Source organism: Haloprofundus salinisoli (assembly GCF_020097815.1).
Lineage (GTDB): Archaea > Halobacteriota > Halobacteria > Halobacteriales > Haloferacaceae > Haloprofundus > Haloprofundus salinisoli.
This window is the reverse complement of the sequence record NZ_CP083664.1, coordinates 229,036-285,687: the sequence shown is the minus strand read 5'-3', so window position 1 is coordinate 285,687 and position 56,652 is coordinate 229,036. Positions and strand designations below refer to the sequence as shown.

Sequence of the window (56,652 nt, the reverse complement as noted above, 5' to 3'; positions counted from 1 at the left end):
AGTGGTACCCCGTCGTGACGGTGCGCAACGCGAACAGAGTGCTCCAAATCTATCCGCTCTGCGGCGACGACTGCCGCGAAGAGTGGAACGAAGCCCACCACCGATAAGTCGAACGTCGCGGCGTCGTCTCCGCCGATGGCTCCTTCCGCGGTCTCGACCGCCTCGTAGACCGGACTCGGCCAGCGGGACGACCCGGCTGTCGACGGAGAACTCGAACCTCACGCCGTCCGCTCTCGGCGCGGGAGAGAGATGGCGAGTTCAGTAGGACCGTTCATGCGCAAACTCATGTAACGCATCGAGCGTCAAATGGAAGTCTGAGCAACGAATTGAGGCTCCTGTTCGTAGACGAGCACAGAGATACGTATTCAGGAAGATCTGGACATCGGTGGGAATCGAAGGGGGTCTGCGACATCACTCGGAGACACTCGGGACGGGAAGATCGTTCGCAGTCGGAACCGGACCTATCACAGATGGCGAACGAACCCTCCGTTGCCACCTGCCGTAACCTGAAGTGAGTCGGCGGTTGAGATGCCAGCATGGATGTCGTCTCGAATCTAGCGTTTCTCCTGGTCCTCTTGGCCGTCGGCTTCGCCGCTCGCCACGTCGGCCTCCTGAACGACGCCCGCTCGGACCGCCTCACTCAGTTCGCGTTCTACGTCGCGCTCCCAGCGCTCGTGTTCACGTCGACCGCGTCGAAGTCGCTCGCAGCGGTCCTCGAACCGCGTCTCGTGCTCGGGTTCTGGTTCGTCCTCCTCTCCGCCGCAGCGGTCGGATGGGTCGTCCACCGCCGGGAGTCGACGCCGTCGGTCCGAAGCGTCGCCGTCGTGCAGTCGTATCACTGCAATCTCGGATTTCTCGGGCTCCCGATAGTCGCGGCGACGTTCGGCGGCGTCGTCACCGCAAAGGCGAGTCTCCTCCTCGGCATCGGCGCGTTGACGCAGGTCCCGCTGACGATCGCGGTGCTCGTGTTCGTCAACAACGCCGACGCAAACGTGCGAGCGGAACTCGGGAACCTCTTCGCCAATCCCGTTCTCGTCGCGCTCTCTATCGGGTTACTCTCTTCGGCGTTGGGCCTCTCGGTTCCCGGTCTCGTCTGGTCAGGTCTGGAGACGCTCGCTGAGTTCGCCCTCCCCATTGCACTCCTCGTGGTCGGTGCGTCGCTGTCGCTGGACGACACGTCCGTCGATTTCTCGACGGTCGGGTCGGTCGTCGCGCTCAAGATGTTGGTGATGCCCGCAATCGCGCTCGTGACGTTCTCGTTGCTCTCGGCGGACGTGTCGACCACGCGCGCCGGCGTGTTGATGCTCGCGATGCCGACGGCCGTCTCGACGTTTATCTACGCGACCGAACTCGGTGGCGACGCGAACCTCGCCTCCGCGAACGTCTTTGCGACGACTGTCGCGTCTGTCGGGACGATTCTCGCCGTGCTGCAGTTCGTGGCGTAGTCCGTGACTCGAGACGGGAAGGTCCTACTCCCCGAAGGCCCTCAGGGTTCGCCGGCGACGATATCTGCGACGCGCCGACGGTCGAACAGGCGCTCGGACTCGGGAATCTCCGGATAGGGCTCGCCGGTCTCGTAACCGGGCCACTCGCCGAACTGTTCGGGGTACAGTTGCTTTGCGGTCATCTCCAACTGGAAGAGGTTCATCAGCGGCCCCTGGACGGGGTTGCCCGACGGATAGACGCGGTCGTTCCGGACGGCGGTCAGCTGTCCGCCCACGGGGTGGTCTTCGAGCGTCTGGCGAATCTGTCCGACGTCGTAGTAGGAGGCGATGCCGAACGGGTGCAGGATGACGTCCGGGTCGATGTCGAGCATCGTCTCGTAGTCGTACGTCGTCTCGAACGTCACGTCGTCGACCGCGAACGCGTCGGTCGCTTCGAGCGGGCGGGTGTGTGCGGCCGCGAACCCCGGGGCGTTGAGTTTCGAGGGGTAGAACGTCTCGTCCATGAAGATCACCACCCCGACCGAGGGTCGCTGGTCGGCGGGCGGGAGGTTCGACCGAATCTCTTCGAGCATCCCGTCGTAAACCGCCCGAAGCGCCTTGAACCGCCGTCGTTCTCGGAAGACGTTGGACACTCTCTCCGAAATCTCCCAGAGCGTGTAGTACTCGTAGCCGTCTCGGCACTCCTCGGGCGGTTGGCTGTGCGCCCGGCTGTAGGCGTTGCCGAACCACGGGGCGATGTTCGTCCGAATCTCGTCGATGTCGGACTGCTCCCACCCGTCGAACGAGACGACGAGACACGGGTCGACCAGGTGGAGGTCGGAGTTCAACTCGTAGAACAGCTCCTTGTCGACGTTCACGTTCCCGGACCCGGTGTTGAGCTGTTCGATCCCGCTGCGGTCGAAGGAGACGCCGTCGAGACGGTCGTAGTACGCGTCGAGCGTATTGCCGCCGGCGTCGGCGTCGAACCCCAGCGAGTTCACCGCGTCGCCTTTCCCGTAGGCGACGGCCATGTCCGCGTACAAGAGGCTGTACACCATCACGTTCTGGGGCACGCTATCGAATTCGACTGTCCCGACCGGTGCCATCGACACCGAGTACGACTCTCCCGAACTTGTCGTCTCCGAGCCGGCGTCCGTCTCTGCCGCCCCGCCGTCTCCAGATCCGACTGTCGTTCCCGGCGACGTTTCCTCGGCTCCGTCGTCACTCGCACAGCCTGCGAGCAGTCCGGCACCGACGACTGCTCCGCCGTACCTGAGGTAGTCGCGGCGCGTCAGCGAGCCGCTCACCTCTAACTCGTCGTCCATGTGTTTAGGCTCGCCTAAACAATGAAACCACTTTCGAATTCTCCATCGACCTCGCCCGGTGAGTTCGAAACTGAATTGGCGTTATCTGACTGTTTGGTTTTAAAACAATTTTAGGCCTTGATTCGGCATATATCAAGTAGTGCCTATTTACCAGTCGATATCGTTTTTTAACTAAACATGGGCTGTAGCCAACGAGAGTTCAGACGCTCGCAGGAGAGAGCGCTCGTCGTGGACGTCGTCGAGGCAGTCGAGAGCGTCTCGGGGTTCGAGCAATCCGAACTCCCGCCGCTGTACGAAACCGTCGATATGGAGGCTGTGGAAAACGCCGTCCGAAGCGGGTCAGGAGTGGTCGTCGGGTTCGAGTATAGCGGCCACACCGTCACCGTGGTCGACAACTCGCGACTCATCGTCGAACCGCTGGAGAGAAGTGAGTAACGCGGCCCGCCGGTTCAGCGTGGAGGTGCGTCGACCGCCCGTTCCCAACCCCTTCGTCCCCGTCACCGAACGCGTTCGACGACTTCCTCGGCGAATCGCGTCAGTTCGGCCTCCGGATCGTCGCCGGGCGTCGAGACGAGCACGTGGTCGACGCCCATCTCGTCGAGGGTCCGGAAGTAGTCGGCGAACCAGTCGCTGCCGGCGCGGTAGCCGAGATGCAGCGGTTCCGGTTCCGCCTTCGGGTCGTCGGCGAGTTCGGTTCGGACGGCCATCGCGTACGGTTTCTCGCCGGCGACCGACCGCCACTCGTCGAGGTAGGATTCGAGCGTGTTCATCGGGAGGTGATAGAAGAACCAGCCGTCGCCGTGGTCGCCGATCCACTCGACGGACTGGCGGGCGTAGCCGGTCGGGAGCAGCGGAAGCGTTTCCGTCGTCGGTTTCGGCACGAGGTCGAGCGACCCGTCGAGCGTTCCCCACCCCGAATCGAGTTCGGGGAACTCCTCGCGCCAGACGGTCCGAAGCACGTCGACGCTCTCGCGGAACAGTTCGCCGCGTTCGTCGGCGTCGACGCCGAACGCCTGAAACTCCGGGTCGCGGTCGCCCGTCGCCACTCCGAGGACGAGGCGGCCGTCGGAGAGCCGGTCGATCGACGCCGCGCTCTTTGCGACGTGCAGTGGGTGCCGAAGCGGGAGGACGGCGCTGGCGGTGCCGAGTGCGACGTCCGACGTGTGGGCGGCGACGTGACTCAACCACGTCCACGTTTCGAACGTCTGGCCCGCGTCGCCGAACCGCGGCCAGTACAGCGGTACGTCGCGTGCCCACAGCGCGTCGAACCCGACGCGCTCGGCGTGCGACGCGAGTTCCATCTCCCGCGCGACCGGCGGTCTGGACTCCCGGGCGTCGGTGAGCGGGAAGCCGACGCCGAAGCTCAGAGTCTCGGTCCCGAACAGCCGATCGTAGCCCGCGTTTCGGTGGTCCATCGTCACGGGTGCGCGTTCGGCCGAGCGCGTATTGGGACTACGGTTGGGCCCCGCGTTTTCCTCGACTCTCCTGGCGAAGACCGAGAGAGCGGGGGCTCGTCCGAGGGTGTCTCAGGCGTACGCCTCGAACTCCTTTCCGAACACGAGAAAGTAGCCCGTACCGACGAGACCGACCGCGGCCGCGACGCCGAAGGCGAGTTCGGGACTGACGAAGTCCCAGAGGTAGCCGCCGAGCGCGGCGCTGGGGACGACGATGGTGTTTCGCAGGAGGTAGTACGACCCGGTGACGCGACCGCCCGCGCCCTGTTCGGCCGGGCCGACGATGAGCGCCTTGTGCGACGGCAGTCCGGCGAACCGTAGTCCCGAGAAGGCGAAGACGACGACGAGCGCGAGGGCGCTTCTCGGCGCGTATATCAGGACGACCGGAAAGACGGCGTAGACGGCGAATCCGAGCGCGACGACGGGCTTGAGACCGACGCGCTCTGCAATCTTCGCGGCGGGGGCCATCACGAGGAGCGCGACAACCATCTCGACGCCCAACAGATAGCCGAAGAACGCCTCCGGAGAGAGCTCGATAGCGTAGGAGAACTGTCCGAGCGAGACGGTGGCGTCGAATCCGACGTCGAATATCTGTGTGACGACGAGCACGAAGAACACGTAGACCATGCCGTTGGCGAACCGAACCAGCGTGTCCCCCACGAGCAACGGCCGCAATTCGTCTGGCATCTCGCGGAACTCTCGGCGTATCTGTTCGAGTCCCGCGAACGAGTCGCCGATGTCGTCGCCACTCGCGTCGTAGAGGACGTGCTGGACGACCGTCCCGAGCAAGCCGAAGACGACGGCCACGGCGAGGACGTACTGGAAGCTCACGGTGAACTGCGGGTGGAGGCCGATGAGCACCGCCGCCATGACCGGCCCGACGAGGAAGGCGGTTCGGCGGAACGTCTCGGTGCTTGCGAACCCCTCCGCGAGACGCGACGGGGGCGTCGATTGCTTGACGACCGCGAACGTCGCGCCCAGGCCGAACGATTTCCACGCTTGGGCGAGAATCAGGCCGACGAAGATCCACACCCACGCGGCGACGGTGACGCTCCCCAGCGAGATCGTCCCGATTCCGGGCGCGACGAGCCAGAACCCGAATCCGAGAGTCGAGAGGAGTCCGAACAGCGTCAGCGCGTACCGGGACCCGACTCGGTCGGATACAGCCCCGCCCGGGTAGGGGTAGACCGCGGAGATGACGTTGCCGAAGGTCCCGTACAAGCCGACGACGAACCCCGACGCCCCCAGCGCCACCATGTACTCCGGGAGGAACCGACTCGTCATCTGAAAGCCGAGACCGAACGTGAACATCGCTATCGAGAGGACGAGCACGTCGCGTTCGAGCGAGACGAACTGGCGAAACGGGTCGAGTATATCGACGGAGTCATCCTCTGTAGCCATGTGTCACTCTTCCCGCTCGATTGGTACGTCTCGTAAATAGACTTTTGTTGGCTCTGTCGTAGCCCTCAACAGCTGATAGGAATCGCAGGCTGAATACAGAGGAGGGGCCTTGTTTAGACGCGGAGTAACATCTCATCCCTTTCAGTAATGACGCTACGAATCAGCCGCTCAGTTAAACTGCGAATTTACCAATCGTGTCCTACGTATAACAGAAAGTATACCACTATTTTCAATCTATGGACACTATGGTTACTGGAATGGTTGTCCGATTCATAACGGATAGCCACAGAGCTGACGAAGCGCTCATTAGGGGGTATCTCGTCCCATCGCTACACCGCCTTAACGCAATCGACGGATGTGACGGCATTCGTTTTTACCGCTTAGGGAGTGACACACGGCGCAATGACGGCGAGGTACGACTTGCCATCTTTGGCGATTATGAAGCGGTCATCGACGCAGAGCGTAACCGATGGGATGAGTTGGCCACCGAAGGCTCTATCGAATATTGGGAAGTTGACGAGACTCCGAGCGCCATGGGATATCCCCACAACGTGGGTACGTTCTACCAGCGTCTCGATGTTCTGACGACCGAGATGGCAGCATTGTACTATCAAACGTTTGATGAGCGACCCGAACCTGTAGATGCGTTTCCTGACGTAGAACTACCAACGCCGATTGGGTGGTGGGTAGCGTTCCATCTTCTCATGAATCAACTTGGATATAGTCCCAAAGACGAAATTCAGGCTTGTTTCCAGTGTATCGACAATCGATTGTTTGCGTTGACGGCCTTAGAGGACTCTGACTATGCTCGGGAGTACATTGCTGACCTACATATGCGACTGGATGACATTGAGGCACGCATTGATGCACGCGAACAAGAGAAAGCTGACGACTACTATTCTGGTCCTGACTGACCGAAGTCAGGAAACAAGTTCGACATTTCTCACAGCGGCTTTCAGAACGAGTTCGCGGAACTGCCCGAACCACGTTCGTGCCCGAAGCGTGTCACCGTACCGCTGCTTGAGCGCGAAAAACACGGCCTCGATGACTGATCGTCGATGATAGGTATCGTCGTCATGGCGAGCGTTATGCGCCATATCGAGCGGATAGAACTCTCGGTGTGTAATCAGGGGCCGAACGTCAGCGTCCCGAAGTTCGTCGCGGAGGTCGTCCCAATCATATCCCTTGTCAGCGGTAATGATCTGTAGCCGGTTGAGGTTCCGTGTGAGTACCTGTCGCCCAATCTGAGTGTCGTGTGGTTGTTTCGTCGAACAATGAATATCCAGTTCGGCACTGGTGTCGCAGTCTACCAGTGCCGTCGTCTTCACTGATCTAAATGTGTAGTCTGTCCGATTTGCGTAGTGGCGACTGGCAGAGTGCCGGTCGAAGCCAGTCGCGTCGATAGCCTGTACGTCACCGGTATCGTGGAAATTAGCGGAGAGTCGAAGGAGGCTTCGCCAGACCGCCATCTTGAGCTGCTGCTTCCGTGAGCATACGGTCGTAAAGTCCGGCAGCTCGCTCGTTTCGAGATTCATTTTCCCGACGATCCCGTGCATCTCGTGAAGCACATCGAGGAGCCGTCGATATGGAAGGTCAAGGTATTCGCGGAGACCGTGGATCGCAACGATTACCCAGTCAGCGTAGCCACCGTCGCCCTTCTTGACCGCTGGTGAAGGATCGCCAGAGACAGCACGTTTTGCCAGTGTTACGAGACGATCTGTGAAGTGCGAGAGACGAGAGGGCACACTACTCGGGTCTGACTCAGAGGTCGTTAGTTCACCGGAGTGAGTCGTTCTCTATAGCGTCTAAACAAGGCCCAGAGGAGGTATTCAGCGAATTTCGCGGATCAAAATGGTGAACGGGTCAATAAGGGTACCATCATAAAAATCATATGTCGTGCCATTACAACAGGTAACTTACTTGGTTTATGATATATGTTTACATATAACGTGCTGCGAGTCGTAAGTAGTTCCGCGCTCATTGACGCGAAGACCAGGGATGGAATGGCAAGGGGCGTAGGAGACGAAGAGTTAACATGGTAACGACAGGACAGGAGGTGGATGGAACCCCAATCAAACGATCACAGGGGATACACCGGAACAAAACGATACAGTTCGTAACGGAACGGTCAAACAACGCTGTAACGGAGGTCGCATGACCCCCACGGACGACCCTAAGATTGGGTATTTAGCGTCGGCAAACGCTCCCTCTGAACGGTACTTCTCGAAGGTTGGATCCGTCGCTGCGATTTTGGGACTCGGGGTCTACGGAGTGTCGGCGTATCTACACCCGTGGACGCCACCGCATCACACCCACGACGCCTTCTCGGATTACGCAACGGAGTCTGGGTGGGCCCTCTACCACTTGGGGGAGTTCCTCGGGATACTGTTGATGGGCGCTGCCCTCCTTGCACTGACTTGGCGGTTGCGCAGGGGCGTCGCCGGCGCGTGGGCAACCCTCGGCGGGGTGGCGATGGTGGTGTGTGCAGGCGTCTACGCCGTCTTCATCGCCGTCGACGGCGTCGCCCTCGGGATCATGGTCGACCGATGGGCAGAGGCGGGGCCCGAACAACAGGAACTGCTGTACGAGACGGCGTTCGCCGTTCGGCAGATCGAAGGCGGCCTCTTCAGTCTCCAGTGGTTCATGTTCGGCATCGCAGCGGGGCTCTTCGCGGGGGCGTTTTTCGCCAGCGCCGAGTCGCCAGTTCGTCTCAACTGGTTCAGTGGCATGGGTTGGTTGAGCATTATCGCCAGCATTGGAGCGCTCTCTTTCGGAATCGTCCAGGCCCACGGATACACCGACCTGTCGATGACCTTCCAGACCGGACTGGCGCCGGGCGTGATATGGATTGTCGCCGTCGGGGTATTCCTCTACCGAAACCCGGTGCACATCACCAAACTCGGGAAAGGTACCCAGCGAGAGGACGACCAATCGAGTCACGAACTTGCCGACTAACATACAGAAAGATAAACCACGATGTCAACAACTGAAACCCGATTAAACCATGAATCGATTGCGGATAAAACGTCTGCACGAATAGTAGGCGCACTGATTACTTCTCCAGTGCCCGCTCCCCCTGGAACGCCGTGAACTAGTTCACATCTCCCTCGATGTGGCTATCGTAAATAGATTCTATGTGTGGTAGGATACGTGCGATTTACCCCGACGCGTGGGTATATACGCCCAAAGGTCGTCTATCCGCGAGATGGGTAGTCGGAAGAACGCGACGCTCACCACCGAGGACCGCCGGTGGCTCACCGGCGGGAAAGTGTACGAAGGCGAGCACGCGAAACAGCAGCGTTACCAACGCCGAACGGACATCTGCGAGCGGGTGTCCAACGCGCTTCTCGACTTCTCGATACTCTCCGAGTGCCTCGAAGAGAAAGAGCGCCGGCGGATCTTCGAGTCACTTTCGGACGGCGACGACACATCCGATGCGGAGGGAGACGAACTGTTCGAGGGGGTCGCCGACGGAATCGCGTACCTCCTGTACAGCGCCGACATCACCGATTCGTTCGGTGGGGGCTCGGGTTCTCTCCCCGACGACTCGCTCTCGAAGCGCGTTTTCTACGTGGGACTCTCTCGGGACCGAAGAAATAGACGAGTTCGTCGTGAACGACGTCGACCTGACTGTCGACACCGTCTCGCGCTCCGCGTCCGAGGCGACGGAGTCGCTGAAAAACGACGCGAGACTCTCCGACGCCGAACTCCGACTGTTGCTCGAAAGCGACCTCGTAGAAACCGAGGACGTGCAGCACTGTCTCCGCGCGTTGCTCCCCGACGAGGACGCGTGAGCCCGGAAGATGAGTGACAGCACCCACAAAGCGAGGTCGAGCCCGTGAACGACCGGAAGCAGTCGTTCAGGGCCGTTCTGGCAGCACTCGCCGTTCTCTCGCTACTCGGGCTCGGGCTCAGCTACGCCACCGCCGAGAGACCACTGGTCGACCAGATTCGGACTGACGACGGCTGGCAACACGACCCGAGTCGAATCGCGTCTGCGGACTCGGTGACGGTCGTCGGCACCGACTCGAACTCGTGGCGCGGTAGACCCGGGGAGGTGGACACGCCACGGGGTCGTGCGGAACTCGTCGCGGTCGACGGAGCCGGAACGGTACTCTACTACAACGACTCGCGCGACGTGTACTGGGACGTCGACCCGGTTCCCGGAACGGAGGCGACGGTCGAAGCCGCGTTCGCCGACCATCTGGACGCGGAGGCGTGTCCGTCCGACTGGAACCACTCGCAGTACGCCGTCGACGAGACGACGTGGGAGCGCTACTACGAGGTCCACGGCGAGAGCGGTCGCTGTACGCGAAACGGCGTCGACCGAGTGAATCTCACGACCGGCGAGACCACGACAGTCTGGACGGCGATGACTCCCGGACAGGAACTCACCCGGTTCCACGACGTCGACCGCGTGAACGAGACGCACCTCGCCGTCGCGGATATCTACCTCGACCGGCTGTTCGTCGTCGAGCAGTCCAACAACGAGATCGTCTGGACGTGGAACGCCTCCGACGAGTTCTCGACCGACGAGACCGGCGGTCCGTATCCGAAAGACTGGAGCCACATCAACGACGTCGAACTCGTCGACGACGGCGAACGCCTCATGGTCAGCATGCGCAACCACGACCGAGTAGTCTTCGTCGACCGACGCAGCGGGGAGGTAGACGACAGTTGGACCCTCGGCGCTGAGGACGACTACGGCGTCCTCTACGAGCAGCACAACCCGGACTACATCCCCGAGTCACAGGGCGGACCCGCCGTCCTCGTCGCCGACTCGGAGAACAACCGCGTCGTCGAGTATCAGCGAGAAAACGGAACGTGGGTACAGACGTGGCAGTGGCGAGACGCCCGGATGCAGTGGCCCCGCGACGCCGACCGCCTGCCGAACGGGAACACCCTCATCACGGACTCGAACGGTAATCGCGTCTTCGAGGTGGACCGAGCGGGCGAAATCGTCTGGAGCGTCACCGTCGGCTTCCCGTACGAGGCCGAGCGACTCGATACTGGAGACGAGAGCGCCGGTGGGACCACCGCACAGTCTCTCGGTCTCGACTCGCGAGCAGGCGACGAACGGAATCCAGTCGGCGTGTTGGTGAAAGACGCCCTCCCGAACAAGTACCTAAACGGAGTACTGTACGCGACGCCCATCTGGATGAGCCTCGCACAGGTTGCACTGTCGCTTCTCGCCGGGCTCAGTGTGGCGCTCTGGGTCTCACTCGAAGTGTTCTGGCGAGTTCGCGGGTGAGTGTGCGCTTCAGGGGATTTGTCGCTCGGACGAGAACCGCGCTTCCTCCCACTCGCGGCGTTCGCGTATCAGGTTCTCGCCTCGTTCGGTGATCGCGTAGTAGTTGGTGCGCCTATCAATCGGTCCCTTCTCCACGTACTCTTTGGTGACGAGCGTATCCAGGTTCGGATACAGTCGCCCGTGGTTGATGTCCCCGTCGAGATACTGTTCGAGCTGCTCTTTCGCCTGCTGTCCGGAAGGGCGTTCCATCCCCGAGATGACATACAACAGGTCGCGTTGAAAACCGCTTAGGTCGTGCATGTGATATAATTCTCTAGTGTTGAATATAGCTTCTCGCAGTATCACGAGCGCTGGTAGTTCACGTTTACAATAATGTCTATCGGTTACATTTGCTGAATCAGACAGTATTGGCTACTATCTCGTCGATAGATTGCTGCAGAGACACGACGTTCGTCGATCGTTTCGACGCCGAAAGTGAGAGTGCCGGAACACGGCTCAGTCCGGCTATCGAACGACACCACGGCCAAGCAGGTCGTCCGAGGAGCACCACCCGAGTCGACGCAGTGACGTACGCCGACGGGGGTTAACTCAATTCAACTCCCGAGCTCTACATACAACAATACTCCGCCTAATATGATAGGCCCACCGCGTTTTCCGTTCGATACTTGGTGCGAAGCCTTCGTGAACGCCGACATGCCAAGACGCCGATAGAGTCGGCCGTCAGTACTCGCTTAGCGGAGCGTGTTCTCCGTCGAGTGAGCGCATATCTCCGAACGACCCAGCGGCGAGAACGAGTCGGCGTCGTTCTCAATACGGTTCTTGCAGTATCGAAGGATTCCCATCTGCGACGCTTTCTTTCACGCTACTATAACTGACCTCCAAATTTCATCAGAAAACACACGCGTGTTGGTCACCCGAGAGCGGGTTTCGTCTGCCAACAAGTTGATAATTGTCGAGAGCGGTGTTCGAATTGCGTCCGTCCCCAACGACGCACCTCTTCATGGGTTTGGTATCCTCCGCTCGGCGGCGGAGTCGTCTCCACTCTTCGCCGAGACCACCTCCACAGCGATCAGTTCCGGTCGTCGTTCGGTTCGTCTTCGGTTTCGAGCTACTGGCCTCATTTGTCCTAATGATAACAGCTAACATGCAGAGGGGAGATATGGCCAATGCAGCGTTACGAGGCGTTGCACGAGCACCACGCCCCGGCTGGTCACGCGGCGATGGTGACGATTCGTCAGACAGAATCACGGACCGGATGGGAGTCACGGCCCATCCGGTCCACCACTGATTCTCTGGTCGCTGTGCAAGAGATGTCTATACTGCAGAATACCCTCTCAGCCCCGAACGTGGAGTACCGTCTCTCGGGACGCCATCTCGAACGCTCGTTCGGACTGCGCGCCGGAGCAGAACCCGACGGCGATATCTCAAATTTGTAATAAACACTGCTGCATTTACTATGTATATCTTAGTAAATGTGAAAATGGACTATATATGACTAATAGACGCCGAAAGAAGGTGCATTCAAAAACTTCTGTATTATTAGATATTTATGTTATCTTTTCTAATATTATCTAATTATATCGACAACATATTCAAATTATCTAAAAATTATGTCTCATAGTGGAAATCCTCCTCAAAATTAGGGGTCCCAAAACAGGTACTCAGTATGACTAAGGTCGCAAACTCCAGTTGAGTTTGGATAGTTTCCTCAACTGAGTTGGTTCAACCCTCGCGCAGTTCCGGTTCACCCGCGGCGACATCCACAGCCACCGTCTGCGAGCAACTGGTCGACAGTGAGTGTCTCTCCGCAAACGTCACAATGAACACTGATATCTACGAGCACGTCGATGTCGCCGACTTCAAGTTCGCCAGCGGTCACTAGCGATTCGAGGGAGTTCGCTGTCACAGTCTGCGTTCGACTTCTGAGACGACCAATGTTCGTATCGATCTTCTCGGTTCGGTTCGCGGAGGTGGGGTCGTCGCGGGAGACGCCTCGGTACTTTACCAAGTACGTGTGCACCGCTTGGTGAGAGACAAAATCGTTTCTGATGGTGTCAACGTCGATACCGTGCCGTTCGAGGGTCCGTTCGGCTTGTACTCTCGTCCCACTGGTCACAGCGTCGTCAGTCAAGAGCCGGTAGTAGTTCTCGACTTCGCCGTCCAGAAGGCTGACCCCCGCCGACTCGAGCGCCGATTCGAGCAGTCGGTGGTTGAATTCGGTCGCGAGTTCGCGGAGACTCGACCGGCCATCTCCGTCGGCGGTCCAACGGACCTCGAGCATCTCGCCCAAGCCGTCGAGATTGTACGCTTCGATGACCCGCCCGACCTTGCACTGCTGCGGTGATCGACGTGGATTCGACCACTCATCTGTCCCTTCCGTTCTGTTCCCCATGGTTCCTGCGTAGACGCGTTTGTCGGTAAAATGTTCCGCCTCGGGAACACGACACCGATTCTCGACTCGCGCTGCGGCTGTCGGAGTGTTTATGCCGCGGGACAAGCAAACGTGAATCATGCCAACGAGTGACAACGAGTGCGGTCACGGAGAAGCGAGGACTGTACCGACGACTCCGATGGAGAGGACCGCTAGATGAAAGCTATCGTCGTAGAGAAGGGTGAATCACGTCCAACGCTCAGGAACGTCCCCGACCCGACGCCCGAGCCCGGTGAAGTCCTCCTACGGACGTTACGGGTCGGCATCGACGGGACCGACCACGAGGTTATCCGCGGAAACCACGGCGGCTATCCCGATGGCGACGACTACCAGATTCTCGGTCACGAGGCCGTCGCCGTCGTCGAAGACGCCAACGGGACCGAACTGGAGGAGGGCGAACTCGTCGTGCCAACCGTGCGCCGACCGCCCGGAGAGACGAACGACTACTTCGAGCGCGGCGAACCCGACATGGCTCCGGACGGGCTCTACGTCGAACGCGGCATCGTCGGCGCTCACGGCTACATGTCCGAGTTCTTCACGAGTTCGACGGAGTTTCTCGTCCCCGTCCCCGAGGAGCTCGCGGAACACGGCTTCCTCGTCGAACCGATTTCGAACACCGAGAAGGCGCTCGAACACGCGTTCGCCGCCCGTTCGGCGTTCGAGTGGGAGCCGACGAGCGCGCTCGTCCTCGGAAACGGACCGCTCGGACTGCTGACGCTCGCCGCGCTGGAGACCCCATCGTTGCCTTTCGAGCGCACGTACTGTCTGGGTCGACGCGACCGACCGGACCCGACCATCGACATCGTCGAACGACTCGGTTCGACGTACGTCGACTCCCGCGAGACGCCGGTCGATGAGATTCCCGACGCCCACGAGTCGGTCGACTTCGTCTACGAGGCCACAGGATACGCGAAGCACGCCTTCGAGACCGTCGACGCGCTCGCGCCGAACGGCGTCGGCGCGCTCCTCGGTATCCCGAACGACTGGGAGTTCGAAGTCGATGGCGGCCGCCTGCACAGAGAACTCGTGTTGGAGAACAAGGCGCTGTTCGGCAGCGTCAACTCGAACGTCCGGCAGTTCGAGACGGCGAAAGAGCGACTCGTCGAGTTCCCCGACTGGTTCGCCGACGCGCTCGTCACGGGCGTCTACTCGCCGGCAGAGGCGGCAGACGCGTTCGGGAGGGGCGACGACGCCATCAAGACAGTCGTGGAGTTCGACACCCCGTGATCTCGGTGCCATCGTTCCTCAGACTACTCAGTCCGCGTCCGTCCGACGACGTTCGACGGGCGGCGAGCGAGTAACCGGTTCGACCGCATCGAGATGAACGACCGAAGCTACTTCAAGTCGTTTTACTTCCTCTACTTCGCGGCGTGGAGCGGATTCGTCGTGTTTCGCAACGCGTACTTCGAGGATATCGGGTTGACCGGCGTGGAGATGGGGACCGTCGGCTTTCTCCTTCGGACGGCCGGCATCCTCGCGCTGCCCGCGTGGGGGCTGTTGAGCGACCGATTCAGTGCCCAGAAGCGAATTCTCCTCGTGAGCGTCGTCGGCGCGGGTGCACTGGGGCTATCGTATCCGCCGGTCGCGGCGGTGTTTCCGCTCGTCGCGGCCGTCACGGTTGGCTTCGCGGCGTTCCGTGCCCCGATTCGGCCGGTGGCGAACGCCATGTTACTCTCCGCGGGGCTGTCGTACGGCAGCGTCCGCGCGTATGGCAGCATCGCTTTCGGCATCGCCGCGGTGGCCGCCGGCGTCGCCAGCACGCGTCTCGGCTCCGTCGTCGTGTTCTACGCGTTCGGCGCCGGCATGGCGGTGCTCGCGCTCGTCCTCCTCCGGATGCCGGTCGACCGCCGACCGCCGACCGAGAGCGTCGGCCTCCGCGCGGCGTCGCTCGTGAGAGACCGTAACTTCGCCACTCTATTGGTCGCGGCGTTTCTGATGGGGACGCTGTTCCCCGCCGGGAGCGCGTACCTCTCCGTCTACGTCCGCAGTCTCGGCGGGAGCGACGCGCTCACCGGTCTCTCCGTCGCCGCCAAGACGCTCGGCGAGGCGGTCGTCTTCCTCGCCGCGGCGCATTTCACCGCGTCGTACCGCCGGCTCTTGATTGCGGGCGCGGGTTGTCACGTCGTCACGTTCGCAGCGTACGCCTCGGCGCCCGTGCCCTCCCTCGTCGTCGCCCTCCAACTGCTCCTCGGCGTCGGCTACGCGGCGTTTATGCTCGCGGCGGTGAACCTCGCTCACGAACTCGCGCCCGTCTCCATCGGTTCGACCGCGCAGACGTTTCTCACCGGGTTCGGCTTCGCCGCGGGGTCCGGCGTCGGCGAGCTCGCGTCCGGACACCTCATCGACCTCGTCGGGGTCCAGTCGATGTACGCGTACGTGGCCGCCGTCGGACTCGTCGTCATCGCCGCCAGCGGACTCCTCGACGGCTCGCTCGGGGCCGACGGGCTGCTACCGTCCGACGAGTGAGGCGATACTGGTCGAGTTCGGCGGTGCTCGACGCTGGAAACTCGAACGGGGGGTCAGACCGCGTTTCGCTCGTGAACGTCGAGGAGCAGCGCCGCGAGTTCCGCACGGATACCGTCGAAGAACCGTTCGCCCTTGTCGGCGTCGGCCAGCGACGGGTCGCCGATAGCGCCGCTCTCGGAGTACGCCTCGAACGGCCGGTACACCGACAGTGGGCCGCCTTCGAGCAGGTCGTTACCGGCGAGGTCGTACGGCTCCACCCAGTACGTCGCGGGCGCGTCCTCGCGGACGAGTTCGGGACGGAGATACTGCATCAGCGATGTCTCGAACTCGCCCCCGTGGGCCATCCCGCCGGTGTCGCTCTCGCGAATCTCGTCGGCGAAGGGTGCGGCGAGGTCGAAGTACGTGAGACCGAGCGACTCGGCGTCGGGGTGGGCGCGGCCGACGACGGTGACCGCGGCGTCGACGAGCGCTCGGTTGCCACCGTGGCCGTTGAGCAGCAACAGTGCGTCGAATCCGTTGTCCAACGCGGCGTCGGCGACGGTACCGAGCAGGTCGAGCAGCGTGTCGAACTCGCCGGTGAGCGTCCCGCCGAACGCGCGGTGGTGCGGCGAGTACCCGGTCCAGAACGTCGGCGCGACCAGCACCGGCACGTCGTCGACCACCGCCGCCGCTCCCGCGGCGGCGACCGCTGAGGCGAGAATCGAATCCGTCGCGACCGGGAGGTGGTCGCCATGTTGTTCGACGCTCCCGACCGGGAGGACGAGCACCGACCCGTCTCTCTCCCCGACAGCGCGTATCTCGGGGGCGGTGCGCGCCGCGAACGCGACCTCCGCAGTCCCGTCAAGGTCGGCGTCGCCGTCGAACGGCCCCGGTCCGAACGTCATGCGACGCGGTACTCCTCGACGAGGCTCTCGTCGACGTCGACGCCCAACCCCGGCGACTGCGACACGGTCAGCGCGCCGTCGGCTATCTCGAACGGCTCACGAATCACGTCGGCTTCCCAGCCGTAGTACACCGAGTCTGGCGGGAGCGTCAGTCCCGGCAGGCCGTACACCGCGTGGAGAATCGCGGCCGTTCGGATGCCGAGATCGAACGCGCAGTGGTGCGTCGCCGGAATCCCGGCGTCCTCGACGATAGCGACCTGTTGTCTGAGCCCGGAGAGCCCGCCGGCGGGCGTCAGATCGAGGACGGCGACGTCCATCGCCCCGGCTTCGACGAGACGTCGGAGATTGTGCGGCGCGTAGGTGTCCTCGTTCGGCGCGATAGGCTGTCGCGTGCGTGCCTGCAGCGACGCGAGCCGTCGGTGGCTGTCGACGCGAATCGGTTGTTCGAGGTACTGGAGGTAGACGCCGGCGTCGGCGAGCGTCGCCCCGACGCGGACGGCCTCGTCGACGGTCCAGCCCTGGTTCGGGTCGAGGCGAAACAGGAGGTCGCCGTCGACGGCGTCGTGCATCGCTCGCACGCGCTCGACGTCGTCGCGCCAGTCGCGGCCGGCTTTCGTCTTCAGCACCGAGTAACCGGCGTCCCGGACCTCGACGGCGCGCTCGGCGGACTCTTCAGGCGGGAGGATGCCGAGACAGTAGGCTACGTCGACCGTGCCGCCGTCGCGCCCGGACGCGTACTCGTCTTGGTGTTCGCGGTGTCGCGTCTCGGTCTGCCCGGGTGCGGTCCACCCGCCGAGCAGTTCGTACACCGGTCTGTCGAGTACCTTCCCGACGATGTCCCAGCAGGCGACTTCGACGGGCGCGAAGAACAGGTCGGCGTTGGCGTACTCGAGGAACACTTGCCGGCGGAACGTCTCGACCTCGAACGGCGAGCGCCCGACGACGAACGGTTCGATGCCGTCTTCGAGCACCGAGACGGTCGCCTCCGGCGTCAGGAACACGCGCATCTCGCCCCACCCGGAGACGCCCTCGTCGGTGTCGACGCGGACGAGCACGCGGGTCATGCTGTCGAGGGAGTTGTGGTTCGTCACGTACGGCGCGACGCCGCCGTCCTCGAAGGGAACGAGCGGAACGTCTACGGCGTACGCTTGCAGTCCGACTATCTCCATACTGCGGTATCGACTACCCCCCGGATAAAGTCACCGAGGTGGATGACGCCACCGTGGACGACTCTCGAACACCGAGTCGACCGACGTTCGCGGCGTCACGCCGACCACGACGCGTCCTCGTCGAGCGGATAGATGGGGCGCGGCACGCGCTCGTACGGCAGCTCGGCGAGCCGCTGGTTCGTCTCGCCGGCTGTCAGCGCGAACAGTCGCCTCGCGGCGACCGCTTTCCAGGCGGGGCTCAGGTAGCCGCTCTTCAGTGCGACCAACTGGCGTGCGTCCGGGTCGACGCCGAGTCGCCGCAGGAACGCCGGGTCGCGGTGGGCGTTCGTCCGGTGCTCGGCGACGACGACGTCCGCGCCGTCGAGCGACACGAGCGCGGTTCCGACGCCGGCGTCGCCGTCGAACTCGCCGTCGGAATCGAGGCGCTCGATTCGAGCCTCGGGAACCTCCAACGGCTCCCCGTCCGGATACCGGCGGCCGAGTTCGAGCGAGACGGTCGCTCCTTCGCCCGCGGCGCGACACGTCTCGTAGCTCTCGTCGTCCGCAACGACGGCGACGACCGGCGTCCCGAGGTCGTCTCGGTCGAGTATCTCGGCGAGGAGGTTCGTCGTATTCTCGCCCGCGCCCGCGCCGGGGATGTCGCCCGTGTCCGCCACGACGACGGGGCAAGTGTCAGTCGCGGCGGCCTCGTCCAGCGCCGCCGTCGGCGAGTGGGCTTCGGTCGTGAAGTCGAACTCATCGCGTCGCTGCCAGAACGCCCGCGCGAGGTCGGTCGCCGTCTCGTCGACGACGGCCGCTGCCGAGTCGTCGCCGGTCACCAGCGCGTGACAGCCCGCGTGGGGGTTGTCGGCCCACGGAAAACCCAGAAAGTAGTTGGCGTCGTAGACACCTTCGGCCCGGTCCGCCTCGCGGAGTCGGTCGACGAGCGTGCGCATCGGTTCGGCCTCCGACTCCGACTGCTCGCCGGCCAGGAGCATCGGGAGTCGCCGCCAACCGAGCGCGAGCGCCTTCTCTCCGCGGAGGGCGTCGAGCAGCAGATTCACCGCCCGGACACCCGTCTCCGCCACGTCGGTGTGCGGGGCGGTTCGGTAGCCCGCGACGCCGTCGAGTGAGTCGACCATCCGCTCGGTTATCGTTGCGTGCATGTCGAGCGCCGCGGTTATCGGTACGTCGGGGCCGACGCACTCGCGGACCGCCGCAAGAAGCGCTCCCTCGGGGTCGGGTTCCCCCTCGACGAACATCGAACCGTGGAGGTCGAGACAGACCCCATCGACGGGTTCGCCGTCGAGTCGGTCGAGTAGCTCCCGTTTCATCCACTCGAACGCCTCCCGCTCGACGGTCGGGGCTGGGAGCGCGCTCGCGCCGATCGTCGGCAGTATCTCGATGTCATCGGCTTCGCTTTCGGCTTCGAGCGTCTCGACGATGCCGCCGAGCGAGCGCCCGACCGTATCGGTCTCCAGTAGCTCGTCGCCGGTGGCGGTCGAGAACGTCTCGATGCCGGTCGTCCCCTCCGCGAACGTGTTGGTCTCGTGGCTCACCGCGCCAACTGCGATTCGCATGGACGTTACTGCACGGCGAGCCGTTATGAGTGATTCCCTCGTGACGTTCCGCGGAAGGCTAGAGGAGAGTGCGGTGCGCCGACCGCTCAGTGCGGCCACGGCCGCATCGGCCAGAAGTACGCGAGCAGCGCCATCCCCAGAAGAAGGATGCCGCCGATCTTCATCACCGGTCCGGCGTCCATCTCGTCGCGGACGAACGCCAGATACAGCACGCCGATAGCGGCGACCAGGAAGACGAGCGCGCCGCCGACCACCGGCTCGTTCTGTCCGGAGTAGCCGAGGCGTAACACGAGAGAGGGAACGTCGGGCAGCATCTACCCTTTCCCTCCCGTGAGCGCGATGCCCTCCATGAACGTCCGCTGGGCGAGAAGATACGCCGCGAGGACGGGCAGCGCGGCGAGGATGACCGCCGCCAGCAGCTGTCCCCACTGCGAACCGTACCGCCCGGTGAGCAGGCCGATGCCGACCTGGAGGGGGTACATCGCCGAGTCGTTGAGGATGACCAGCGGCCAGAGGAACGCCCCCCAGACGAAGATAAACGTGAACACGCCGAGCGACGACAGCGCCGGCTTCGCCAGCGGCAGCATGATACGCGTGTAGATCTGGAACGTGCTACAGCCGTCCATCCTCGCGGCCTCGATGAGCGAATCGGGCACGCCGAGGAAGAACTGGCGCATCATGAACGTCCCGAACGGGTTGGCGATGTACAGCACCATGATAGCCCAGTACGTGTTCGACCAGTTGATGGCGTTCATCTCCAGATATAGCGGTACGAGCACCACCTGTGGTGGGATGACGAGCGTCCCGATGACGAGCGTGTACACCAGCGACTTGCCTCTGAAGTCGCCCTTTGCGAGCGCGTAGCCCGCCAGCGTGTCCAACAGCAGCGTGAAGAACACGACGCCGACCGCGAGGATGAGGCTGTTGAGTATCCAGCGGTCGAGCGGGTTCTGCATCCAGACGTTGACGTAGTTGACGAACGTCGGGTCCGAGGGGATTATCTGCTTGATTGTGGTGAATATTTCATTCTCGGGCTTGAGAGATGTGAAGAACGCCCAGATGAACGGAATCGTCATGATGGCGCTCGCGGTGAGCAGGATGACGTGGGCGACGACTTTCGCAAACGTGTCGTACCACGATCCCTCGTACTCGACGCTCGGGCGGTCGTCGTCGAACTGGAGCTCGTCAGTACTCAACGTCATCACCCCACGTCCGCTGCTGGACGATACTCAGCCCGAAGACGATGAGGAACAGCACGACGGCGATCGCGCTGGCGTACCCCATCTCGAACTGCTGGAAGCCGGCTTGCCAGAAGTAGTAGACGATAGTGTACGTCGACCGCACCGGCCCGCCCTGCGTCATCACGTACACCTGCGTGTAGACGCGGAACGAGAAGATGAGCGTCACGATAAACACGAAGAAGGTCGTCGGCTTCAGAAGCGGCAGCGTGATGTAGCGGAACCGCTCCCAGCGGTTCGCACCGTCGACGATGGCCGCCTCGTAGTAGTCGTCCGGGATTCCTTTCAACCCGGCCAGGAAGATGACCATGTTGAATCCGATGTGCTTCCAGACGCTCATCAGAGCGATGGACGCCAGGGCCGTGCTCGAACTCTGGAGCCACGATAGCTGTGGCAGTCCGATACCACCCAGTATGGCGTTCAACAGCCCGTACTCGGGGTTGTAGAGCCACGTCCAGATGAGCGAGACGACGACCCAGGAGGTCACGACGGGAAGGAAGATGGCCCCTGAGTAGAACTTCGTCCCGCGGAGATTCATGTTCAACAGCAGCGCCAGCCCCAACGCGATGGGCACGTCGAAGACGAGCAGCGCGAAGCTGTACCCCGCGGTGTTGATGATGGCGTTCCAGAAGATGGGGTCGTTGAACAGCCGCACGTAGTTGTCGAGGCCGACGAACGGATGCTCCTGCGCCAACGGCGCCCACTCGTGGAGGCTGATGTAGAACGCGCCGATGAACGGAATCAGGAGTATCGCCGCGAAGAGAATGGCCTTCGGTAAGACGAGGGCGTACCACGAGAGGTCGGTGTCGGAGTCGCTGACGTCGAAGTCGGAGACGTATCCGCCGAAGCGACGACGAATGCGCTGTAGCCCTTGTGACTGCGCCATAGTTAGAGCAGCGCGTTGATGTCCTGGGCGGCTTTGTCGAGCGCCTGTTGCGGATCAGCTCCCTGCCACATCGACTGCGCCTGCGTGTGGACGGTGTCCCACATCTTCGACACCTCCGGGTGGCTCGGGAACGGGACCGTGTTCTCCATCTCCTGGGCGACCGGTTCCAGTTTCGGGTTGTCTTGGATGAATTGGTTGAACTCGTCGGTCTCGTAGGCGTCCTTTCGCCCGGGGAATCCGCCCATCGATTTCGTCACACTCCGTTGGACTTCCATCGAGTTGATGTAGTTCAGCCACTCAAGTCCGATCTCCTGACTCGCGCCGCCGCGACTCGGGATGGAGTAGAAGACGCCCGCGCTCCACGTGTGACTCGTGTCTATCTGCGGGCCGCTCGGGTACGGGATGAACTGCCAGTCGAGACCGCTGTCGCGCAGGCGCGGGTACATCCACGACCCGGCGAAACACATCGCCGCCTCCCCGGCGAGGAGATCCTCGATGGCGTCCGTGCCGCCGGGGTTGCGCGCGAGGACCGTCCCGTCGTCGACGATTTTCGGTTGCAGATAGTTTGCCGCCTCGAGGGCGGCGTCGTTGTTGATTATCGCCTCGGTGCCGTCTTCGTTGAGGTAGCCGCTTCCGTTCGAGAGCGCGAAACAGTCGAACCCCTCGCCCGCCGACATCGAGAATCCGGCCGTCCCCGACCCGCCGAGCGCGTCGATCCACGACGCGAACTCTTCCCAACTGGGGCGGTGCGTTGGGTCGGGGACCTCCAGCCCCGCCTCCTCGAACATCGCCGTGTTGATGGCGACGAGGCGGCAGTCCGCGTACCACGGCACCGCCCACAGCGTCCCGTCGTAGCTGGCGTTGCTGCGCGCCGCCGAGACGTAGTCGTCGGGGTTGAATCCGTTCTCTTCGAGGTTCAGCGCAACGCCCTGGTCCGCGAAGCGCGGCACCCAGAGCACCGACAGCGCCAAGCTGTCCGGCGCGTTCCCCGCCGGAATGGCGGTCGTGGCCTTCGCCAGATAGTTCTCGAAGGGATAGTACTCCCAGCTGGCGTCAGAGATTTTGTCGCTTTGCTCCGCGATTTGGGCGGCCTGTTCCTTGCGAATCGGCGCGAGCCCTGGGTCGTTCCACGCCCAGAACGTCGCCGAGCTCTCGCCACCGCCGTCTCCGCCGTTGCCGCCGGAGCCGTTACCGCCGCCGGAGCCGTTATCGCCACCAGTACCGCCGCTCGAACAACCGGCTAGACTCGCCGCACCGACCGAACCGGTCAGTGCGAGAATCTGACGCCGGGTGAGATTTCTGTTGCTCATACTAGCCTCAGAGGAACAAACAGACGTTATACAATAAGTCTTTGGTGTGTTGTACCATATCACTTCGGAGCCTTGCCAGTGTTCGAGACGGCTCGAACACCGTTCGCGAGAGAACGTCGGACTCAGGCGCGAGCGTTGACGTCGACGTTCGTCGCGGTGGAGACGTTCCGTGACTTGATCGTCTCGCCGGTGTCGGCGTCGAACAGGTGCATCTTCTCCTCGGGGATGACTATGTCGAGTGTCGTCCCCGGTTCGACCACCCGCTCGCCGTCGAGCGTCACCGTGTACCGCTCGTCCCCGATGTCGACGTAGACGTACGTCATCTCGCCCATCGGTTCCGTGACCGAAACCGGGACCGGAATCGAGCTCGGATCGCTCTCGTCTGCGAGTTCGATGCTTTCGGGGCGGATACCGAGCGTCATCGGTCCGTTGCGCCCAGTAAGCTCGTCGCGGGTCGCCTGCGAGAGTTCGTACCGGAACGCATCGTGGACGAGCGCGCCGTCGACGTACTCCACGTCGAAGAAGTTCATCGACGGCGAGCCGATGAAGCCCGCGACGAACCGGTTTGCGGGTTCGTAGTAACACTCCAGCGGGGTGCCGAGCTGCTGGAGCTCACCCCCGTCGAGAATGGCGATGCGGTCGCCCATCGTCATTGCCTCCGTCTGGTCGTGCGTGACGTAGATGGTGGTGATTCCGAGGTTCTGCTGGAGGTTCTGTAGCTCTGTCCGCATCGTCGTCCGGAGTTTCGCGTCCAGATTCGACAGCGGCTCGTCCATCAAGAACACCTCGGGTTCGCGGACGATAGCGCGGCCGAGCGCGACGCGCTGCTGCTGCCCGCCGGAGAGTTCGCCCGGCTTCTTGTCGAGTAGTTCTTCGATGCCCATCATCTCCGCTGTCTCCTGGACTCGACGCTCGATCTCGTCTTTCGACATGTCCGTCGACATCTTCAGTCCGAATCCGATGTTCTTCCGGGCGGACATGTGCGGGTAGAGCGCGTAGTTCTGAAACACCATCGCGATGTCGCGCTCGGTCGGCGGTCGGTGCGTGATGTCGTCGCCGTTCAGGAGTATCTTCCCCTCCGTCGTCGTCTCCAGTCCGGCGATGCAGCGGAGTGTCGTCGATTTGCCACAGCCGGACGGGCCGACGAAGATGAGGAACTCGCCGTCTTCGACGTCGATGTTCAGGTCGTCGACCGCGACGATCGACCCGTCTCCGTCCGCGAACACTTTCCGGAGGTTGCGGATGTCTAGCTTACCCATGGGAACTCACTACATGGCGAATTGCAACAGACCATAATAAATTTGCATGGTGATTTCATCGGCTGCAGGGACGGCCGACCCGACTAGCTGAGCGGGACTCTTTCGCCCGTTTCTGCGGCCTCGCGCGCCGCGAGCGTCAGTTCGAGCGTCTCCACGGCGTCGTCGAACGTCGAACGAACGTCGACGCGCTCCGACGTATCCGTCCGAACCCCGTCGCGTCCGGCCGCCGCACGCAGGAACGCCTCGAACTCGCGGCGGTACCAGTCGCCGTCGGCCTCGTAACGGACGGGTTCGCCATCGACGGTGCCCGAGAGCGTATAGCCGAAGTAGTCGAGTTCGAGATACGCGTCCTCGGCGGCGATACGGACCTCGAAGCGGGAGTCGGGCGAACCGCACGTCGAGGAGACGTGCGAGACGGCCCCCGACTCGTGGTCGAGCGTCACCGACGTTGCGTCCTGAAAATCGACGGCGTCGACGAGCAATCCGTCCGTTCCGCTCCCCGTCGCGGACGTCACCTCTCCCGCGAGGTACCGGTGTAGGTCGTAGACGTGCGTCGACTGTTCGACGATCTGACCGCCCGACCGGGCTCGTTCGTACCACCACCCCGTATCGGGGGCGGGGACCCAGTAGGTGCTGTCGATGTGGCCGATGCGGCGTCCGTTGAGCAACTCCAGCGCGCGCTCCGTTATCCCCGCGTACCGGCAGACGTAGCCGACCTGTGCGAGAATTCCGGAATCGGCGACGCGCCGGGCCGTCTCCCGCGCCGCGTCGACCGTCAAATCGACCGGTTTCTCGACGAACAGGTCGATACTGTACTCCGCCGCCGTCCGCTCGTACTCGCCGTGGGCGAACGGCGGGACGGCGACGACGAGCGCGTCGAGCGACTCCGACTCGATGAGTTCGACCCCGTCAGTGTACGCCTCGGCGTCGCGGGGGACCGCCGCCTCCCGCGCTCGCGTCTCGTCCACGTCGGCGACCGCGGTCAGTTCCACGTCGAGCGAGCCGCCGTTACGGTCCGTCAGTCCCGTTTCCAACGCATCGTCGAGCGTTTCTAAGTGAACCGAAGCGATGCCTCCCGCGCCGACGAATCCGACTGAGAGTGTCACGAACCCACATGACCCATACAACGTGTTAAAGCTATCCGCCCGAACGGTTCGGGTTACCGGCGGTGGGTCGTCTATGACCCGTGGCAAGCACCGGCGGAGTCCGACGACGGACCGCCACGCGAATCTATAAATCACCGCGGACGGGAACTGCTGTGCATGAGGTTCGCACTCAACCAGATGGGGTTTCCCGAGCAACGCCTCGAAGCGAACGTCGACCTGGTCGCGGCGGCGGGCTACGACGGCATCGAACCGAATCTGACCGCCGACGGGCCACTGTGGGACGACGAAACGGTCGACGAACTCGTCGACCGAATCGACGCCTCCGGACTCGAGGTCCCCGCCGTCTCGACGACGCTGCACTGGGAGCGGCAGCTGTCGAGCGCGGACGAGGAGACGCGAGCGGCCGGAATCGAGGCGGGTGAGCGGATGATTACGCTCGCGGACGCGTTCGACGCCGGCGCGGTCCTCGTCGTCCCAGCTATCGTCGACGAGGAGACGCGGTACGACGACGCCTACGATCGGGCGCTGGAGTCGGTGCGTCAGCTCGCGTCGGTCGGTGCCGAGCACGACGTGACCGTCTGCGTCGAGAACGTTTGGAACGACTTCCTGCTCTCGCCGCTGGAGTTCGCCGAGTTCGTCGACGAGGCGTCGTCGGCCGGTCCGGTCGGCGCGTACTTCGACGTCGGAAACGTCAGGCGGTTCGGCCGTCCCGAGCAGTGGATTCGAATTCTCGGCGACCGAATCGAGCGCGTCCACGTGAAAGACTACCAAACCGATATCGACACCATCGACGGCTTCACCTATCCGCTGGAAGGCGACGTCGACTGGGGTGCCGTCGGCGACGCGCTCGCGGACGTCGGCTACGACGATTGGGTGACCGCCGAGGTCCCGCCGTACCGGACCGCGCCCGAGCGGATGCCGCCGCGGGTGCGCGGCGACCTCGAACACCTCTTTTCGTAGTCGAGCGCCCACCTCGGTGCGGGAAACGGCCAGTGGCGCGCACGACGACTGACGACACCTTCGGCGGCGATCCCGGCGCAACGCTTAATATCGGCTTGCCTGACTGACGTGTGTATGCATCTCACAGCAGTAGTCGCACATCCCGACGACGCCGACATCTTCTGCGGCGGCACGCTCGCAAAGCACGCCGACCGCGGCGACGACGTCACCATCGTCTACATGACCCGCGGCGAGTACGGCGGTTTCGACACTACCGAAGCTGAAGTCGCGGCGACGCGCGAGCGCGAGGCCGAGGAGGCCGCGAAGACCCTCGGTGCGGAGGCGGTGTTCCTCGACTTCGAGGATGGACGCGTGACCTACTCGATGGAGAACCGGCTCCAGCTCGTCGACGTGCTGCGCGAGCACCGCCCGGACATCGTACTCACCCACTACCGCGACGACATGCACCCAGACCACCGAGCAACGTCGAGGCTGGTGACCGACGCGTACTACATGTGTTCGCTCCCGCTTCTGGAGACCGAGTACGAGCCGTGGGGACCGCGGAACGTCTACTACTTCGGGAAGCCGACGTCCTCGTTCGAGCCCGAGACGTACGTCGACATCGGCGACTATCAGTCGACGAAAGAAGACGCCATCCTCGAACACGAGTCGCAAGTCGAGTGGCTCGAGGAGCACGGTGGCATAGACGCCGAATTCGACGGACTCGTCGAAGGGGTCCGCGCCGAAGCGCGAGTGCTCGGCCGAACCAGGGGTGCGGAGTTCGCCGAGGGATTCGTCGCCCTCCACAAGAGCGCAGACGAGTACCTCGACTGAGCCGGTCCATCCCTTTCTGCGGTGTTCAGCCGATCGAGAGTCGGCGAGCCGCCGCTCTCGTGGACGCCTGCAGCTGTAATTCACCGAGAATCGAGTAAAATTCATGAGAGTGATTGTCTTACTAGCCGTGACAGCTCTATGTCCGTAATGGTTTTCAGGTGAAACGTGGGGGGTGGGGGTCATCATTCGGCAAGGCGAAGGCTACAGCGTGCAACTCAGTCGCTTTGATTCGTGTCGGCTCGTTTCTCCGTTTTCCGGGTTCCGCCGAACGCTTCGGGCTGCCAACTTCCCGATGCGTTTATGAACGACGTACTGGTACTGTTACCGCATGACATGGGACGACGAATCGGTCGAGAACGCGGGAGCCCTCGGAGATGCCTTCGGCGCTCGAGACAGAATCTTCTCGGAGAAGGGGCGACTGGACGTCGGCTACGTCCCGAGGCCCGACAACATCGTCGCCCGTAACGATGAGATTCGACGCCTCGCAACCGCGCTCAACCCCGCCGTCATGGGCGGGACGCCGAGTAACGTGTTCCTTTACGGGAAGACCGGCACCGGCAAGTCGCTCTGTGCGCGGTACGCGACGGCCCGAATCGTCGAAGCGGCGGCGGAGAACGGTGTCGCGGTCGGCCGCGTCGTCGTCGACTGCTCGCAGGATGACACCGAGACCCGGGCGGTCAGGGCGATCGTGCGGGCGCTGAACGATCCCGACACGACCAGCTTCACCGTTCCGGAGACCGGACTCGGGCGCTCGCGCTACTACCGTCTCCTCTGGCAAGTACTCGACGCTCGCTTCGACGTGGCACTCGTGGTCCTTGACGAGATAGACCGATTAGCGAACGACGACCTGCTCATGCAGCTATCGCGCGCGGCGGAGACGGGGAAACTCGACACCTGTTCGGTGGGCGTCGTCGGTATCAGTAACAAGATAAAGTACCGAGACCGACTGCGGGAGCGGGTCAAAAGCAGCCTGCAGGAGCGCGAAATCGTCTTCACACCGTACGACCGCCGGGCGCTTCGGGAGATAATCCGAAGTCGAGCCGACGCCTTCGAGAGCGAGACGCTCTCGGACGACGTGATTTCGGAGTGCGCCTCGCTCGCCGCCGAGGAACACGGCGACGCGCGGAGAGCGATCAACCTGTTGCGGCACGCCGGTGAACTTGCCGCGTTCGACGATGCCGACGCTATTACCGTCGACCACGTTCGACGCGCCGACAGCGTGGCCGAACGAGACCGCGTCGAGGCGTTGCTGGCGGGTGCGACCACCCAACAGAAGGCGACGCTGTTGGCCGTCGTCTCGCTGGCACTCGTTGAGAAGACGCGGACGTTCGAGACCACTGACGTGTACGCCGCCTACGAGGACATCTGCGCCGAGGTCAGTCTCGATGCGCTCTCTAAACGCCGCGTCCACGACCTGCTGCGCGAGTGGGAGTTTCTCGAGGTGCTCGAAATCACCCGGACCGGGGGCGGACGCGGCCGCGGGAGCTTCCTCCGTCACAGACTGCTCGAGGACCCCTCGGTCATTCGGTCGGTGTTCGACGAGAGCGACCGATTCGCCGGGACGGGCTTTACCTCCGAGACGAACACCACCTGGTCGAACATTTAGGTGTGAGTTGCCGACACAGAAGTTTTAATAATCATAGTTCCGCACTTTCGAGGTGATGCAACGAATCGGGTTAGTGGGGAGTGGCTTCATGGCCACGACTCATGCTAACAGCTACCAAGAGATAGCTGGCGCGGAGGTCGCCGCAGTCGCGTCGCTTGGCGAGAACCGAGCGGAGTTTGCGGCGGAGCACGCGCCGGATGCCGACGTGTACGCCCACGCCGAGGAGATGATGGACGACGCCGACATAACCGTCGTCGATATCTGTACACCGACGCCGACGCACAGGCCACTCGTCGAGGCCGCCGCCGCTCGCGGCCTCGATACGTTCTGTGAGAAACCGCTCGCCCGGACCGTCGAGGACGCCGACGCCGTCGTCGACGCGGTTGAGGAGTCCGGAATCACCTTCATGACAGGACACGTCCTGCGGTACTTCCCCGAGTACGCCGAGGCGAAGCGACGCATCGACGCGGGCGAGATCGGGACGCCGGGAACGTTACACACCGAACGGCTCTCGTCGCCGCCGCGGTATGGGAGCAACTCCTGGTTCGGCGACAAGGCTCAAAGCGGCGGCGTCCTGCTCGACATGGCGATTCACGACTTCGACTACCTGCGCTGGGTCGCTGGCGAGGTCGAGCGAGTGTTCGCCCGGACCGCCGAGTGGGACGACGGCCATCTCAACCAGCACTCGTCGGTCGTTCTGCGCTTCGAGGATGGGGCGGTCGGTCACGTCGAAGCCTCGTGGGGGTACCCCGAGGGCTCGCCGTTCATCACCAGCTACGAGCTCGCCGGCGACGAGGGGATGTTGGAGTTCGATGCCCGCGACGAGAACGCCGTACGGGTCTCCGGCGGTGCGGAGGGGGCGAACGCGCCCGAGAGCCCGCTGGCGAAGAGCCCGTACACGGCCGAGCTCGAACACTTCCTCGACTGCGTAGAGAACGGCAAGGACCCAGACATCTCACCGAACGACGCTCGGGAGGCGGTCAGAGTCGCGCTCGCGGCCATCGAATCCAGCGAGCGCGGTGAACCAGTGTCGCCCGCGGAGGTGCGAGCGTGACGGTTCGAATCGGTCTCTGTTCGGTCGCACACCTGCACGCAGACTCCTATGCTGCCTGTCTGAACGACCTTCCGAACACCGAGTTCGTCGGCGTCACCGAGTCGGAGGAGCGAGTCGCCGAGGGTCGTGCGAAGGCCGACGAGTACGGCGTCGACTACTTCGACCCCGACGCGCTGCTCGACGGCGTCGACGGCGTCGTCGTCTGCTCGACGAACGCCGACCACCTCGCGTGGGTCCGGCGCGCCGCCAACGCCGGCGTTGACGTGCTCTGCGAGAAACCTCTCGCGCCGAGCGTCGACGATGCACAGCAGATGGTCGACATCTGCCGTCACGCGGACGTACACCTCGGCGTCGCAATGCCGCTTCGTTTCAACCAACCGGTTCGGAACGCAAAGACGGCCGTCGAGAACGGTGCACTCGGCGAAATTCGATTCCTCAGCGGAACCAACCGAGGGCAGATGCCCGGCAGTTGGTTCGTCGACGAGGACGAGTCCGGCGGCGGGGCCGTGATGGACCACTCGGTGCACATCGTCGACATCGTCCGGTGGATAACGGGCGAAGACGTCCGCGAGGTGTACGCCGAGACGGACACCCGGTTCAACGACGTGCCCGTAGAGGACCTCAACCTGCTATCGATGACCCTCACCGACGGAACGGAGTTCGTCCTCGACGGATCGTGGAGCAAGCCCGACCAGTGGGACTTCTGGGGCGACGCGACGCTCCGACTCGTCGGCACAGAGGGCGTCGTCTCTATCGACTGCTTCGACCAGAAATTAAAGCAGACGCGCGACACCGGCGACCCCGGTATTCAGTCGGTGTTTTGGGGGTCGAATCCCGACGAGGGACTAATCACAGACTTCGTCGAAGCCGTCGCCGACGACCGTCCGCCGATGAAGACGGGTGCCGACGCCGTCGGCGATGTGGCCGTCGTTGAGGCCGCGTACGAATCCGCTAATCGGACCGAACCCGTCGACGTGGAGGCGAGCGAACTCACGTCGACGACGAACTGAGTGCACCGAAATCGAACGCAGAAGCGGCGACGAGTCAGAGTAACCGACCGCACGCGACGACCGACGCAGGTCAGTAGGTCACGTCGACCGGTTCGCCCCGTTCGACGGACTTGTAGGCGGCAGCGATGACGGCGGCGGTCCGGACGGCGTCGTCGAACGACGCCGCAACCGTCGATTCGCCCCGTATCGCTGCGACGAACTCCCGAAGCAACGCGTTGTTCGGGTCTGCACCCCAGTAGATTGACTCGTTGTGGGTACCGTGGCCGATGTCTCTGACGTGGCTGTATCGATAGCCGAAGCAGTCCGCCGACAGCGTCTCCTTCGACCCGACGAGTTCCACTTCGGCGTCACCCCAGAAGGGACTCTTCTGCGGCGTGCTCCACGACCCGTCGAGGAGGAACGACGCGCCGTTCGAGAGCGTCATCGATAGCAGGTTCACGTCTTCGACCGGAATATCGTAGAATCGTGTGTCCGTCTCGGCGTACACCTCTGTCACCTCTTCGCCGGTGATCCATCGGACGATATCCACAATGTGGTCCGTGTGGTCGGCGACGGCCCCGCCGCCGGCGAGTTCCGGGTCGACGAACCAACCGCCGGGCATCCTCCCGCGGTTGACCCCGGACACCGCGAGGAGGTCGCCGACCGCTCCCGCCTCGTAGTGCTCCTTGAACCGCTGCATCGGCCGACTGAACCGTATCGGCATCGCCATCTTCGTCACCACGTCGCGCTCCGCGCAGCGATCCCGGATCGACTTCGCCGCCGGCAGCGACGTCTCGAGCGGCTTCTCACAGAGGACGGCGACGTCGTGTCGGAGCGCGAGGTCGATCAACTCGTCGTGGTCGGCGGTCGGCGAACAGACGACGACGCCGTCAACCGCCCGCATCAGCTCGGAGTGCGACATCGCGGCCGTTCCGACCGCGTCGGCACGTCGGCGCGTTCGCTCGGCGTTCCGCCCCGAGATGCCGACGAGGTTGGCCGACGGGAGCTTCGAGAGCAACGCCGCGTACACCTCGGCGTTGACGTGAGCGGTCGAACAGATGCCGACATCGACGGTCACGGCGACTCCTCCGTGAGCGTGATCGGTCGGTTCTCGACGGCGGAGCGGCGTGCGGCGACGACGACGCGCGAGGGCGACGCCGGCGCGACGTTCGTCGGCGGCGCTTCGGTTCCTCCGAGGCGGTCGAGGAACGCCCGGAGTGCCCGTCCCCGACAGTCGTCCTCCGGGGGGTCGACCGCAAGCGGCGTCGTTCCCGCTCGGAACGCGGTCGACGCGTCGTCCTCGTCGAAGTCGAGTCGGCCGTGCTTGCCGCTGTACTCGACGCCGATGCGTGGAGTGGGCGTCTCCGTCCGATGCCACCGTATCTCGACGGTTGCTCGGCCGCCCTCCCGAAACGCGAACACCGCGTGAGCGTGGTCGCATCGCTCGCTCTCTCGCGCCCGGACGAACACGCGTTCGACGGGCCCGAACGTCCACTCCAACACGTCGACGTCGTGCGCGAGAACCGAACAGAGCGCCTCCGTGTGCCCCTCGACGGCGCGGACTTCGGCGTACGAGACGTTCCATCCGGGACCGTCGAACGGCGCGGTTCGCTCGATTCTCGCGACGCCGATCGGGCCGATACCGCCTGACTCGACGGCCGAGTGGAGGCGGTCGTACATCCGCGAGAAGCGGTGCGGGGAGCGCGCGACCAGCCACCCCTCGCTCCCGCTCGCACACGAGACGAGTCGGTCGAACTGCTCGGCGTCGAGGGCAATCGGCGGGTCACAGCGAACTGGCACGCCCGCTCCGAGTGCGGTTTCGAGCGCGTCGGCGTGGGATACCCCCGGCCCGCAGATATCGACGCCGTCGACGTCCGCACCGAGCGCCTCTAAAAGCGACTCGTATCTCGGCGCGTCGAGAGCGTCGGCCTCGCCTCGCGCTGCGGAGTCGTCGGTGCCGACGCTCCGCTTGCGGTCGACGGTCGATCCGAAGTCGACACCGACGACGCCGCAGACAGTCGCGTCGTCGAAGCGGCGGTACCGTTCGGCGTGCGCCCGCACCGCCGCCTCGGTTCCAACCGCGACGATGCGTTTCATGGGCGTAGGTCGCACAGCGCGTATGTTAAGTATTGTGACCCGACCAGACCCCGGCGTCAGCGGCTTCGGCTACGCCGGTTCGACCCGAGGAGAGCCCGTCAGGCTCCGTCGATGAGTTCCCGGACTCGGTCGGCGCTCGATTCGAGCGTCGCCTCGGGATCGGCGGTCAGTCCGTTCTCGTGGATGACCCAGTCGGCGTCCGCGGTGACGGCGGCGCCGACGCAGGCTTCGAGGTCGACGACGCCCTCGTCGAGGTCGACGTGGAGCGCATCGTCGTCGCCGGGCACGGTGTCGGTGAGGTGGACGAGTGAGAGTCGGTCGGCGTAGCGGTCGAGGTACGTCACCGGGTCGACGCCGCCGTGACGCGCGAGTCCGACGTCGAACTCGAGGCCGAGGCTGTCGTCCGAGCGGGTGGCGAACGCGTCGTATGAGGTGTCGAAGGACGCGTCGTCGTCCAGCGCCGCGAACTCGTAGGTGTGGTTGTGGTAGTGCGCCTCGAAGCCGTCGTCGACGAGGCGGTCGGCCAGCGCCGATAGGTCGTCGGCCGTCTCCGCGGCCGACGCGGCGGAGTCGAACCCCTCCTCGCCGTACGAGGGGACGACGAGTCGGTCGCAGCCGAGCGTCTGGTACGCCTCGACTGTCGCCTCGTAGTCCGTCTCGAGTGCGTCGAGCCCGACGTGCGCACCGACTGCCGCAAGACCGGTTTCGGCGAGCACGTCAGCGAGTGCAGACGGTGATTCGTCGCCGAGGCCGGCGAACTCGACGCCTTCGTACGCCGTCTCCCCGACGCGGCGGAGCGTCTCGGTCAGCGGTTCGTCTAACTCGCGAAGCGTGTACAGTTGGAACGCCGGTCGGACCATCTCTTTGAGAGTTGTGAGCCACCCACATAGCCGTTCCGCCCGTTCCTGGGTCAGTCGTTCGTCTCGCAGTCGCTCCGCTGGCCGAACGTCTCCGTTGCCGCGTCGAGCGCAGCTCTGGCGTACGTTTCGTGCGCCTTGTGCCAGACGGGGACGTCAGCTATCTCCCAGTAGTCGAGCGCCTCTCCCTCGTGGGAGCGTTCGAGCGACCCGCCCTCGACCGCACAGCGGTAGAGCACGTCGACGCGGCCGTGCGGGCCAAACCGTTCGCTCGGTGCGTAATGATAGACATCGACCAGTTCGGTCACCGAGACGTCGAGTCCCGTCTCCTCGCGCGTCTCGCGGACCGCGGCCTCGGCCGGCGACTCGTTCGGGTCGACCCATCCGCAGGGGAGACACCACGTCCCGTCGTCGGCGCGCCGCATCAAGAGGATGCGACCCGCCGAATCGAACACGGCGGCCTCTGCGCCGACCTTCGGCGTGACGTGCCCGAGTTCGGCGGCGAAGCGCTCCCGGACGTCGTCGCTCGGGAGGTCGAGTACCTCCCCGTAGTACCGACACGTCAGTTCGAGTATCCGCTCGTATCGCTCCTCGTCGTAGGGGTTGTCGGCGTATCTGAGGCCGTTCTGGCTCAGCACGCGCAGCTCGTCCAACAAGCGCATGAGGTCCATGTGTGGGTTTGAAGCCGGTTCGGGCGGACAGCTGTTAACTGTCATAGTGGGTGTGCGAGGGGGTTGGCTCTAGCAGACGCGGTGCCTGCGAGGAGGCGAGAGTAACCACTAAGAACACAGGAGTATTCGTCACGGACGCGCATGGAAGAGATTCACACGGACGCAGCACCGGCCAGCATCGGTCCGTTCTCGCAAGCGATTCGAGACGGCGACCGCATCTTCGTCTCCGGGCAGGGTCCCGTCGACCCCGAGTCCGGCGACGTCGTCAGCGACGACATCGGCGAACAGACCGCACAGACGCTCGACAACGTCGCCGCCGTCCTCGAAGCCGGCGGGAGCTCGCTCGACAGCGTCGTGAAGGCGACGGTGTTCGTCACCGACATGGCGAACTACGACGCCATCAACGAGGTGTACGGCGAGTACATGAGCGACCCGTACCCCGCCCGGAGCGCCGTCGAAGTCGCCGACCTCCCCATCGACATCGGCGTCGAAATCGAGGTCGTCGCGGCGGTCGAGTAGTCGGACGGTCGACCGACGGCCGAGTAACTTACCGGCGCACGACTACGCGAGGTGGTCCCGAATCCGCTCGGCGACGTACTCTGCACCGTCGTCGGAGAGACACATCGGGTTGACTGTGAACCCACCGTCGAGGAGGTCGTCTGAGCCGACGAAGATGCGTGGGTTCTCCTTTCTGAGCGTGCCGACGAGCTCTACTGCGTCGAGCGCGGCCACTTCGGGATCGATCTCGACGTAGAGTTCGGGGGCAACCATTAGCTTCCCACCGGGTTCACGTCTCGTCGTCACGCCGGAGAGGCCTTCGAGACCCCCCGTGACGATGTCGAGTCGGTTGTTCCATTCCGTAGTGAGTGCGTCCTGATCCTCGTCGATGAACGCTTCCAACGCCGCGATGAGCCCGACGAGTTCCTCTTTACCGACTTTGAGTGGTCGCCCGATTCCTTGTCGAGGAACGCCGTCGAGAGCCTCCTTGTCGAACAGTTCCGTCGGTGGTTCCCAGACCGATTCGGCGACGTGCATGTCGAGGTGTTGCAGCGCCGCCGAGCGGACGTACTCGCGCTTTCCCGCGAGGATACCTGTCGTCTGCGGGCCGCGGATAGCTTTCCCGCCGCTGAAGACGACCATATCCGCGCCCGCCTCGACGAACGCCGAGAGGTTCTCCCGCGGCGGTACCTCGGCGGCGGCATCGACGATGACTGGGACGTCGTGGTCGTGGGCTACTTCGACGACTTCCTCTAACGGCGGCGTGCTGTACACTTTCTGCATGTAGCCGACGGCGACCGTCTTTTCGGTTATTGCGTCGGCAATCTCCCACGGCTCGGTGCTGTTCGACCCCGTTCCGAGGTAGTTGTCGTTGTTACCGACGTCGACGATTCGTGCACCCGCGGCGCGGAATGCATGGTCGTAGCCGTTGCGATGGGTTCGAGGCATCACGATTTCGTTCGGGACATCGTCCGTCTCCGGGAGCCTCGCCATCGTTCCGAGGTCGTCGCCGGCGATCGCCGCTGCCGCCGCGAGTGTCATGCAGGCGGCCGCACCGCTGCCGACGTATCCCGCCTCTGCACCGGTGACTTCGGAGATGAGTTCTCCCGCCCGGACCTGTAAATCGGAGAGGCGGACGAACGCCTCCGCCGCCCGACTCATCGCCTCGACCGCTTCCGGTCGGATTCGACTGCCGCCAATGCGCGTTTTCGTACCCGCTGCGTTGACGACGTTCGGGACGCCCAACTCGTCGTAGATAGTGGATTCGTACTCCATGGCTCGGCACTCGCCACCATCTCTACGGCCATCGGTAATGAATCACACTGCTGGACGACGCGACCCGCTCCGACGAGGACACCGCTCACCGCGTAGGTCCATCGACCACGCCGTCGGTAGAGAGCGAATCGACTGCGGATAAGCTCCCATACGTCGCAGCGACGAACTCGGCTTTGACGGTTTCACCGGAAGCGGGCATCTTCATGGTCCCGGACGCGCGTTGGCCACACGTATCACCAGGGTATGCCGTCGTCGGTTCGAGTCCGACGTTATACGTTCGACTCCAGAACGGAGATTCGGCGTATCTGCTGAAGGGTTGCCAGTACCGCAGTGACTCGAATTGGTTGTCGGAAATCGCAGTACGAACCCGAGGTCAAGATCCGGGTTCGTGAGCGCGTACCAACCCTCACTCAAATCGATAGCGTGGGCGAGGTCGTGGAGTTCGGCATCTTGGCCTGGGATATCTGTCGAGAAATCTACCTCACTGCCGTCGTGACCCGGTACGTTCGGCCAGTCGAACTCCGCTCTGCTCTGAAGGCGTCGGTTCGGATAGCCGTCACCGTAGTCTTCGACGACGCCGCGACTGGCGGGGACGTCCAGACGCGCACCGGGTGCGAGAAGTGAACCGAGTGCGTGTGTTGTCGTTAAACATCCTTAGATTCAACTTTGACTTAGTTTATTACCTTTCCGCAACTGTGTAGCTTCGGTTCGTTACCGTGGAGTGTCAGCTCACGTTCGGCGGAGAACGGGTAGTGAACGAGTTCTACTTCGAGTCGGATCGATACCGCACCGTCGTCCGCGCGGGTTACCGGTTTTTCGATTACTATCTAGATAGCGAAGTAACTGTCCGAAACCGACGCGATAAACGACTAGTTGCAGTACTCTAATCACAACTACCAGTTAGTTCTAGCAGTAAAAACAGACCTATAGTTGAAATCGAACGGGCCCGAAGCTACTGCCGATCACGCGGCGAGGGTGACGATTCGTCAGACAGAACCATAGACCGAGTTGGAGTTAGAACCAACTCGACCAAACACTAATTCTCGGTGTGGCCTCGAAACTGTAAATTTACGGACCGAGTAGCAGGATACCATCGTCTGACATGTATCAGCGTTGTAGGATATGCTCAGAGTTTTGATGGTTCCACTCCACACGTCTCTTGCCGGGGTGAGGGCCGATCTCACGCTGGAATCACAGAGGCACCCATCATCGCTCTGTCCCCGCAGACGGGCTTTTCGTCGCTCCCGGTTCTCGATGTGTCGATACCTCAATTTCCGATCACGGAGGACCCGTGGCAGCGGTCTTTGCCGACAAATTGATAATTGTCTGGTCGGTACCAAAGGATGGGCGGAAGGTACCGTGTTTGGTTAGGTTCTTGCACTGATACTCCCCGCCCACCTTTCTGTTCCAAATCGTCCCCGCTGTCGATACACGAGCGATAGCGACGTGTCGAGGTCGGCAATCGAACGCGTTTCCGAGCGTCGCTAACGGTTCTGGGGTCGCTTCGAGCGATCCGCCGCGCCAGCCGCAGTGAGAAGGGCGAAAACGAGCGTGACCGTGACGGCGAACGAGTCAATATTGCGCGTAGAAGGCATTCTTTCTATGCTTCTAAATCAGCGTTATGAATAAATTTTTATTGTGTTTATACAGAAAATAACATGGGAATAAAGAGTATCTCTTTTATGATAGACTTCAATGTGATATCTATTCAGTCGATTCAGCTCGTCTTCATGCGGGACTGACACCCCTCCAGAGACTCAAAGAGACGTTTGTGCTTACGCCGTGGTTATCTCCCCACCGGACAATCTACCTGTATGTCCCCGACACGACGAACGACGTTGAAGGCGGCCGGTATGCTCTCTATCGCGGCACTCGCCGGTTGTACGTCGATCACAGAAACTCCCAGAGGCGGCAATTCGGACGGCCAGAACGGAAGCAACGGCTCAGGTAACCACGGAAACGAGTCCAACCTGCCGGGTGGTAACGACTCCGGCGGTTCGGGCGACACGCGTCCGGCTGGCACCGGTGGTCCGGGCGTCGTCATCTCCGACACCGACGACGCGCCCGAGCTCCCCGTCGTCCCGAGCGTCGAACTGACCGAGGACGTCGCCACCGACGAACACCCCCCGCAACTCCGCGTGACGATAACCAACGAGAGCGACCGGACAGTCCGACTCGGAGAGGGTCGAGACGTGTTCTTTCAGTACGTCGCCGACACCGAGAACTACCTGACGCTCCTGCCCACGGGCGACGAGTACGACGCTGAGCCGGGGTGCTGGCGTCTCGCCGAACCGATTGCGATAACCGAGGAGTACCGGATGGTCACGCTCGAACCCGGCGCGTCGAAGGAGGAACTGGTCGACCTCTACGCGACGCCCCGCGAGGATGCCTGTCTCCCGGTCGGCGAGTTCCGCTTCGAGGCGACCTACACCGTGCTCTCGGAGTCGATGGACTCCGAGGAACAGGCGGCGTGGGGATTCTCGTTGTCACTCGAGTGAACGCACCGTCGTCGAGAGGTACCGGCTCGCGGTAGCTTCTCGAAGCCGTGCCGAGAACGCCGAAACGTTCGAAATCACGCCGTGAAGCGCGTTTTCTACGAGCGACACGGTACGCGTTACGTGGTCGCCTCGCCAGTGCGGTTTTATCAATAACGCCTTCCTTAGTGTAATCATGATTACCGAAGCTCGAGTACTTCAAGCTGAGTTCAGTCCGAAAGAACTCGAGCATCGTGAACAGGAGGTGGACGTGCTGTCGAACGCTTTAGACCCGATTATGGCGGGCCACCCGGCCGAAACGACGCTCATATTCGGTCCCTCCGGTGCCGGAAAGACCTGTATCGCGCGTTTCACCGTCGGGCGACTACAGGAAGCGGTCGAAGAGATTAATCAGCAGTACGTCAACTGTTGGGAGGATTACACTCGCTTTCGTGTCCTCTACCGCATCCTCGAAGGTATCGGCCGGGCGGCCGACGTTCACAGACAGTCGACTCCGCGCGACGAATTGTTAGAGCGGCTCCGACAGTACGACGGACCGCAGTACGTCGTCATCCTCGACGAAGTCGACCAGTTAGAGGACCGGCGCGTGTTGTACGACCTCTATCGGATACGAAATATCTCGATGGTACTCATCACGAACCGCGAAGCGGAACTGTTCGCCCAGATGGACGAGCGACTCACCAGTCGGTTCCGGAGCGCCGTTCGCATCCAGTTCGAACGCTACACACTCGACGAACTGGTGTCGATACTCTCTGCGCGCGCACGATGGGGACTGACAGCGGGCGCCGTCGAGAGACGACATCTCGCGCTCATCGCGGACGCCGCGGCGGGCGACGCTCGCGTGGCTATCGGTATCCTCCGGAACGCCGCCCACCGGGCGTCTCGCCGCGGCGTCGACGAGATCTCGATGGATATCGTACACAAATCGATTCCGGACGGCAAGGACGAGGTACGACAGAAGACCATCGAGCAGTTCACGGACCACCAACGGATACTCTACGGCGTTCTCACCGAGGCGGGGGAGATACGGCCGGGAGACCTGTACGACCGGTACTGCGAGCGCGTCGACAACCCGAAGACGCGGCGGACGATTCGTAACTACCTCTCGAAGATGGACCACTACAAACTCGTCGTCTCAGACGGCAACGGACGAAACCGAACGTATCGCCCGCGCTGACTGGACAGGTCGAAGCGGAAAACGACAACGGGACCGAATGAGAGCGGAAAAGCGAGATGAAGTTCTGTCAAGAGCGCTAGATTGGCGGCCGAAATCGAGAGATTCGTCTGTCGTCGCAGTAGTTTTGCGTGTTCTCGTCGTCTCTTTCGGAGCGCTTCGAGACGGCTGTCGGGTCGATACCGGAATTTCCGGAAACGCCTCTGAACGGTATAACCGACTCCGGGGAGTAGTCCGGTTCATGGTCCAAATGGAGGCTGACCGACATATATCTCGCCACCGACGAACGGAGAAACGTTCACCCAGATTGTGGGGTTATTTTCGGAATGTGTGAGATATATAACTATATGCGACGTATCCGATTAGTGCATCCGGTCCGGACGACGCGCTTCGGCGCGGATGACCTCCTGACCGAGACAGTGATAACAATAGACAGATGAGAGGAGACAACGCATTCTGCCCGAAGAGCGGCGCACCGCTCTCGAAGAATCGACACTACGACCACTGTGGCCGTGCGGCACGCGCCGTTGAAGACGATAGCGCGTCTCGCCGGGCCGGAACCGTCGGCGAACTCACCAACGGGGCGCAGCGGTCGTCGCGGACGGCGCTATTCCGGTACTTCCGGCGGAGCCACGAGCGTCAATTCGACGCCGATACGGCGCTGTACCGGACGGCGACGCTCGCACTACGGCGCCTGAAGACGACGGCCACCGGTCGGCAGGAGTGGGACGATATCGTCTGGTTCGCACTGCACGCTCGACTCGACCGGAAGGGCCACGACGCGACGTGGATGCTCGCACACGTCGACCTCCGCTGTCCCCGTTGCGGCGGACGACTCCGTTACACCGACTGCGGGTCGGGAGAGATATTCGCTACGTGCGTCGTCGACTGCACCGACGACAACGCCGACCGCCTCGATGAGATTCGGACGCTCGTCGCGAACCTATACGCGGCGACGTACCCCGACGACGATGGTCCGGGAGTCGACGACCTACTCACGTTTTGAACTGTTTTCGAAGCCGTATCCGTCCGTTCAGAGCGATAGGTGTGCCCCGCTGTCGCTCACGTCCGCAACCGACCCTCCCAGCCATGCCCCGCGAAATGCCCGATATGATGCACGAAGACATGCGATTGCTCGAAGTGATGACGTTCTCGGAGTCGACGCACCACGAAGTCGCTGCACTCCTCGAAGAGGACGGTCTCGACTACGTCGTCACCGATCACACCGACAGCCCCGGCGCGCCGGGCATCGTTTCGGTGCCGATCCCCACGCAGACGGTCGAGCACGTTCAGAGCCGTCTCGAAACCCTCGACGCCGACGAGATGTACACGGTCGTCGTCGCACCCGAGGCGGTCGTCGCGACGACCGAAGACGGCAAACGGGCGTACGGCCGGTACGAGGGCCTCGAACACGGCGGTATCTCTCGAAGCGAGCTCGATTCGAAAGCGGCCGACCTCATCCCGGACCTCGGAACGTACGCGGTGATGACGGCGATCAGTGCGTTCGTCGCGACCGCCGGCGTGTTGATGGGGTCGGCGACGGTGCTCGTCGGCGCGATGGTCATCGCCCCCATCATCGGACCGCTCATGGCGACGAGCGTCGGGACAGTGCTCGACGACCAGTCGCTGTTCGGTCGGAGCCTCCACTACCACGCCGTCGGCGGCGTTACCGCACTCGTGAGCGCGGTTTTGTTCGCCGCGCTTGTCCGCGAGACGACCTTCGTCACCCGAACGTTCGAGGTCACCGAACTCGTTCGAGTCGGCGGCCACACCGCACCACAGGTGCTCTTACTGGTCATCGCATTCAGCGCAGGTATCGCGGGCGCTCTCAGCATCTCGACGAGCGGCACGCTCGACCTCGTTGGCGTGATGATCGCCGCGGCGGTGGTCCCGCCGGTCGGCGTCGCGGGAGTCGGTATCGCGTGGGGTCGGCCGGCGGCGGTTTTCGGCGCGTCGGCCGTCGTCCTCATCAACGTTCTCTCGGTCTGTCTCGCGTCGATACTCACGCTGTGGTACCTCGGCTATCATCCCGATAGCTGGGCACACCTCCGAAAGACGCGAACGCAGATGCTCGTCCGCGTCGCGGTGCTCGGAGTGAGTATCGTCGCGCTCGTCGCGTTCTTGGACGTCGTCGACACGACTTCGGTCGAGCGTCTGGCGGAGGTGCTCCGATGAGTGACAGCGAAGAGGAAGAGGCGGGCGAGCGACTGAGAGATGCCGCGACGGTCGCATACGGCGCCCTCGCTCTCCTCATGCGATTCGGTCAGGTGGTCGTCGCAGGGTTGGCCGTCGGCGTCGCACTGGTGACCGACGACGACCGCCGTCGGGCGTTCAAACAGTGGTTCCTGCTCGAAGGCGACCGCTGGGCTATCGTCGGCGGCATCACCGCCGTCGTCTTCCTCGCGACCTTTGTCCTCGCGCGCACCGACGTCTTCGGCGTCGGGCAGAGCGGGTTCGTGACCAACATGTTCAGCGCGTTCATCTCCGGGCTGTTCTCGTTCGTCCCCATCGTTATCACGGTGAATCAGCTCACCGTATCGCAGTTGATGGAGTCGCCGAAGGGCCTGCGCGAGCAGATACGGGGCGTTCGCACTCTCCGTTCGGAGATGGCTGAACTACAGGCGGGCGACGGCCCCCCGCCGACGGAACCGGCGCTGTTTCTGAGCGACGTGGTCGAGAGCGTTGTGACGCGGACGGTCGAACTCCGAACCGTCGTCGAACGCGTCGGCGATCCAGAACTGGTCGATTCGATCGACGAACTCGTCGCCACCGTCGACAGAGAGACCGACGAGATTCGGACGCGACTCAACGGGAGTCATCTCCGACTCATCGTCGTGTTGCTGCCGATGATGGGTGACCCGTACTCGGAGTCGATAAATCGGATCCGGCGGATTCGGGCCGAACACTACGACCGACTGCCGGGCAGAGCGACGGACCTCCTAGACGAACTGGAGGAACTACTGCTCTCGCTCGACGTGCTCAGACAGTACTTCAAAGCCATCTACATCCAGCAGGAACTGTCGAACCTCTCGCGGCTCATCGGCTACTCCGGCGTCGGCGCGTTCTTCGTCGCAATGTACGTCATCATGGTGTTCGCTAACGGCGAACCGCTGCCGAACGCCCCCGTGCTTCTCGACGGACTCGTGAGTCTCGCAATCACGCTGGAGACGATTCCGTTCGTCATTCTGCTCTCGTTCGTCCTCCGCATCGCCACGATCGCGAAGCGGACGGCCGCACCCGGCGCGTTCACGCCGCGGCGAGAGTCGCCGAAGATGGCGACGAACCGGCCGGAGGAACCGTGAATCCGGTAGCCTACCGGACCGTGACGGACCGAAACGCAGCGTGTTGGCACTCGCTGCCACCACCGGAGCGCGCGGCGTGCGAGAACCACCACCGCATCGCATTTGCACGAAGACGCTCGAACAGCCCCCGAATCGAACAGTTCTCCGAAACCGCCCCGAAATCGGGGCACCCAGTTCTCAGAGACCAGCAATGTCAGAGACTTTCCGACAGACAATGAAGCGTCGTATCGAACAGATTTCCGCGGTATCCGCCGGTGGGTTCCCCCGAACTACGACGGCGATGCTCGCCACGACGGCCGTCCTATGGACCGTCCTGCTGAACGGCTGGCTCCCGATGCCGATGGTGGGCGCGCCCGGACCGATGTCGGCACCCGGCGTTCCCGAAGCCATCGGCACTGCGAACGGAGTCTCCGGTGCCGTCGCCTACCTCCTGATGTGGGGCGTGATGATGTCGGCGATGATGTACCCCGCGATGACGCCGTTCGTTCGCCGGTACGTCCAGCAACTCGACGGTACTCCGGCCCGGAAAAGTCTCGCCGTCGGAGAATTCCTCCTCGCATATAGCTTCGTCTGGACGGTCACCGGTGCGGTCCCGTTGGCTCTCGACAGCCTCGTCGGCATCCACGCCGCCGTGACCGGAAACGGCCGACTCGTCTACGGCGTGATGCTCGGGTTCGTCGGCCTCTACCAGCTCACGGCGTTCAAACACCGCTCGCTCCGCGACTGCTGCACTGCCGTCGACGCCCCCGCGGCAATGCTCGGCACGGGTGTCCGTCGGGGTCTCCGTCACGGGATAAAATGCGTCCGCTGTACGTGGCCTATCTTCGCGCTCATGGTCGCCATCGGGTCGATGAACTTCTTCTGGATGGCCGTCCTCACCGGGGTCGTCACCATCGAGCGCCTCCCGGTCTGGGGTGAAGATATCGCCATCGCGACGGGCGTCACCGCCGGAGTCGCGGGAATGCTCGTCCTGTTCGTCGGCCTGCCACTCTTCGTATGAGCGGGGAGCAGTCGAACCGAGCGATAACCCGACGCGCGGCGATTTCGACGGGCGCAGCCGTGCTCGCGACGATGGCTGGCTGCCTCGGCGGCACGCGACCCAGTCACGGGTGGAACGAGGTGAACGCCCCTACCGACGGCGCGCTGTACGACGTCGTGATGACGCTCGACGGGCCGGTCGCAGTCGGTGAAGGCGGTGTCGTCGTCGGCCGCAGGGAGAGCGAGTGGCAGGCGATTACCGAAAATGGGCCAGGCGGCGCGTCGAACGGTCTCGTCGCCGCTGACGTGACCGACGACGGGAACGCGGTCTGGTTCGCCGGTGACAGCGGCGCTATCGGCCGCCTGAACGTCGTCTCGGGGCGGATTACGGACTACTCCGCGCCGAGCGGGAAGACGAGTTCGTGGGAGGGCGTCGCCGTCGACGGTCGGTCGGGTAACGAGTCAGTGTACGCCGTCAACGGTTCCGGCGAACTCCTGCCCGGAACGTACGGCGGTGGGACCGTCAGTTGGGGCGCGGTCACTAAGCCGAGCGGCGGCGAGAGCGTCGCTGCCATCGACGTCCGCCACGGTACCGGCTTCGTCGCCGACACCGGCGGCGGCGTCTACCGGACGACCGGAGACGGCTGGCGGACCGTCGGTATTCGCGGCGCTGGCGTCTCGCTCACCGACCTCTCAGTCGTCGACGACGCGCTCGTCGACGTGACCACCGAAGAAGGCGAAATCTACGCCTACAACGGCCACAACTGGCTCTCGGTTACGACCGGGAAGTCGGCACTGCACGCTATCGACCGACGGTCCGAGCGCGGCCTCGCCGTCGGTGTCGGTGGGGCCATCCAATCGCTCGACGCCAGCCAGTGGCGGTCGCAGGAGTCGCCGACCTCGAACACGCTCCACGGCTGTGCGCTCGGCTCTGCGTCCTACGCAGACGTCGCCGTCGGCGCGAACGGCATGGTCCTCGAACTGTTTAGTTAGATTCGAATAAAGTTGAATTATATTTGCATTACTCCTTATTTATTGCCGCGCCATTCCTCGTATCGACTGCGATGCGAGGATACACACTCGAGGTAATTGGCATGCACTGCGACGGCTGCGAACGAATCGTCACCCGGAACGTCTCAAACGTCATCGGCGTCCGGGAAGTCACCGCGAACGCGGAAACGGGGAAAGTCCACGTTCGCTGCACCGACGACTCGGTGGAGTACGTCCACAGGGCCATCACCGATGCCGGGTACGGCGTCGCAAACTGAGGCACACACAATAGAATGGTACCCGATTCCCGCTGACGTGTCCGGCGTCGTCCGGACGTTCCCTCCACCATTTTCGTCCGAATCCATGCGATACAACAGAGCCAACTCATGTCGATAGGAGACCAGACCGTTCGAGCAGCAGAACTCATCGTCGGAATGACCTGGGAGACGTGGTGGGCGCTCGTCCTCGGCTTCACCCTCTCGGGGGCCGTCGAGGCGTTCGTCAGCGAAGAGCGGATGACCGAGATACTCGGCGACGACGGCTGGAGAGAGGCTGCCCTCGGCACCGCCTTCGGGGCGGCGGCGTCGAGTTGCTCGTACTCGGCCGTCGGCACCGCTCGCACACTGTTCAAGAAAGGCGCATCCGGCGTCGCCGCGCTCGCTGCGTTCATGTTCGCGAGCACCGACCTCGTCTTCGAACTCGGCCTCGTGATATGGGTGCTTCTCGGCTGGCAGTTCGTCCTCGGCGAGTACGTCGGCGGCCTCGTCGCCGTCGCCGTGATGGTCGCCGCGTTCCGGTACGTCGTCCCCCAATCGTGGTTCGAGGACGCGCGCGAACGCGTCCGAGCACACGACGACGACGAGTGCGCCGCCTGCGGTATGGACGCCGGCGACGACGATGCGGTGTACGTCGACGCGTTTCCCGATGCGGTCTTCTGCTGCGAGGGCTGTCTCACCGCCTACGAGGCGCGTACCGATGTCGCAGGCGATAGCTCGCTTGGCGAGCGCGTCCTCTCTCGTGCCGGATGGAAGAGCGCCGCGAGCGCCACGACGAAAGACTGGGAGATGCTATGGGACGACATCGCCGTCGGCTTCGTCGTCGCGGGTCTCGTCGGCGCGTTCGTTCCGACGGCGTGGTGGACGGCGCTGTTCAGCGCCGACGGGAGTTTCGAGGCCGTCGTCGTCAACGTCGTTCTCGGCGTCGTCATCGGGGTTCTCACGTTCATGTGTTCGGTCGGGAACGTCCCGTTCGCGCTCGTCCTCTGGACGAACGGGTTGCCGTTCGGCGGGATTCTAGCGTTCATCTACGGTGATCTGCTCATCCCGCCGCTCGTGAACCTCTATCGCAAGTACTACGGCTGGCGACTCGCCGCCGCGCTCTCGCTGTCACTGTTTCTCTCCGCAGTCGTCGCGGGCGCGGTCGTCCACGTCGTCTTCGACGGCATTGGGCTGATTCCGCCGCAGGGAACCGTCGATGGAACGCTCTCGGGCGAGTACACGACGGTGCTGAACCTCGCGTTGACGCCGGTGTTTCTCGCGCAGGTGTACGTGACGTTCGGTCGTGACGGCATCGAGCGGCGACTCGTGACGGGCGCGGCGAAATTCCTGCGCCTCGCCGAATGGATCGTCGGCACGGTGGCCGTGCTCGGAACAGCCGTCGGCGTCGTCGCCAACGTCCTCGACGCGCTCGGAGAGATGCTTTACGACGTTGGCGGACGCTCCCGGGAGACGGTTCGACGCGCCCGGCTCCGAGCAATTCGGCGGTGGCGGAGCCGACCGAACGCGGAGGCGACCGACGAAACGGCAGGAACCGCGGAGGGTGACGAATGAGCGAGAAATCGGCGCTCGACGAGATTCGGTCGGCGGTTCGGGATATCGTCGGAGCCGCGCGCGACTGTGACAGTAGACAGACGAACACACCAGCAGCGTTCGCCGTCGCCGTCGCAGGATTAGAGGGACTCACCTACGCGGTCGGTCGGTTCGTCCCCGAGTTCCTCCGGTCGTTCGGTGCCGGACCGACGGTTATCGGCCTCTACGGCACCCTCGGTATCGCGCTCGCACTTCTGTTTCGAAGTCGGGGGCGGCCATCGGTAGTCGTCGGGTTGAGACGCTCACTGGCGTTCGTGGTCGTCGGCGTCGGTCTCTGGTCGGTCGTCCCGCTCGTCGCATCTCGGTCGGCGATACCGGGATGGGTGCTCGTCTTCGTCGGTCTCGGTCTGATAAGCGTCCGATATGCGCTCCCGGCGACGCTCGGCGGCGCGGTCGGCATCGCGACCACGGGGTCGCGACTGGACGATGGCAACGTCGATCGGACGGTCTGGACGTTCGGTGCGCTGGTGGTAACGACTGCAGTGATGACTGCAGCGGCGGTGCGCCCCGGCGTACAGATACTCTCGCTTCTCGCCGCGACCGTCGGCGTCGCGGCGCTGGCGCTGGCGGCGAGTGGCGAAATCGGGAGCTTCGGAAGAGCCGGCGAAACCGATAACGGACAGCCGGACGGCCGATCGTCGTCACCGCCGATACAGCTCTCGTTGGTTCCGCTCCAGACGACGACCGGCCGACGCCGTGCGGTGCTCGTCGGTGACCTCCTTCGGCGACTCTCGCTCGCGCTCGTCGTCGTCTTCGTCGTCGTCACCGTCGTCTCGTTTCACGCACCGGCGGTGACGGTGTTCGGGTCGACGCTGTCCCCTGACGCGGTATTCGGCGTCCTCCTATGTCTCGAACTGCTCGGCGAAACGCTCGGTCGGCGCGTCGCCGGATGGGCAACGCGGACGGTCGGTCGGGAACGTGTCGCCGCCGTCTCGGTGGCGCTGACAGCGCTGTTTCCAGTATTGTTGGTCACCGCACCGGCGAGTCTTCCGGGACTGTCGCTGTTGTTCCTCGGGTTCGGCTTCCGGCGAGTCGGTACCGAGGCCCGTCGTGCGCTCGTCGACGCCGCGGTCGGCACACGGTCCGCGACGGCCGCCGCCGAGTATCGGGCAGCCCGCGACCTCGTCGTCGTTCCCGCGCCCGTCGTCGGCGGTGTGCTCTTCTGGTACAGCCCCGTGCTCGCGTTCAGCATTGCGACAGCCGTCGGCGGTCTCGCGCTCCGCGAGTACCTGCGTCTCCTCGTCGGGAGGACGCCGACGTGGGCGGAGGACGACGGATGAGCCGACCCGGTTCCGTTCCGAAGACGCCGGTCGTTCGGTGGCTGACGACGCTCGACCACCGCGACATCGGGGTGATGTACGTCGTCTTCGGCGCGGTCGCTGGAGTATGGGGTGCGACCGACGCGATGGCAGTTCGGACGGAGTTACTCTCGCCGGGCCTCGCCGTCTGGGACGCCGCGACCTACAACGCGTTCTTCACGACGCACGGGCTGACAATGCTGTTCTTCTTCGCGACGCCCGTCGCGCTTGGACTGGCGAACTACGCCGTCCCGCTGCTCGTCCGCGCCGATGACATGGCGTTCCCGCGCGTCAACGCGGTCGCATTCTGGCTGCTGCCGCCCGCGTTACTGCTCGCTCGTGCCGGTATCGTCGGCCAACTGCTCGGAATTCCTGACCTCGCCCCACCGGCGACGGGATGGACGTTCTACGCGCCGCTCGCAACACAGCAGGCCGGTCACGGCGTCGACCTCGTCCTCCTGGGACTGCATCTCGGCGGCGTGAGCACCATCGCCAGCAGCGTCAATCTCGTCGTGACGATCGCCGTTGTCCGCGACGATTCGGTGTCGTGGGCGTCGCTCGACATCTTCTCGTGGACGATGCTGACGACGGCAGGGTTGGTGCTGTTCGCGTTTCCCGTTCTCGGGAGTGCGATGGTGATGCTCCTCGCCGACCGCAACTTCGGAACGACGTTTTTCGCCGTCGACGCCGGTCCGGTGCTCTGGCAACATCTCTTCTGGTTCTTCGGCCACCCCGAAGTGTACATCCTCGTCCTCCCGGCGATGGGAATCGTGAGCCACGTCCTCCCGCAATTCGCGGGACGTAAACTGTTCGGCTTTCGCGCGGTGGTCTACTCGACGCTCGCCATCGGGGTCCTCTCGTTCGGCGTCTGGGCGCACCACATGTTCGCCACCGGCCTCGACCCGCGCCTCCGCGCGTCCTTCATGGCGGTCACGCTCGCTATCGCCGCTCCGAGCGCCGTCAAGACGTTCAACTGGATCGCGACGCTCTGGAACGGGGCGATTCGACTGACTGCACCAATGTTGTTCTGCGTCGCCGCCGTCGGGAACTTCGTTATCGGGGGCGTGACGGGCGTGTTCCTCGCCTCGATTCCCGTCGACCTCGTGCTCCACGACACCTACTACGTCGTCGGCCACTTCCATTTTCTCCTCGTGGGAACCATCGTCTTCGGCCTCTTCGCCGGAGGCTACTACTGGTTCCCGCTTCTGACCGGGCGGTGGTTCGACCGCGGACTCGCACGCGCGCACTTTTATCTCTCTGCGGTCGGCGTTCCGGCGACGTTTCTCCCCTTTCTCCTCGTCGGGATGGGCGGACTTCCCCGGCGCGTCGCCGCGTATCCACCCGAGTTCGCGCCCTTGCACTACGTCGCTACTCTCGGGGCGTACGTCCTCGGCGTCGGGCAACTGGTGTTCGTCTGGAACGCCCTCGCCTCGGCAGTGGCGGGTGACCCGGTCGACACGACCGACCCGTGGGAACTCGGTCGAACTGGGCAACGAACTCCCGAATGGGAACCGGGTGCGGACCGATGAGCGGGGCGATGGGAGCACGACCTTACGGGCCGACCCCGAGGCAGTCGCGTTTGGTATCAGAGGCCACCTCCCGGGTTCGACGCCCGGGCGCGACCGTGGCGGTTTCGACCGCCAGTGAAATTCGATGCGACGGAACAACCGACAGACGAACGAACCGTGTGTAGTACCACCGGATGCGGCGGCGGTCATCACGCCGCTGACCGGCTTTCAGCGCGATACGCTCTGTATCGTCGCCGCACTCGACGAGACCGCGTCAACAGGCGTCGCCATCTCGGAGGCGCTCGACGAACTTTACGAGGGCGAAGTGACGAACGGACGCGTCTACCAGAACCTTCGGACGCTCGTCGACGCGAACCTGCTAGCGAAGCGCCCGATAGACGGACGGACGAACGCCTACGCCGTCACCGAAACGTCGAGTGACGGCCTTCGTGCGTACGCCGCGTGGACCGACGCGTGTGTGGACACTGTAGGGGAACCGCACCCGTTTTTCGTCGTATGAGACGCTGCGGAATGATAGAGCGAAGCGCCAGTCGCGACGGCGAAAATTACGACGGCGATGGTCGGAATGGGAGTCGTGACGCGTGTTTCTATTGAACGTCGTCGTCGGCTTCGTCGCGAGTTTCCTCGTCGTCGCGCCGATCATTCACATCAGCCTGCACCTCCGGCCGGGGTCGTTTCAGTCCACGTACGAAGATGCGGCCCTCACCGCGGTGCTCGGGATTCTCCTCGGCGGCTTGGTCAGCCTGCTTTTCGGCTGGATTCCGCTCGTCGGGCCGCTTCTCTCACCCGCGGTGTGGGTCGTGGTCGTGAAGCGAGTGACCGACCCCGACTGGCACGTCGCCGCCCTCGTCGGCGGGTTGAGTTGGGCGCTCACCGTCGTCCTCTTCGCAGGCGTCAGACTCGCGGTTTGACCGGCAAACCAACCAGATGACGCCGGACGGTGCGACTCGAAATCGGCTGCCCGATTGGAAACGGGTCCGAACCTCCGGAAACTCCCCAGTCGTCGCCGACAGCCTCTCGAATCGTCGAAAGTGGGCGGTCCGGAACCGTCTCGAACGCATAGCTTGCCGAACGAAGTTTCAAAACTAAACCGATGAATCCGATAGAGACACTGCTCTCGAGAGTCCGAAATATGACGAGTACAGCCACGAAAAAATCCGAACAGACAACCCGACAGTCGACCGCCGACGGCGGTGACGGGTCGGTGTCCCAGCCCCACACTGATAAGTCGCGGTGGACGGAGAACTCATCGAACGACAGGACCGAGACGACCAGTGGTGAGTGGACCGCCGTCGAGAGTCCGGTGGCGAAGACGCTCACCGGCGTCGTTCAGACGAGCGTGGGGCCGTTCGCCGTCGGTACCGGCGGGAAGGTACTCCGTCGTCGCGACGACGGGACGTGGACCGTCGTCGTCCCCGCGGGACCGGCGACGAAGCGGAACAAACTGACAGACGTAGACGTGACCGACGACGGAAAGCGAGTCTGGTTCGCCGGGTCCAGCGGCGCGCTCGGGATGTACGACACCCAAACCGGCGAGAAACACGATTACTCCGGTCCCGGCGGGAAGACGAGCACGTGGGAAGCCATCGCCGTCGGCGGAATAGGCGGGAACGAGCGACTGCTCGTCGCCAACGGGTCGGGCGAAGTGCTTTCGGCGACCATCGACGAGGACGGATGTCCGTCGTTCGGCGAGGTGGTCAAGCCCGGTAGCGGGTCGACGATTCCTGCCCTGGCGTTCGGCGGCGGCGTCACGTACGCCATCGACACGAGCGGCAACGTCTTCGAGCGAACTGCCGACGGGCAAAGCGACGGTGGGTGGTCCGACATCGGTATCGAGAACGCACAGGTAAACTTCCACGACCTCTACGCCTCCGAACGGGCGTTACTCGTCAGCGGCGGTGGCGGACTCGTCTACCGTTACGACCGTCTCTGCGGCGGATGGACGCCCGTCGCCGTCGGCGAGTCGGCGCTGTTCGCAATCGACTGTCGGGACGAGAGCGCCGTCGCCGTCGGCGGTGGGGGCACAATTTACCACCGACAAGCGGACGAAGGGTGGAGCGAACGCTCGTCGCCGGTGGAGTCGAAGCTTCGCTCGGTCGCGCTCGGTGACGTGGACGTCGCCGTCGGAAACGGCGGCGCAATCGTCGAGCGATCCGGGGACGGTCGATGACGCTGGTTCAAGACATTGCACTCGGACTGCTGCAGTTGGTCGCGTTGACGATTCCACCGATTGCCGTCCTCATCAAGATGCTCCGCCGCTCGGAGAACCTGGCGTGGCGGACGCGAAAACTGAGTTTCGGACTCGCAATCGGGAGCGTCGTCTCCTTCATCGCCACAGGTGCCATAGTGGTGCTGTATCTAGTGTCGAGCACGACGCTCCCGCTGCTTCTTCAGGTCGGACTGGCGCTCGCAGTCGTTGGCCTCCTCCCGTTCGCGCTGTTCACGCTCGTCCTCTACCGTGAACACAAGGAGTCCTTTCGGTGATGGTACCGTGGTCTCTTTTCGGCAATGCCCTGTGGTCTCGTGCGGCTGAGCCGTAGGAAGCAGTGCCGACCGAGTGGAGATAGCCGCGAACGCTCTGAGTCGGTGAGTGTCGTCGGCGTCGGTGAGCGTTGCTGATGTCGCCTCCGTTACCGCCTCTCGAACTCGACCGGCAGCGACTCGACGCCGTAGATAAACGAACTCCGCGTCGGCGACAGCTCTGACTCGGCAACTCGGAGTTCGGCGACTCGGTCCAGCAGCTCCGAGAGGACGACTTTTGCTTCGAGACGAGCTAACGGCGCACCGAGACAGTAGTGCGTCCCGTGGCCGAAGCCGAGATGCTGGTTCGGCGCTCGGTCGGGGACGAACGTTCCCGCGTCGTCGAACGTGCGTTCGTCGCGGTTGCCCGACCCGAGCCAGACGACGATTCGGTCTCCCGCTTCGATCGTCGCGTCCTGAACCGCGACGTCTCTCGTAGCGATCCGCGTCATCGCCTGCACCGGCGACCGGTACCGAAGTACCTCCTCGATAGCCGTCGAGAGCGTCCGGTCGTCGCCGCGGACGGCGTCGAACTGTTCGGCCTCGTCGAAGCACCGAATCGCGTTCGTGACGAGATTTGTCGTGGTGATGTTACCGGCGACGAGCAGGAGGATACACGTTCCGAGCGCCTCCTCGCGGGAGAGATGTGACCCGTCGTCGAGTTCGGCGGTGACGATTTGCGAAATGAGGTCGTCGCGCGGGTTCTCGCGGCGGTCCTCGATGAGTTCGAGGAAGTACCATGCCATCTCCATCTGGACCTGTCGCTGTTCGTCGACGTACGCCTGGGCGTCGGTGTCGTCGCTCGCTGCCTCGACCAGCGTATCCGACCACGTCTTGAACTGGTCGCGTTTCTCAGCCGGAACACCGAGTAGTTCGGCGATGACCATCACCGGAAGCGGATAGGCGAGGTCGTCGACGATGTCCATCTCGCCCTCGACGCCGGCGGAGCTCCCTTCGTCGAGCACCTCGTCCAGAATCTCCGCGGTCAACTCCCGTATCCGCGGTTCGAGTTGCCGAATCGCGCGCGGTCGGAACGGGTCGTCGACGACGCCGCGGAGGGCGTCGTGCCGGGGCGGATCCTCGAACAGCATCGTCTGAAGAATCAAACCCTCGCCCTCGTTTTCGGGTTCGACGTAGTCGTTCGCCCGTTCGGGATCGACCGAGAACGTCTCGTCGTCGTCGAGAATCCGTTTCACGTCGTCGTAGCGGAACACGTCCCACGACCCTCGGGACGTGTCGTAACGAACGGGCGCGTCGTCTCGCATCTCTCGGTACCACTCGAACGGATCGAGCCACGACTCACGTCCGGCGAGTTCGTCGGGGAACGCTTGCAGCCCTTGGGGATTAGCTGAACTCATCGGAGAATGTACGAAAGACGGCCCAATCAACGTTCACGAAGAAATCCATCGAAGAGAAGGTAGCGTCAGACGGACAGTAGCGCTATCTCTCCAATCGCTCTGCGACACCGCCGACTTTGTATGTTCGAGTCGTTCGTCTGAGGTGGATAGACCCCACGCTCGCGTGTGCTACTCGAACGTCGGTGACCGACCCTCCAGGAACGCGTCGACGCCCTCCGTGTGCGACTCGGTCCCGTACGCCTGTACTTGGAGATGCGCTTCGCGGTCGAGCCCGTCGCGGAACGGTCGACCGACGTTCTCGTGCAGTCCACGTTTTATCAACGCGAGCGTCTCGGTCGGCTTCGACGCGAGCGTGTCGAGCAGCTCCGAGACGGCGTCGTCTAACTCGTCGCTCGAAACGACGTCGTTGATAAGGCCCATCTCCAGCGCCTCCTCGGCGTCGAACAGTCGCCCGGTCATCGTCAGCTCCTTCGCCCGGCGGAGGCCCACCAACTGCGGTAAGAGCACGGTCCCGCCGCTGTCGGGAATGAGGCCGACGTTGACGAAGACTTCGCCGAACCGGGCGCGCTCGTCGGCGACGACGAAGTCGCAGGCGGCGGCGACGTTCGTCCCCGCACCGACGGCGTCACCGTTGACCTTTGCGACGACCGGGTACGGTGCCGTGAGAACCGTCTCGACGACGGCGTTGAGCGTCTCGCTGACGCGGGTGTACGCCTCCGCGGGCGTCTCCTCTCGGTCGCGCATCGCTTCGAGGTCGCCGCCCGCGCTGAACGCTTTGCCTTCGCCGGTGAGAACGACCGCCCGCGCGTCGTCGTCCGCCGCCGCTTCGAGCGCCGCGACCAACTCCCGCGCCGTCGACTCGGTGAACGCGTTTCGCGCCTCCGGACGGTCGAACGTGAGCGCCCACACGCGTCCATCGACTTCGGTGCGTACCATGCGGAACCCACCGAGCGGTCGATGTTAAACGTGGCCTCCCATTTCGCGATCTGACCGAAAGCCCGGCCTTCGTCGCGTCCTATGGTTTTTTCTCGGTCTCGGTCCCTTCTCGGGATATGACAGAGGCGTACGTCGTCGGCGCGGGGCAGTCACCGTTCGGGTCGTTTCCCGACGAGAGCTATCGCTCCCTGTTCGAGACGGCGTTCGACTGCGCGACGGCGAGCGTCGACGCCGAGTTCGACCCCAAGCGAATCGACGAGGCGTTCGTGGGCACGCTCGGCGTCGGTGGCCGCCAACTCGGCCTGAGCGGGCCGGCGGTGACCGAACACGTCGGTCTCCACGGCATCCCGACGACACGCGTCGAGAACGCCTGTGCCGCCAGCGGCTACGCCTTCAGAAGCGCCGTCGCGTCGGTCCGAGCGGGACTGGCCGACGTGGCGCTGGCCGGCGGATACGAGGTGATGACCGATACGAGTTCGGACCACACGAAGTGGTGGCTCGGCGTCAGCGGCGAGACGGAGTGGGAGCGTCTCTCGGGGACGACCTTTTCCGGCGTGTACGCCCAGATGGCCAGCGCCCACATGAACGAGTACGGAACGACCACGGAGGATCTCTCGCGCGTCGCCGTGAAGAACCACGCCAACGGCGCACGGAATCCGAACGCTCACCTCGGCTTCGAGTGTTCGCTGGAGGATGCGATGGCCGCGCCGACGGTCGCCGACCCGCTGAATCTCTATCATTGCTGTCCGACGACCGACGGCGCGAGCGCCGTCATCGTCGCCAGCGAAGAGGTGGCCTTCGAACTCAGCGACGACCCGGTCCGCGTCGCCGGAATGGGTGCGTCGAGCGGCCACGTCGGTCTCTTTCAGCGCGACACGTTCACGAGCATTCCCGCGACTCGCCGCGCCGCCGAAGCCGCCTACGACGAAGCCGAAATCGGTCCGAGCGACGTCGACGTCGCGGAAGTCCACGACTGCTTCGCCATCGCCGAACTCGTCGCCTACGAGGATCTCGGCTTCTGCGCCGCCGGCGAGAGCGCCACGCTGCTCCGCGAGGGCGTCACCGACCCCGACGGCGAACTCCCGGTCAACACCTCCGGTGGTTTGAAATCGAAGGGTCACCCCATCGGCGCGACCGGCACCGGCCAAATCACAGAGATATTCGAACAACTCCGCGGTGAGGCGCACACGCAGGTCGACAGTCCGCGATACGGCCTCGCGCACAACGTGGGCGGCAGCGGCGGCGGTGCGACGGTCCACCTGTTCGAGCGGGCCGACGGGGGTGAGCGATGAACCGAATCGCCGCCGTCGGGGTCGCACTCCCGCGACTCCGAATTTCGACGGCCGAAATCGCCGACGCGTGGGGTCGGTACTCGGGTGCCGGAATCGAGGAGAAAACCGTCGCGGCAGCCGACGAAGACGCACTGACGCTCGCCGTCGAAGCAGCGGAGTCGGCGCTGACTCGCGGGTCGGTCGCCGCGGCCGACATCTCCGTGATTTCTCTGGCGACGACCACACCGCCACTCGATACGGAGGAGATAGCCCCGCGACTCGTCCGCGCGCTCGGACTACCGCCGTCGACGACGACGCGGACGTTCACACAGAGTACGCTCGCGGGAGCGCAGGCCCTCGATTCGGGGTTCGACGCCGACGGCCCCGCCCTCGTCGTCGCCGCCGACGCTCCCCGCGGCGACCCGGCGGACGCAGACCATCCTTTCGGTGCGGGTGCCGCGGCGTTTCTCCTCACCGAATCGGGGTCCGTCGAACGGCTCGGTTCGGCAAGTCACGTCGACGAACTCGCGGGCATCAGTTACCGCGAACGCGGCACCGACGAACTGCGCGGACTCGACATCACCGGTTACGAGCGAAACACGATTCGAGAGAGCGTGACGAGTGCGGCCGAACGATTAGCCGGGAACGTCAACGGCGTCGACTTCGACGACGCCGCCGTCGACGGCGCAGCGGTGTTCCAACCCGACGCTCGGATGCCCTCGCGTGCGACGGGGAACCTATCGATTCCTCGTGAGGCGCTCGCACGAGGGACCGTCGTCGGCCGGATCGGCGATGCGGGCGCGGCAGGTGTTCCACTCGGACTCGCTGCCGCGTTCGACGCCGCGGACGACGAGGACCGGACGCTTGCGGTCTTCTTCGGTAGCGGTGGCGGCGCGACGGCGATGCTGTTCGAGGGTCGGGTCGAAAGCGGACTCGACGCTGCACTCGAT

Annotated in this window: 55 protein-coding genes and 1 pseudogene (2 of these 56 cut by a window edge); 34 read left to right on the top strand and 22 right to left on the bottom strand. The window is 63.6% G+C overall.

Annotation, left to right across the window (positions count from 1 at the left end; genetic code table 11):
- Positions 1 to 107, top strand: partial view of a DUF7576 family protein gene (locus LAQ73_RS17075; RefSeq protein WP_224270900.1) — the 3' end only. The gene continues 181 nt to the left of window position 1, outside the view; only the last 107 of its 288 coding nucleotides appear in the window; its start codon lies off the left edge, out of view; it ends in the stop codon at positions 105 to 107.
- A gap of 429 nt (positions 108 to 536) precedes the next feature.
- Complete coding sequence (locus LAQ73_RS17070) at positions 537 to 1,445, top strand: AEC family transporter (RefSeq protein WP_224270899.1); 909 nt, start codon at positions 537 to 539, stop codon at positions 1,443 to 1,445.
- Positions 1,446 to 1,486: 41 nt separating this feature from the next.
- On the opposite strand, the gene LAQ73_RS17065 is transcribed toward LAQ73_RS17070, so the two are convergent.
- Positions 1,487 to 2,749, bottom strand: coding sequence for an ABC transporter substrate-binding protein (locus tag LAQ73_RS17065; RefSeq protein ID WP_224270898.1), 1,263 nt, complete (start codon positions 2,747 to 2,749; stop codon positions 1,487 to 1,489).
- 177 nt (positions 2,750 to 2,926) lie between these two features.
- Between LAQ73_RS17065 and LAQ73_RS17060 the strand changes: the two genes are divergently transcribed.
- Complete coding sequence (locus LAQ73_RS17060; protein WP_224270897.1) at positions 2,927 to 3,184, top strand: HalOD1 output domain-containing protein; 258 nt, start codon at positions 2,927 to 2,929, stop codon at positions 3,182 to 3,184.
- Positions 3,185 to 3,246: 62 nt separating this feature from the next.
- Here the strand turns inward: LAQ73_RS17060 and LAQ73_RS17055 are convergent, their stop codons facing one another.
- On the bottom strand, positions 3,247 to 4,164 hold the full coding sequence (locus LAQ73_RS17055; protein WP_224270896.1) for an LLM class oxidoreductase: 918 nt from the start codon (positions 4,162 to 4,164) through the stop codon (positions 3,247 to 3,249).
- Positions 4,165 to 4,275: 111 nt separating this feature from the next.
- Positions 4,276 to 5,604, bottom strand: coding sequence for an MFS transporter (locus LAQ73_RS17050; RefSeq protein ID WP_224270895.1), 1,329 nt, complete (start codon positions 5,602 to 5,604; stop codon positions 4,276 to 4,278).
- 245 nt (positions 5,605 to 5,849) lie between these two features.
- Here LAQ73_RS17050 and LAQ73_RS17045 point away from each other — a divergent pair, with 245 nt between their 5' ends.
- Positions 5,850 to 6,518 (top strand): hypothetical protein, encoded by a 669-nt coding sequence (locus tag LAQ73_RS17045; RefSeq protein ID WP_224270894.1) that lies wholly within the window; start codon positions 5,850 to 5,852, stop codon positions 6,516 to 6,518.
- A gap of 6 nt (positions 6,519 to 6,524) precedes the next feature.
- Here LAQ73_RS17045 and LAQ73_RS17040 read toward each other — a convergent pair whose 3' ends face one another.
- The gene (locus tag LAQ73_RS17040) at positions 6,525 to 7,349 is read right to left on the bottom strand and encodes an IS5 family transposase (RefSeq protein ID WP_224270893.1); all 825 of its coding nucleotides are present in this window, start codon (positions 7,347 to 7,349) and stop codon (positions 6,525 to 6,527) included.
- A gap of 409 nt (positions 7,350 to 7,758) precedes the next feature.
- Here LAQ73_RS17040 and LAQ73_RS17035 point away from each other — a divergent pair, with 409 nt between their 5' ends.
- From LAQ73_RS17035 to LAQ73_RS17025, 4 genes and pseudogenes are all read left to right on the top strand, one after another.
- Positions 7,759 to 8,559, top strand: coding sequence for a hypothetical protein (locus LAQ73_RS17035; protein ID WP_224270892.1), 801 nt, complete (start codon positions 7,759 to 7,761; stop codon positions 8,557 to 8,559).
- A gap of 250 nt (positions 8,560 to 8,809) precedes the next feature.
- Positions 8,810 to 9,040, top strand: a pseudogene (locus LAQ73_RS17890) (DUF8102 family protein); the annotation flags it as partial.
- A gap of 175 nt (positions 9,041 to 9,215) precedes the next feature.
- On the top strand, positions 9,216 to 9,398 hold the full coding sequence (locus LAQ73_RS17030) for a hypothetical protein (protein WP_224270891.1): 183 nt from the start codon (positions 9,216 to 9,218) through the stop codon (positions 9,396 to 9,398).
- Positions 9,399 to 9,442: 44 nt separating this feature from the next.
- Positions 9,443 to 10,855 (top strand): arylsulfotransferase family protein, encoded by a 1,413-nt coding sequence (locus LAQ73_RS17025; RefSeq protein ID WP_224270890.1) that lies wholly within the window; start codon positions 9,443 to 9,445, stop codon positions 10,853 to 10,855.
- Positions 10,856 to 10,864: 9 nt separating this feature from the next.
- Here the strand turns inward: LAQ73_RS17025 and LAQ73_RS17020 are convergent, their stop codons facing one another.
- Together LAQ73_RS17020 and rdfA are read right to left on the bottom strand one after the other, a co-directional pair.
- Positions 10,865 to 11,155 (bottom strand): helix-turn-helix transcriptional regulator, encoded by a 291-nt coding sequence (locus LAQ73_RS17020; protein ID WP_224270889.1) that lies wholly within the window; start codon positions 11,153 to 11,155, stop codon positions 10,865 to 10,867.
- Between the two features lie 1,444 nt (positions 11,156 to 12,599).
- The gene (gene rdfA / locus LAQ73_RS17015) at positions 12,600 to 13,247 is read right to left on the bottom strand and encodes a rod-determining factor RdfA (protein ID WP_224270888.1); all 648 of its coding nucleotides are present in this window, start codon (positions 13,245 to 13,247) and stop codon (positions 12,600 to 12,602) included.
- A gap of 195 nt (positions 13,248 to 13,442) precedes the next feature.
- Between rdfA and LAQ73_RS17010 the strand changes: the two genes are divergently transcribed.
- Positions 13,443 to 14,513: a glucose 1-dehydrogenase gene (locus tag LAQ73_RS17010; protein WP_224270887.1), complete on the top strand. Its 1,071-nt coding sequence runs from the start codon at positions 13,443 to 13,445 to the stop codon at positions 14,511 to 14,513.
- Positions 14,514 to 14,606: 93 nt separating this feature from the next.
- Positions 14,607 to 15,752 carry an MFS transporter gene (locus LAQ73_RS17005; protein ID WP_224270886.1) on the top strand — a complete coding sequence of 382 codons (1,146 nt, stop codon included), beginning with the start codon at positions 14,607 to 14,609 and terminating at the stop codon, positions 15,750 to 15,752.
- A 53-nt stretch (positions 15,753 to 15,805) separates the two neighbouring features.
- Here the strand turns inward: LAQ73_RS17005 and LAQ73_RS17000 are convergent, their stop codons facing one another.
- The 9 genes from LAQ73_RS17000 to LAQ73_RS16960 form a co-directional block, all read right to left on the bottom strand.
- The gene (locus tag LAQ73_RS17000; RefSeq protein ID WP_224270885.1) at positions 15,806 to 16,636 is read right to left on the bottom strand and encodes a creatininase family protein; all 831 of its coding nucleotides are present in this window, start codon (positions 16,634 to 16,636) and stop codon (positions 15,806 to 15,808) included.
- Entirely contained in the window at positions 16,633 to 17,805 is a 1,173-nt protein-coding gene (locus tag LAQ73_RS16995; protein ID WP_224270884.1) for a mandelate racemase/muconate lactonizing enzyme family protein, read from the bottom strand. The genes LAQ73_RS17000 and LAQ73_RS16995 overlap by 4 nt, the downstream gene beginning before the upstream one ends.
- 95 nt (positions 17,806 to 17,900) lie before the next feature.
- Positions 17,901 to 19,364, bottom strand: coding sequence for a M81 family metallopeptidase (locus tag LAQ73_RS16990; RefSeq protein ID WP_224270883.1), 1,464 nt, complete (start codon positions 19,362 to 19,364; stop codon positions 17,901 to 17,903).
- An 86-nt stretch (positions 19,365 to 19,450) separates the two neighbouring features.
- Positions 19,451 to 19,678 (bottom strand): hypothetical protein, encoded by a 228-nt coding sequence (locus LAQ73_RS16985; RefSeq protein ID WP_224270882.1) that lies wholly within the window; start codon positions 19,676 to 19,678, stop codon positions 19,451 to 19,453.
- Entirely contained in the window at positions 19,679 to 20,566 is an 888-nt protein-coding gene (locus tag LAQ73_RS16980) for a carbohydrate ABC transporter permease (RefSeq protein WP_224270881.1), read from the bottom strand.
- Complete coding sequence (locus LAQ73_RS16975; protein ID WP_224270880.1) at positions 20,550 to 21,488, bottom strand: carbohydrate ABC transporter permease; 939 nt, start codon at positions 21,486 to 21,488, stop codon at positions 20,550 to 20,552. The genes LAQ73_RS16980 and LAQ73_RS16975 overlap by 17 nt, the downstream gene beginning before the upstream one ends.
- Positions 21,489 to 21,490: 2 nt before the next feature.
- Positions 21,491 to 22,798, bottom strand: a complete 1,308-nt coding sequence (locus LAQ73_RS16970; protein ID WP_224270879.1) for an extracellular solute-binding protein — start codon at positions 22,796 to 22,798, stop codon at positions 21,491 to 21,493.
- A 122-nt stretch (positions 22,799 to 22,920) separates the two neighbouring features.
- On the bottom strand, positions 22,921 to 24,057 hold the full coding sequence (locus tag LAQ73_RS16965; protein ID WP_224270878.1) for an ABC transporter ATP-binding protein: 1,137 nt from the start codon (positions 24,055 to 24,057) through the stop codon (positions 22,921 to 22,923).
- An 83-nt stretch (positions 24,058 to 24,140) separates the two neighbouring features.
- The gene (locus LAQ73_RS16960; protein WP_224270877.1) at positions 24,141 to 25,163 is read right to left on the bottom strand and encodes a Gfo/Idh/MocA family protein; all 1,023 of its coding nucleotides are present in this window, start codon (positions 25,161 to 25,163) and stop codon (positions 24,141 to 24,143) included.
- A gap of 156 nt (positions 25,164 to 25,319) precedes the next feature.
- On the opposite strand from LAQ73_RS16960, the gene LAQ73_RS16955 reads away from it, so the two are divergent.
- From LAQ73_RS16955 to LAQ73_RS16935, 5 genes are all read left to right on the top strand, one after another.
- Positions 25,320 to 26,123, top strand: coding sequence for a sugar phosphate isomerase/epimerase family protein (locus LAQ73_RS16955; protein ID WP_224270876.1), 804 nt, complete (start codon positions 25,320 to 25,322; stop codon positions 26,121 to 26,123).
- Positions 26,124 to 26,237: 114 nt separating this feature from the next.
- Positions 26,238 to 26,936 (top strand): PIG-L deacetylase family protein, encoded by a 699-nt coding sequence (locus tag LAQ73_RS16950; protein ID WP_224270875.1) that lies wholly within the window; start codon positions 26,238 to 26,240, stop codon positions 26,934 to 26,936.
- A 328-nt stretch (positions 26,937 to 27,264) separates the two neighbouring features.
- The gene (locus tag LAQ73_RS16945; protein ID WP_224270874.1) at positions 27,265 to 28,542 is read left to right on the top strand and encodes a Cdc6/Cdc18 family protein; all 1,278 of its coding nucleotides are present in this window, start codon (positions 27,265 to 27,267) and stop codon (positions 28,540 to 28,542) included.
- Positions 28,543 to 28,597: 55 nt separating this feature from the next.
- Positions 28,598 to 29,596, top strand: coding sequence for a Gfo/Idh/MocA family protein (locus LAQ73_RS16940; RefSeq protein WP_224270873.1), 999 nt, complete (start codon positions 28,598 to 28,600; stop codon positions 29,594 to 29,596).
- Entirely contained in the window at positions 29,593 to 30,606 is a 1,014-nt protein-coding gene (locus LAQ73_RS16935; RefSeq protein WP_224270872.1) for a Gfo/Idh/MocA family protein, read from the top strand. The genes LAQ73_RS16940 and LAQ73_RS16935 overlap by 4 nt, the downstream gene beginning before the upstream one ends.
- A 70-nt stretch (positions 30,607 to 30,676) precedes the next feature.
- Here LAQ73_RS16935 and LAQ73_RS16930 read toward each other — a convergent pair whose 3' ends face one another.
- The 4 genes from LAQ73_RS16930 to LAQ73_RS16915 all read right to left on the bottom strand — a co-directional run bounded on the left by LAQ73_RS16930 (position 30,677) and on the right by LAQ73_RS16915 (position 34,210).
- Complete coding sequence (locus LAQ73_RS16930; RefSeq protein WP_224270871.1) at positions 30,677 to 31,663, bottom strand: Gfo/Idh/MocA family protein; 987 nt, start codon at positions 31,661 to 31,663, stop codon at positions 30,677 to 30,679.
- A complete protein-coding gene (locus tag LAQ73_RS16925) occupies positions 31,660 to 32,682 on the bottom strand; it encodes a Gfo/Idh/MocA family protein (RefSeq protein WP_224270870.1) in 1,023 nt (340 codons plus the stop codon). Before LAQ73_RS16925 ends, LAQ73_RS16930 begins: the two co-directional genes overlap by 4 nt.
- A 98-nt stretch (positions 32,683 to 32,780) precedes the next feature.
- Positions 32,781 to 33,542 (bottom strand): sugar phosphate isomerase/epimerase family protein, encoded by a 762-nt coding sequence (locus LAQ73_RS16920; protein WP_224270869.1) that lies wholly within the window; start codon positions 33,540 to 33,542, stop codon positions 32,781 to 32,783.
- 50 nt (positions 33,543 to 33,592) lie between these two features.
- Complete coding sequence (locus tag LAQ73_RS16915; RefSeq protein WP_224270868.1) at positions 33,593 to 34,210, bottom strand: NUDIX hydrolase N-terminal domain-containing protein; 618 nt, start codon at positions 34,208 to 34,210, stop codon at positions 33,593 to 33,595.
- 141 nt (positions 34,211 to 34,351) lie between these two features.
- Here LAQ73_RS16915 and LAQ73_RS16910 point away from each other — a divergent pair, with 141 nt between their 5' ends.
- Positions 34,352 to 34,729 (top strand): Rid family detoxifying hydrolase, encoded by a 378-nt coding sequence (locus LAQ73_RS16910; protein ID WP_224270867.1) that lies wholly within the window; start codon positions 34,352 to 34,354, stop codon positions 34,727 to 34,729.
- Between the two features lie 42 nt (positions 34,730 to 34,771).
- On the opposite strand, the gene LAQ73_RS16905 is transcribed toward LAQ73_RS16910, so the two are convergent.
- The gene (locus tag LAQ73_RS16905; RefSeq protein WP_224270866.1) at positions 34,772 to 35,983 is read right to left on the bottom strand and encodes an aminotransferase class V-fold PLP-dependent enzyme; all 1,212 of its coding nucleotides are present in this window, start codon (positions 35,981 to 35,983) and stop codon (positions 34,772 to 34,774) included.
- A gap of 435 nt (positions 35,984 to 36,418) precedes the next feature.
- Between LAQ73_RS16905 and LAQ73_RS16900 the strand changes: the two genes are divergently transcribed.
- The 16 genes from LAQ73_RS16900 (at position 36,419) to LAQ73_RS16825 (ending at position 52,101) form a co-directional block, all read left to right on the top strand.
- Positions 36,419 to 36,607, top strand: coding sequence for a hypothetical protein (locus LAQ73_RS16900; RefSeq protein WP_224270865.1), 189 nt, complete (start codon positions 36,419 to 36,421; stop codon positions 36,605 to 36,607).
- Positions 36,608 to 37,797: 1,190 nt separating this feature from the next.
- Entirely contained in the window at positions 37,798 to 38,481 is a 684-nt protein-coding gene (locus LAQ73_RS16895) for a hypothetical protein (RefSeq protein ID WP_224270864.1), read from the top strand.
- A 172-nt stretch (positions 38,482 to 38,653) separates the two neighbouring features.
- Complete coding sequence (locus LAQ73_RS16890; protein ID WP_224270863.1) at positions 38,654 to 39,655, top strand: Cdc6/Cdc18 family protein; 1,002 nt, start codon at positions 38,654 to 38,656, stop codon at positions 39,653 to 39,655.
- A gap of 433 nt (positions 39,656 to 40,088) precedes the next feature.
- Positions 40,089 to 40,658, top strand: a complete 570-nt coding sequence (locus LAQ73_RS16885) for a hypothetical protein (protein ID WP_224270862.1) — start codon at positions 40,089 to 40,091, stop codon at positions 40,656 to 40,658.
- A gap of 104 nt (positions 40,659 to 40,762) precedes the next feature.
- Complete coding sequence (locus LAQ73_RS16880) at positions 40,763 to 41,827, top strand: TIGR00341 family protein (RefSeq protein ID WP_224270861.1); 1,065 nt, start codon at positions 40,763 to 40,765, stop codon at positions 41,825 to 41,827.
- The gene (locus LAQ73_RS16875) at positions 41,824 to 42,954 is read left to right on the top strand and encodes a DUF7972 family membrane protein (protein ID WP_224270860.1); all 1,131 of its coding nucleotides are present in this window, start codon (positions 41,824 to 41,826) and stop codon (positions 42,952 to 42,954) included. The genes LAQ73_RS16880 and LAQ73_RS16875 overlap by 4 nt, the downstream gene beginning before the upstream one ends.
- Before the next feature lie 214 nt (positions 42,955 to 43,168).
- A complete protein-coding gene (locus tag LAQ73_RS16870) occupies positions 43,169 to 43,954 on the top strand; it encodes a DUF2182 domain-containing protein (protein ID WP_224270859.1) in 786 nt (261 codons plus the stop codon).
- On the top strand, positions 43,951 to 44,925 hold the full coding sequence (locus tag LAQ73_RS16865; protein ID WP_224270858.1) for a beta propeller repeat protein: 975 nt from the start codon (positions 43,951 to 43,953) through the stop codon (positions 44,923 to 44,925). The genes LAQ73_RS16870 and LAQ73_RS16865 overlap by 4 nt, the downstream gene beginning before the upstream one ends.
- A gap of 71 nt (positions 44,926 to 44,996) precedes the next feature.
- Positions 44,997 to 45,200, top strand: a complete 204-nt coding sequence (locus LAQ73_RS16860; RefSeq protein WP_224270857.1) for a heavy-metal-associated domain-containing protein — start codon at positions 44,997 to 44,999, stop codon at positions 45,198 to 45,200.
- Positions 45,201 to 45,308: 108 nt separating this feature from the next.
- Positions 45,309 to 46,751 carry a permease gene (locus tag LAQ73_RS16855; protein WP_224270856.1) on the top strand — a complete coding sequence of 481 codons (1,443 nt, stop codon included), beginning with the start codon at positions 45,309 to 45,311 and terminating at the stop codon, positions 46,749 to 46,751.
- A complete protein-coding gene (locus tag LAQ73_RS16850) occupies positions 46,748 to 48,070 on the top strand; it encodes a hypothetical protein (RefSeq protein ID WP_224270855.1) in 1,323 nt (440 codons plus the stop codon). Before LAQ73_RS16855 ends, LAQ73_RS16850 begins: the two co-directional genes overlap by 4 nt.
- Positions 48,067 to 49,617, top strand: coding sequence for a cbb3-type cytochrome c oxidase subunit I (locus tag LAQ73_RS16845; RefSeq protein ID WP_224270854.1), 1,551 nt, complete (start codon positions 48,067 to 48,069; stop codon positions 49,615 to 49,617). The genes LAQ73_RS16850 and LAQ73_RS16845 overlap by 4 nt, the downstream gene beginning before the upstream one ends.
- 124 nt (positions 49,618 to 49,741) lie before the next feature.
- The gene (locus LAQ73_RS16840) at positions 49,742 to 50,116 is read left to right on the top strand and encodes a helix-turn-helix transcriptional regulator (RefSeq protein WP_224270853.1); all 375 of its coding nucleotides are present in this window, start codon (positions 49,742 to 49,744) and stop codon (positions 50,114 to 50,116) included.
- 82 nt (positions 50,117 to 50,198) lie between these two features.
- A complete protein-coding gene (locus tag LAQ73_RS16835; RefSeq protein ID WP_224270852.1) occupies positions 50,199 to 50,528 on the top strand; it encodes a hypothetical protein in 330 nt (109 codons plus the stop codon).
- Between the two features lie 221 nt (positions 50,529 to 50,749).
- Entirely contained in the window at positions 50,750 to 51,787 is a 1,038-nt protein-coding gene (locus LAQ73_RS16830) for a hypothetical protein (protein ID WP_224270851.1), read from the top strand.
- Positions 51,784 to 52,101 (top strand): hypothetical protein, encoded by a 318-nt coding sequence (locus LAQ73_RS16825; RefSeq protein ID WP_317988519.1) that lies wholly within the window; start codon positions 51,784 to 51,786, stop codon positions 52,099 to 52,101. Before LAQ73_RS16830 ends, LAQ73_RS16825 begins: the two co-directional genes overlap by 4 nt.
- A gap of 146 nt (positions 52,102 to 52,247) precedes the next feature.
- Here LAQ73_RS16825 and LAQ73_RS16820 read toward each other — a convergent pair whose 3' ends face one another.
- Positions 52,248 to 53,495, bottom strand: coding sequence for a cytochrome P450 (locus LAQ73_RS16820; protein WP_224270850.1), 1,248 nt, complete (start codon positions 53,493 to 53,495; stop codon positions 52,248 to 52,250).
- Between the two features lie 168 nt (positions 53,496 to 53,663).
- The gene (locus LAQ73_RS16815; protein WP_224270849.1) at positions 53,664 to 54,431 is read right to left on the bottom strand and encodes an enoyl-CoA hydratase/isomerase family protein; all 768 of its coding nucleotides are present in this window, start codon (positions 54,429 to 54,431) and stop codon (positions 53,664 to 53,666) included.
- A 116-nt stretch (positions 54,432 to 54,547) separates the two neighbouring features.
- On the opposite strand from LAQ73_RS16815, the gene LAQ73_RS16810 reads away from it, so the two are divergent.
- Both LAQ73_RS16810 and LAQ73_RS16805 read left to right on the top strand, forming a co-directional pair.
- Positions 54,548 to 55,723 (top strand): thiolase domain-containing protein, encoded by a 1,176-nt coding sequence (locus LAQ73_RS16810; protein ID WP_224270848.1) that lies wholly within the window; start codon positions 54,548 to 54,550, stop codon positions 55,721 to 55,723.
- Positions 55,720 to 56,652, top strand: the 5' portion of a protein-coding gene (locus LAQ73_RS16805; RefSeq protein WP_224270847.1) for a zinc ribbon domain-containing protein. It continues 504 nt past the right edge of the window; only the first 933 of its 1,437 coding nucleotides appear in the window; its start codon is at positions 55,720 to 55,722; its stop codon lies beyond the right edge, outside the window. The genes LAQ73_RS16810 and LAQ73_RS16805 overlap by 4 nt, the downstream gene beginning before the upstream one ends.

Coding starts and splice junctions, on each gene's coding strand:
- LAQ73_RS17070 (WP_224270899.1), top strand. CDS start 537: ATGGATGTCGTCTCGAATCTAGCGTTTCTCCTGGTCCTCTTGGCCGTC.
- LAQ73_RS17065 (WP_224270898.1), bottom strand. CDS start 2,749: ATGGACGACGAGTTAGAGGTGAGCGGCTCGCTGACGCGCCGCGACTAC.
- LAQ73_RS17060 (WP_224270897.1), top strand. CDS start 2,927: ATGGGCTGTAGCCAACGAGAGTTCAGACGCTCGCAGGAGAGAGCGCTC.
- LAQ73_RS17055 (WP_224270896.1), bottom strand. CDS start 4,164: ATGGACCACCGAAACGCGGGCTACGATCGGCTGTTCGGGACCGAGACT.
- LAQ73_RS17050 (WP_224270895.1), bottom strand. CDS start 5,604: ATGGCTACAGAGGATGACTCCGTCGATATACTCGACCCGTTTCGCCAG.
- LAQ73_RS17045 (WP_224270894.1), top strand. CDS start 5,850: ATGGTTACTGGAATGGTTGTCCGATTCATAACGGATAGCCACAGAGCT.
- LAQ73_RS17035 (WP_224270892.1), top strand. CDS start 7,759: ATGACCCCCACGGACGACCCTAAGATTGGGTATTTAGCGTCGGCAAAC.
- LAQ73_RS17020 (WP_224270889.1), bottom strand. CDS start 11,155: ATGCACGACCTAAGCGGTTTTCAACGCGACCTGTTGTATGTCATCTCG.
- rdfA (WP_224270888.1), bottom strand. CDS start 13,247: ATGGGGAACAGAACGGAAGGGACAGATGAGTGGTCGAATCCACGTCGA.
- LAQ73_RS17010 (WP_224270887.1), top strand. CDS start 13,443: ATGAAAGCTATCGTCGTAGAGAAGGGTGAATCACGTCCAACGCTCAGG.
- LAQ73_RS17005 (WP_224270886.1), top strand. CDS start 14,607: ATGAACGACCGAAGCTACTTCAAGTCGTTTTACTTCCTCTACTTCGCG.
- LAQ73_RS17000 (WP_224270885.1), bottom strand. CDS start 16,636: ATGACGTTCGGACCGGGGCCGTTCGACGGCGACGCCGACCTTGACGGG.
- LAQ73_RS16995 (WP_224270884.1), bottom strand. CDS start 17,805: ATGGAGATAGTCGGACTGCAAGCGTACGCCGTAGACGTTCCGCTCGTT.
- LAQ73_RS16990 (WP_224270883.1), bottom strand. CDS start 19,364: ATGCGAATCGCAGTTGGCGCGGTGAGCCACGAGACCAACACGTTCGCG.
- LAQ73_RS16985 (WP_224270882.1), bottom strand. CDS start 19,678: ATGCTGCCCGACGTTCCCTCTCTCGTGTTACGCCTCGGCTACTCCGGA.
- LAQ73_RS16980 (WP_224270881.1), bottom strand. CDS start 20,566: ATGACGTTGAGTACTGACGAGCTCCAGTTCGACGACGACCGCCCGAGC.
- LAQ73_RS16975 (WP_224270880.1), bottom strand. CDS start 21,488: ATGGCGCAGTCACAAGGGCTACAGCGCATTCGTCGTCGCTTCGGCGGA.
- LAQ73_RS16970 (WP_224270879.1), bottom strand. CDS start 22,798: ATGAGCAACAGAAATCTCACCCGGCGTCAGATTCTCGCACTGACCGGT.
- LAQ73_RS16965 (WP_224270878.1), bottom strand. CDS start 24,057: ATGGGTAAGCTAGACATCCGCAACCTCCGGAAAGTGTTCGCGGACGGA.
- LAQ73_RS16955 (WP_224270876.1), top strand. CDS start 25,320: ATGAGGTTCGCACTCAACCAGATGGGGTTTCCCGAGCAACGCCTCGAA.
- LAQ73_RS16950 (WP_224270875.1), top strand. CDS start 26,238: ATGCATCTCACAGCAGTAGTCGCACATCCCGACGACGCCGACATCTTC.
- LAQ73_RS16945 (WP_224270874.1), top strand. CDS start 27,265: ATGACATGGGACGACGAATCGGTCGAGAACGCGGGAGCCCTCGGAGAT.
- LAQ73_RS16940 (WP_224270873.1), top strand. CDS start 28,598: ATGCAACGAATCGGGTTAGTGGGGAGTGGCTTCATGGCCACGACTCAT.
- LAQ73_RS16925 (WP_224270870.1), bottom strand. CDS start 32,682: ATGAAACGCATCGTCGCGGTTGGAACCGAGGCGGCGGTGCGGGCGCAC.
- LAQ73_RS16920 (WP_224270869.1), bottom strand. CDS start 33,542: ATGGTCCGACCGGCGTTCCAACTGTACACGCTTCGCGAGTTAGACGAA.
- LAQ73_RS16915 (WP_224270868.1), bottom strand. CDS start 34,210: ATGGACCTCATGCGCTTGTTGGACGAGCTGCGCGTGCTGAGCCAGAAC.
- LAQ73_RS16910 (WP_224270867.1), top strand. CDS start 34,352: ATGGAAGAGATTCACACGGACGCAGCACCGGCCAGCATCGGTCCGTTC.
- LAQ73_RS16905 (WP_224270866.1), bottom strand. CDS start 35,983: ATGGAGTACGAATCCACTATCTACGACGAGTTGGGCGTCCCGAACGTC.
- LAQ73_RS16895 (WP_224270864.1), top strand. CDS start 37,798: ATGTCCCCGACACGACGAACGACGTTGAAGGCGGCCGGTATGCTCTCT.
- LAQ73_RS16890 (WP_224270863.1), top strand. CDS start 38,654: ATGATTACCGAAGCTCGAGTACTTCAAGCTGAGTTCAGTCCGAAAGAA.
- LAQ73_RS16885 (WP_224270862.1), top strand. CDS start 40,089: ATGAGAGGAGACAACGCATTCTGCCCGAAGAGCGGCGCACCGCTCTCG.
- LAQ73_RS16880 (WP_224270861.1), top strand. CDS start 40,763: ATGATGCACGAAGACATGCGATTGCTCGAAGTGATGACGTTCTCGGAG.
- LAQ73_RS16875 (WP_224270860.1), top strand. CDS start 41,824: ATGAGTGACAGCGAAGAGGAAGAGGCGGGCGAGCGACTGAGAGATGCC.
- LAQ73_RS16870 (WP_224270859.1), top strand. CDS start 43,169: ATGAAGCGTCGTATCGAACAGATTTCCGCGGTATCCGCCGGTGGGTTC.
- LAQ73_RS16865 (WP_224270858.1), top strand. CDS start 43,951: ATGAGCGGGGAGCAGTCGAACCGAGCGATAACCCGACGCGCGGCGATT.
- LAQ73_RS16860 (WP_224270857.1), top strand. CDS start 44,997: ATGCGAGGATACACACTCGAGGTAATTGGCATGCACTGCGACGGCTGC.
- LAQ73_RS16855 (WP_224270856.1), top strand. CDS start 45,309: ATGTCGATAGGAGACCAGACCGTTCGAGCAGCAGAACTCATCGTCGGA.
- LAQ73_RS16850 (WP_224270855.1), top strand. CDS start 46,748: ATGAGCGAGAAATCGGCGCTCGACGAGATTCGGTCGGCGGTTCGGGAT.
- LAQ73_RS16845 (WP_224270854.1), top strand. CDS start 48,067: ATGAGCCGACCCGGTTCCGTTCCGAAGACGCCGGTCGTTCGGTGGCTG.
- LAQ73_RS16840 (WP_224270853.1), top strand. CDS start 49,742: ATGCGACGGAACAACCGACAGACGAACGAACCGTGTGTAGTACCACCG.
- LAQ73_RS16830 (WP_224270851.1), top strand. CDS start 50,750: ATGACGAGTACAGCCACGAAAAAATCCGAACAGACAACCCGACAGTCG.
- LAQ73_RS16825 (WP_317988519.1), top strand. CDS start 51,784: ATGACGCTGGTTCAAGACATTGCACTCGGACTGCTGCAGTTGGTCGCG.
- LAQ73_RS16820 (WP_224270850.1), bottom strand. CDS start 53,495: ATGAGTTCAGCTAATCCCCAAGGGCTGCAAGCGTTCCCCGACGAACTC.
- LAQ73_RS16815 (WP_224270849.1), bottom strand. CDS start 54,431: ATGGTACGCACCGAAGTCGATGGACGCGTGTGGGCGCTCACGTTCGAC.
- LAQ73_RS16810 (WP_224270848.1), top strand. CDS start 54,548: ATGACAGAGGCGTACGTCGTCGGCGCGGGGCAGTCACCGTTCGGGTCG.